The sequence below is a fragment of the Mesorhizobium sp. ESP-6-4 genome, from assembly GCF_020164735.1.
In the GTDB taxonomy this organism is placed as follows: Bacteria; Pseudomonadota; Alphaproteobacteria; order Rhizobiales; family Rhizobiaceae; genus Mesorhizobium.
The window spans coordinates 1-57,671 of record NZ_JAIUGS010000022.1 but is presented as its reverse complement, the minus strand read 5'-3'; the positions used below and the strand labels follow the sequence as shown (position 1 = coordinate 57,671).

Sequence of the window (57,671 nt, the reverse complement as noted above, 5' to 3'; positions counted from 1 at the left end):
GATGGATGCGCGACGGCACCAGGAAGTCGCGCGCGCCTTCGGGCGACGATGCGGTGAGGATCGGCGTCGAAAACTCGGTGAAGCCGACCTCCCCCATGCGCTTGCGCATCTCGGCGATGATTTTTGTCCGCGCGACGATGTTCTTGTGCAGCGTCTCGCGGCGCAGATCGAGAAAGCGGTATTTCAGGCGGATGTCTTCGGGGTAATCCGGCTCGCCGAACACCGGCAGGGGCAGCTCCTTGGCGGCCGACAGCACTTCGATCTCGCGCGCGAAAATCTCGATCTCGCCGGTCGGCAGGTTCGGATTGACTGTTTCCGGCAACCGCGCCTTGACCTCGCCGTCGACGCGGATCACCCATTCGCCGCGCAAAGTCTCGGCGGCCTTGAAGGCAGCCGAATCCGGATCGGCGACGATCTGGGTCAGGCCGTAATGGTCGCGAAGATCGATGAAGAGCAGTCCGCCATGGTCGCGCACGCGATGCACCCAGCCCGACAGGCGGACGGAATTGCCGACGTCGTTCTTTCTCAACTGGGCACAGGTGTGGCTGCGGTAACGATGCATAGTCATGGGGTAAAGTCCGGAAATTGCGGGCGTCGGCCCGGCTCGAAAATTGGCGCGAAAAGCGCATGAGAGGCCGTCTTTGTCAAGGCAAGCGGTCACACAGACGCGCCGCTGCGACCGTTCAGGCAAAGTGGACTTGCACACCCCGGCTTTGGAAATCTGCGAGTGTGGCAGCAGGCGCGGTCCTTTCCACCACGAGATGCCGGATCGCATCCGCCCCCGCCACGCGATAGGGCGCGGCGGTGGCGAGCTTGTCGTTGGTGACGGCAATGACGATGCCGGCGCTGTTTTTCGCCATGGCGCGTTTCACCTCGGCTTCGGCCGAATCGAAAGCAGTGACGCCGCGCGCGACATCCAGGCCGCAGGAGCCCAGAAAGAACAGATCGGCGCCGAGTTGCGCCACGGCGGCTAGCGTTTCGGCCCCGACGCAGGTGCCGAGATCGGGCACGTAGCGGCCGCCGAGCACGATCAGCTCGACCAAGGGAAGGTCCGCCAGAGCCGAGGCGACGCCCAGCGAATTGGTGGCGACGGTCAGCTCCATGTCGCGCGGGATCGCCCTGGCGATCGCCTCGTTGGTCGTGCCGCCGTCGATGAACAGCGACTGCCCTGAACTAAGCAGTCCAACCGCCGCCTTGGCGAGCCGGGTTTTTTCCTCGACCGCATGACGGCTGCGCTGGCTGAGCGGCGCGGCTGCAAAGGGCCCCGATGGGACAGCGCCGCCATAAACGCGACGCAGCTGCCCGGCCTTCGCCAATTCCCTCAGGTCGCGGCGCACAGTGTCCTCCGATACGCCGAAACGGCTGGCGAGCTCGCCGGCCAGCACTTTTCCGTCGGCCGCAAGCCGGTCGCGAATGAGTTGGTGGCGTTCTTCGGTAAGCATGCATGATCCTATTTAGTTGTGCACGTTGTTGCATGTTTTGCCCGTTCATGCAAGAAACAGAGTCGCCGGCAGCCTGAGAGCCGCCGCCAAAATCTCCTTATCGGACTTGCCTGATGACCCTTGGCTTGAAACTCGCCCCCCAGCACCGCGTCTATGCCGGCTTCGCGATCTATTCCTTTGCCATGGGCAATATCTTTCCACGGCTGCCCGACATCAAGCGGGCCATGCAGATCGAGGACGGCACGCTCGGTCTCGCCCTGATCGGGACGCCGATCGGCACTCTGATCGCGCTGACGCTGGCGACGCCGATCCTGGAGCGCGTCGGCTTCCGCCGCGCGCTGCTGTGGCTGGTGCCGCTGCTTGGCTTCGCCTATGCCGTCGCGGTGCATGCGTCGGACCCCGCGGCCCTGTTCCTGATGCTGCTCCCGGTCGGATTGATGATCGGCAGCATCGAGATCATTTTGAATGTCGAGGCGGACAGGACCGAGTTCCTGCTCAAGCGCCGGATCATGAACCGGGCGCATTCCTTCTGGAGCATCGGCTTCTTCGGCGCCGGCCTGTTCGGCGGCGCGCTGGCGCATCTCGGCCTGTCGCCGCAACTGCACCTGGCGCTGGTGGTGCCGACGGTGACGGTTGCGATGGCGCTGTTCCTGGGCGGCTTCGAACCCGCGCCTGCCCGTTTCGCCGCGACCGGCGACAAGCCGCCGATATTCGCCCGTCCGACGCTGCCGATCCTGATCCTCGTCGCGGTGACACTATCGGCAATGCTGATGGAAGGGGCCAGCATGGACTGGTCCGCCATCTATATGCGCACAGTGTTCGACTCAGGCCCCTTCGTTGCCGGCTTCACCGTGGCGCTGTTCGCCTTCTCGCAGGCAACGACACGCTTCTTCGCCGACAGCTTTGTCGACCGCCATTCGCCGAGCGGCGTAGCGCGCGTGCTGCTGGCGACAATGGCGGTCGGCGTGTTCATCGTCTTCTTCTCGCCCCTGCCCTTCATCTCGATGCTGGGCTTTGCGCTTCTGGGCATCGGCAGCAGCGCCATCTTTCCGCTGGCGATCTCGGCTGCGGCGCAGCGCACCGACCGTCCGGCGGCGATCAATGTCGCGGCCCTGTCGCAGATCTCCTTCGTCGCCTTTCTGCTTGGCCCGCCGCTGCTCGGCTTCGTGTCGGACCACTGGGGCATCCGCTCGGCCTATGGCATCGGTATCCCCTTCATCCTGCTCAGCCTGGCCACAGCCGGCGCGCTTGGCCGACGGCCATCGGCCGAAGCCGCGGATACCGCAAGGCAAAGCGTGCAGGCGCAGGCCGGCGAGGCCTGAACCGCCCCGCCGGGCCATCGCATATCGCCATCGCGCGAAACTAGCGGTGCGTGACGACGTCGCCGCGCTTGACGAATGCGCGCGCGGCTGAAATTGAAAGAGGCCTAATATTGTGCCAAAAGCGATTTGATGCAGGTCATCACCACACAAGAAGAACTCGAGAGCGTTGTCGCGGCGTTCGAAAAGTCGGAATTCGTTACCGTCGATACCGAATTCATTCGCGAGACGACCTTCTGGCCGATCCTTTGCCTAATCCAGATGGCCGCGCCTGGGATTGAGGCGCTTATCGATCCGTTATCGCCCTGCATCGACCTGAAACCGTTTTTCCGGCTCATGGCCAACGAAGCGGTGCTGAAGGTTTTTCACGCGGCGCGCCAGGACATCGAAATCATCGTCCATCTCGGCGATCTGGTGCCGCATCCGGTGTTCGACACCCAGGTGGCGGCGATGGTCTGCGGCTTCGGCGACAGCGTTTCCTACGACCAGCTCGTGCAGAAGGTCACCGGAGCCCGGCTGGACAAGTCCTCGCGCTTCACCGACTGGCGGCACCGGCCGCTCTCCGACAAGCAGCTCGAATACGCGCTTGCCGACGTCACCCACCTGATCGAGGTCTACCAGCATCTCAGCGCCGAGCTGAAGCGCGAGAATCGCGGCCACTGGCTGAACGAGGAGATGGATGTCCTCACCTCGCGCGAGACCTACGATCCGCATCCCGAAGATGCCTGGAAAAGGCTGAAGATGCGGCTGCGCAAACCGCAGGAGCTGGCGATCGTGCAGGCGGTGGCGGCCTGGCGCGAACGCGAGGCGCGCGAGCGCGACGTGCCGCGCGGCCGCGTGCTCAAGGACGACGCGATCTATGAGATCGCCCAGCAGGCGCCGCGCGATGCGGCCGCGCTCGGCAAGCTGCGCACCACGCCGAAAGGCTGGGAACGCTCCGCCACGGCAACCGCGCTGCTCGGCGCGGTCAACGCGGCACTGGCGCTGCCCAAGGACGCGATGCCGAAACTGCCGAAAAGCGTGCAGCCGCCGGAGGGGTCGAGTGCGGCGGCGGAACTGCTCAAGGTGCTGCTCAGGATCGTCGCAGAGAAGGAAGGCGTGGCCACCAAGGTGCTTGCCTCCAGCGACGATATCGACCGCATCGCCGCCGAGGGCGACGAAGCCGACGTGGCGGCATTGCAGGGCTGGCGGCGCGCCGTTTTCGGCGAGCAGGCGCTGAGGCTGGTACGCGGCGAGATCGGCATCAAATTCGACAAGCGCCGGATCGCGTTGTTCGAGCTGTAGCGCCTTTCTCTTCTCCGCTTGTGGGAGAAGCTGGATCGACGCGCAGCGCCGAGACGGATGAGGGGTGTTCCGGCGGAGTGAAACGCTGGCGATCTCCTATCGCGGCATCCAACGCTGGCTTAAGTCCGTGTCAAGCTGGAATACCCCTCATCCGGCCGCTGCGCGCCACCTTCGCCCACAAGGGGAGAAGGGAAAGGCGAGCCTCACACCACCTCGAGCAGGTGGAGCGCGAACCAGATCCAGGCGATGAGAAGTATGCCGGCGCCAAGGAAGAAGGCGCGGCTGCGGTGCAGCACATGGTTTCTGTCGAGATGCACCCAGGCGTGGACATAGCGCGTGACTATGAACAGCCACATTAACGCTAGCGTCAGGTAGTTCACGCCATTGGTGACGAACAGCGCCAGGCACAGCACGTGAAAGAGAACCGGCAGCTCGAACTGGTTGATCAGGTTGTTGGCGACGGTGACGCTCGAGGCCGGCTCGGTTGAGCGGACCTTGTACTGGCCGATCCTGGCTTCGCCGGACTTAACGGCGAGATAGCGCCGCTTGAACATCACCAGATAGACGACATAGACCAGAAGAACATGCGCCAGCATCGGCCAGAAGATGGCTGTCTGGCGCATCTGCTTGTCCTCAGCGTCGCCGCCCGGCCAGCGCGAAGACCGCGATGACGAAGACCGGAATCGCCAGCAGCGCGAATTTGGTGACGGTCAGCGAAGAGGCGAAGGCCAGCGAATCGGGATTGGCAAGCTGGAAATCGGAGAGCAGCCGCGCCATGGCAAAATTCTGGGCGTAGTCGGCGACCGCATAGGGCGCCACCAACGTCAGGGAGAACAAGGCCTGCAGTTGCGCCGGCATGGCGCGGAAGGTGCTGAGTCGCCGCCCGAAGGCGAGGATAAGGCTCACCAGCGTCAGCGACAGCAGCGCCGGGAACAAAAGGTCGAAGGTCAGATAGTGCCAGACGATGATGATCTCGCCGCCGCGCCGGCCGAGCGCGGTGAGCCACGCCATGCCTTCGTCGGGCGTGAAGCCGGCGACGCGCATGTCGAGTGAGGCCAGGCCGCCGCTCAAGCGCTGGAAATAGAGAAACTCCAGCGCCGTCATGACGAGGAACAGCGCAATCGAGGCGATGGAGAGCGCTGCCGCGTGACGCGACAGCCGAAGCACCGCCACGCTCAAGTCACGCCACAGTCCCCGCCGGCGGTCAGGCCGATCGGTCTGCCGATCAAATTCCGCCCGGGTAATTGGGGCTTTCGCGGGTGATCGTGACGTCATGGGCATGGCTTTCACGAAGTCCGGCGTTGGATATGCGCACAAAAGTGGCGCGCTCGCGGAAATCTGCAAGATCACGTCCACCCACATAACCCATAGCGGCTTTCAGGCCGCCTGCAAGCTGGTGCAGCACGCCAGCCACAGGTCCTTTATAGGGAACCTGCCCTTCAATGCCCTCCGGAACCAGCTTCAGCGTGTCGCGAACTTCAGCCTGGAAGTAGCGGTCGGCCGAGCCGCGCGCCATGGCGCCGACCGAACCCATGCCCCGATACGCTTTGAAGGAGCGGCCCTGGTGGAGATAGACCTCGCCGGGGCTCTCGTCGGTGCCGGCAAGCAGCGAACCGATCATGGCCGCGCTTGCGCCGGCAGCGAGCGCCTTGGCGAGATCGCCTGAATATTTGATGCCGCCATCGGCGATGACGCTGACGCCGGCCCTGCTGGCCGTCTCGACCGCCGACATGATTGCCGACAGCTGCGGGACACCGACACCGGCGACGATTCTGGTGGTGCAGATCGAACCCGGGCCGATGCCGACCTTGACGGCGTCGGCGCCAGCGTCGATCAGCGCCTGCGTGCCCTCGGCGGTGGCGACATTGCCGGCCAGGATGCGCACGGAGTTCGACAGTTTCTTCGCCCGCGTCACCGCATCCAGCACGCGCTGCGAATGGCCATGCGCGGTGTCGATGACCAAAAGATCGACGCCGGCATCAATCAGGCGCTCGGCGCGCTCGAACCCGTCGTCGCCGACGCTGGTGGCGGCCGCCGCGCGCAGGCGCCCCTGCGCGTCCTTGGTGGCGTGCGGGTTGAGCTGCGACTTCTCGATGTCCTTGACGGTGATCAGGCCGACGCAATTGCCGTTCCTGTCGACCACTACCAGCTTCTCGATGCGATGCTTGTGAAGGAGACGCTTGGCTTCGTCCTGGTCGACATTCTCCTTGACCGTGATCAGGTTCTCACGCGTCATCAGCTCGTAGACCTTCTGCGACGGATCGGAGGCGAAGCGCACGTCGCGGTTGGTGAGGATGCCGACGAGGCGGCCGACCGTGTGGCCGCCGGTGCCGCCATTTTCGACCACCGGAATGCCGGAAATCGAATAGGTGCGCATCAGCGCCAGCGCATCGGCCAGCGTGGCGTCGGGGCCGATGGTGACTGGGTTCACCACCATGCCGGATTCGAATTTCTTCACCTGCCTGACCTGCTCGGCCTGTTCGGACGGCGAGAAATTGCGGTGGATGACGCCGATGCCGCCGGCCTGCGCCATAGCGATCGCCAGCCGCGCCTCGGTGACGGTGTCCATGGCCGCCGACAGGATCGGCACGTTGAGATCGATGTCGCCGGCAATACGGGTGCGGATGTCGGTTTCGCCCGGCATCACCTCGGAATGGCCGGGCTGCAAGAGCACGTCGTCGAAAGTCAGCGCCAGCGCGCCGGTGGACGTTTCGATGATTTTTGCCATGGCCAGTCCTTTTGAATGCGGAAAAGGCGCCAGGCCGATTGGCCAGCGCCGACTCTCTTCTTCCCTTTCAGGATTGGCGCTGGCTGGTACCACGTCCTGGGGCGGTTGAAAAGCCGATCGTTGCGGGACGACCTATTCGATGCCCAGAAGAGCATTGAGCAAAGCGTGGCGCGGCAACTCAAAAGGATTGACGACAGTTACGCCGCCCCAGGTAAAACCGTCTTGAAGATCTTCTGACAAAAGGAGCCGGCAACCCGCTTGCGAAGCGGCGGAAAGAATGACGGCATCCCAGACGCCGAAACGATGGTCCGCAGCAAGATCGACAGCCGTCATCATCACTTCCGGCGTTGTTTCAATAACCGGGAAGGCGTCGCGCCAGCTAAGCAGTGTATCGCGAGCCTCCTGGGGCGACCTTCTAGCTTTGCGAAGCAGAACATTGAACAGTTCACCCAGCACCTGGACCGGAACAACCACAGCGCCTTGCGGAACGTTCCGTAGCAATTCGAGGGCGAGGTCGCGCTTCTCAGGATCATTGATGCCCTCCGCGTAGGCAAGGACGTTGGTATCCAGCGCGATCTTCACGGGTTATCCTTATAAAGATCCTCGCGAGTCCAGCGTCCTGCATTGACGATCGGCTGCCTCTCGAGTCGCGACAGCAGAGCTGCGCGCGACCGGGAGGCCACGCCCTCGTGCTTGTCCGCAGGCACGATCCGCGCCACTGGCCGCCCATGGCTGGTCACGACGTAGCTCTGCCCCTCGCGTACTTCACGCAGGATATGAGAGAATCTGCGATTGGCGTCGGCTGCAGAAACAGTTTCGTCCATGGTTGCACCTATAATGTAGTTATTATTACTACATAGCGGCCGGCCTTGCATTTGACAAGTCCGCGTACCGTGACGCCAACCAGGACTGCGCTCCCGCAAAAGTGACAGCAATTTAATGCGACATCAGGGGCGAGGCGTGATAACCGCCCGGTCGCACCGGTTCGCCCCCAAGCCGGGCCTAGATTCGCGAAGACAGATCAGGGCGTTTCCCTTGAACCGCATCATCCCGCTCATACTGGCGGTCGCATTGTTCATGGAGAACATGGATTCGACCGTGATCGCGACGTCGCTGCCGGCGATCGCTGTCGACATCCACACGAGCCCGATCGCGCTGAAGCTGGCGCTGACGGCTTATCTGGTGTCGCTGGCGATCTTCATTCCGATCAGCGGCTGGATGGCCGACCGGTTCGGCGCCAAGAACGTCTTTCGCGCTGCGATCGGTGTCTTCATCGCCGGCTCGGTTGCCTGCGCGTTTTCCAATTCACTGCCGGCTTTCGTTGTGTCGCGCTTCCTGCAAGGCATGGGCGGGGCGATGATGACGCCGGTCGGCCGCCTGGTGCTGGTGCGCGCCACGCCCAAGAGCGAGCTGGTCGCGGCGATGTCCTGGCTGACCGTGCCGGCGCTGGTCGGCCCGCTCGTCGGCCCGCCGATCGGCGGCTTCATCACCACATACTTCACCTGGCACTGGATTTTTCTGATCAACGTGCCAATCGGCTTTATCGGCATGTGGCTCGCCACCCGCTATCTGCCCAGGACGGAGCCCGCCGAGACGCCGCCGCTCGATTTCCCGGGCTTCGTGCTCTCCGGCCTTGCCGCTTCCGGCATCGTCTTCGGCCTTTCCGTCGTCAGCCTGCCGGCGCTGCCGCCGATGGCCGGCTTCATCACCATTGTCGTCGGCGTAATCTCGGGCGCGCTCTATCTCCTCCATGCGCGGCACGCCAGGAATCCGCTGCTGGCGCTGGAGCTGTTCCGAAACCAGGTTTTCCGGTCCTCGGTGCTCGGCGGCTCGCTGTTTCGCATCGGCATCGGCGCGGTGCCGTTCCTTTTGCCGCTGATGTTCCAGATCGGCTTCGGGCTGACGCCATTCCAGTCGGGCATGATCACCTTCGTCTCGGCGATCGGCGCCATCGGCATGAAGTTCGTCACCGCGCTGCTGTTCCGGCTCGCCGGCTTCCGGCGCGTGCTGATCTGGGGCTCGCTGGTCGCGGCCGCATCGATCGCCATCTACGGCCTGTTCACGCCGCAGACGCCTTACGCTCTGATGCTGGCGATCCTTTTGGTCGGCGGCTTCATACGCTCGATGTTCTTCACCGGTGTCAATGCGCTTTCCTATGCCGAGATCACGCCCGCCGACACCAGCAAGGCGACACCGATCACGGCGGTTTTCCAGCAATTGTCGATCGCGCTCGGCGTGGCGCTGGCCGGCGGCATCCTCGAAGTGTCGACCTCGATCCATGGCGGACCGCTGACCCTGCGGGATTTCCACATCGCCTTCTTCATCGTGGCAGCCGTCTCGGCGGCGGCATCGATCACCTTCATGCGGCTTGCGCCGGAGGCCGGCAATGCGGTCTCGGGCCACGGCCGGCTAACCAAGCCGAAGACGCTGGAAACGGTGGGGACCGCGGGGAAGTGAGCGCGCCCTGTCCTTCTCCCTTTACCCCTCATCCGGCCGCTTCGCGGCCACCTTTTCCCACAAGGAGAGAAGGACAAGGCGCTAGCCTTTAAACTCCTTCGCCAGCAGGTAGAGCTCCACCGATTCATCGCGCGAGGCCGGCGGCTTCACATGATGGACGGATCGGAAATTCTGCTTCAGCAATGACAAAAGCTCGTTCTCGGCGCCGCCCTGAAAAGTCTTGGCGAGGAAATGTCCGCCGGGCTCCAGGACGTGCAACGCGAAATCGGCCGCGACTTCGCACAGATGCATGGTGCGCAGATGGTCGGTGCGGCGATGCCCGGTTGTGGGTGCCGCCATATCGGACAGCACCACATCCGGCCGGCCGCCGAGCGCCTCGGCAAGTTTTTGCGGCGCGTCGGGATCGAGGAAATCCATCTGCAGGATGACGGCGCCCGGAACCGCGGCCATTTCGAGATAGTCGATGCCGACGACATGTGGGTTTTCCGCCGTCGACTTCGTCCGCGCGGCCGCTACCTGGCACCAGCCGCCGGGCGCAGCGCCGAGGTCGATGACCTTCATGCCGGGCTTCAGCAGATGATGCTTGTCGTCGATCTCGATCAGCTTGTAGGCGGCGCGCGAGCGGTAGCCGTCGGCCTTGGAGCGCTGCACATAGGGATCGTTCATGTGGCGCTCGAGCCAGCGGCGCGAGGATTCCTTCAAGCCGCTCTTCTTCTTGATCCTGGTCTTGAGGACGCGAATACCGGCGGAACCCGGCTTATCCGGTTTTCTAGCCATCAACGGCCTCGCCCGCCATCGCGCCAGACACCGTCGTCGGCCATCAATTCGCTCAGGATCCCCTCGCGCAGGCCGCGGTCGGCGACGCGCAAGCGCTCGGACGGCCAGACACCGCGGATCGCTTCCAGGATGGCGCAGCCGGCGAGCACGAGATCGGCGCGGTCGGCGCCGATGCAGGGGTTGGCGCAGCGCTGCTGGAAATCCCAGCCGATCAGGCGCTCGATCATGCGATCGACGCTGTCGCGGTCCATCCAGAGGCCATCGACGCGGCGGCGGTCGTAGCGATCGAGATCGAGATGCACGCCGGCCAGCGTCGTCACCGTGCCGGAGGTGCCGAGCAGGTGGAAATTGGGACTTGCCAGCACATGTGCCAGCCGGTCGCGGCCGTCGAAGACCTTCAACCGCGCGGCCACGTCGTCGACCATGGCGGCAAAGGTCTCGCGCGTGACCGTGCGGCCGCCGAAGCGCTCGGCGAGCGACACCACGCCGACGGGCAGCGAGGTCCAGGAGACAATATGGTTGGCGAGCCGCGGAGAGCGCCGTCCGGTCAGGTCGATCAGCGCGATTTCCGACGAGCCGCCGCCGATGTCGAACAGCACCACGCCTTGCGTGTCGCGCTCGACCAGCGAGCCGCAACCGGAAACGGCAAGGCGGGCCTCGGTCTGGCGGTCGATGATCTCGAGCTTGAGTCCGGCCTCGCGCTCGACCCGATCCAGGAACTCGACACCGTTTGCGGCCGAACGGCAGGCTTCGGTGGCGATCAGCCTGGCTTTCCTGATCTTGCGGTTGCGCAGCTTCTCGCCACAGACCTTCAGCGCCTCGACCGCGCGATCCATCGCGGCTTGGCTGAGCCGGCCGCTGGCGGTCAGCCCCTCGCCCAGCCTGACGATGCGCGAGAAAGCGTCAATGACGCGGAACTGGCCGTGACGGCCAGGCACCGCGACCAGCAGCCGGCAATTGTTGGTGCCGAGGTCGAGCGCGGCGAAGACAGGCAATTCCTGTTGCGGCGGACGCTGCGGGGCCGCCAGCCTTGGCTCAACCGGCGAAAGCCCGCTCGGAGGCTGTTTTGTCGCCGTGGCGGCAGGCGCGGCATGCGGCACGGCGACGTTCTCGTCACGCGCGAACACCTTGCGGCCGCGCTTGCGCTTGCGTCGCTTGCGCGTCTTGCCTTTCGGTTGATCGCCATGCTGGTCGGCCTGGCTTAGGCCAATCTGTCGCTGGCCGGCATGTCTTTGGTGCGCACCCGCGTGGCGGCTGAATCGCGCCGTGTGCGGGCCCGCCGATTGCGTCGGCGATGCCCCGGACATGCCCACTGCCGACGCGCCCGCGCCGGTATCGTGGTCTTCCACTTCAGTTCCTTCCGGCGCCGCGCGAACCGGTAGCGGACGCAGCAGGCACCTCGATTTGTTCAAGTTGCCAACAGAGTAGCAGCGCAGTTCACAATCACCAAGAGCGCGAGGCCGAATTTCGCAAACGTCGCATTTTGCCAGATCACGTTGGGGCAATGTCTTGCCGGTTGAATAGCCGGCTTCAATCAGGCATGTCTGAAATGAAGGTTCGAAGGGTTGGGCAACATCAAAATCAATGAGTTGCAACGCATGATGACGACGCCATGAATTGGAGGCGCTATTTCTGGCCGGTCATAGGCATCGCGGCCGTGGCGTTCTCGCTGTGGCTGCTCATCCACGAACTGCGCGGCGTTTCGCTCGACGACGTCTGGGCCGGCATTGCCGCCATCCCGCCGCGCGGCTGGGTGCTCGCGGCCCTGAGCGCGGTCGTCGCCTATGCCTCGCTCGCCGGCTACGACCACATCGCGCTGCTGCATATCGGCAAGAAAGTATCGTGGCTGTTCGTCACGCTGTGCTCCTTCACCACTTACGCGGTGTCGCACAATATCGGCGGCTCGGTGTTTTCCGGCGCGGTCATCCGTTACCGCGCCTACGGCACGCGAGGTCTGACCGGCCAGCAGGTCGGCGTGCTAGTGGCGATCTGCTGGTTCACCTTCATCCTGTCCAGCGTTTTCCTCGGCGGCCTCGTGCTGTTGCTGGAACCCCAGATCATCGATCGTTTCACGGGCGCGCCGCATCACGGCGCCGCATTCGCCGCAGGGCTCGCCATGCTCATCCTTGCCTGCGCCTACGCCTTCGGCAGTTGGCTGCGGCTGAGACCGCTGAAGATAGGCAGCTTCCAGCTGCACTATCCGGCGCTGCCGATCGTGGCGCGGCAATTGCTGATTGGGCCGGTCGAACTGCTCGGGGCCGCCGCGATCATCTATTTTGCCCTGCCCGAGATCGGCAATCCCGGCTATTTCGTGGTGCTCGGCGTGTTCATGGTGTCGTTCTCGATCGGGCTCCTGTCGCACGCGCCTGGCGCGCTCGGCGTGTTCGAATTCGTCTTCCTCACCGGGCTTTCGGACATGGATCCGGTCGGCGTGCTCGCCGCGCTTCTGGTGTTCCGCCTGTTCTATCTCATTGTTCCGCTGCTGATCGGCCTTGGCGTGGTGCTCTATTTCGAGCATTCCCAATACAGCAAAGGCGAGAGCTGAGCCTTCGGCGCCTGGCGGCAGAGCCAATGCATGTCGCCCAAAGTGCGGAACGGCTTTGGGAGAACGACATGCATCGGACAAAGGCTCAAAAAGCCTGCGTTGATCTCAGCTGCGGGCTTGACTATTTTCCGATGGCGGCTACAAGGCAGCGCTCGCGGCACATGAGCCGCCCGCATCGCGCGATACCAGACGCGCCTGCTGGGGAATAGGTTAACGGTAGACCCACGGACTCTGACTCCGTTAGTCCTGGTTCGAATCCAGGTTCCCCAGCCAAACTGGACTCCCTGTCGATAGGACGCTCCGCTGTGTGCCTATCGCTGCTCCAGATGCGACCGTTTCCGCAAGTAGATCAAACGGTTGCCTGAAGACGGCATGAACCTCGCCTTGGTCCCATTGGCAGTTCGACAGCACGAGATTCAAGAGGCGCTTTTTCTCGTGCGCAGGCTGTTTCGCAAACAGCCGGCTGGCGTTCCGCGCCAGTTCCAAAAGCCGGATGCCGTCCTCCATGTATGATTCTTCGGCGCTACCATGGCGCTCGATCTCACGAAGTAGCCGCGTCTGTTCGGTTCGCCACTGTGCCGACATCCGATCATAGAATGCGTTATCGATGCGGCCATCGAGCTTGTCGAGATACATGGCGTGGAGCCGATCCTCGAGCCTATTGTGCTCGACCTGGCATCGATGGATCGCCTGTTCATGCTCGCGGCGCTCGTCGGCATGGCTGGCCATGAGGGCTGCTTTTACCCATTCCAGTATCTCTTGGTCGAAATGCAATCGGTCGAGCAGGTTGGCGAATGCCTTATCGAGCACTTCCTCGCGGACATATTTGCGGCGGCAATCACCGTACCCGCCCCGACCTTTGTTGATATGCCCTGTGCAGTGATAGTAGACGTATTTGCCCTTCTTGATCTCCGCCACGACGGCGCAGCCGCATTCGGCGCAGGTCATCAGGCCGGTGAAGGCGAACTCGTTTCCTATCGGGTGGGTCGGCACCGCGTTGCGGCCCGTCAGGATGCCTTGCACCCGCTGCCACAGTTCGATCGATACAAGCGGTTCGTGCTTGCCCTGGTGCAATTTGCCGTTCCACTGGAACAGTCCCGTATAGAGGCGGTTGCGCAGGATCATATGCACGGTGCTGACCGGAACCGGATTGCCGCTCTTGGGATAGATCAGCCCATCGCCATGGGCTGCCTTAGCCAAGGCCTTGAGCGAATACCGGCCGGTTGCGTAGCGCTCGAACAGCTGCGTGACGACCGGGGCCAGTTCAGGATGCGGCTCGATAACCTTCTTGCCGTCCTTCCCGGTTGTGTTGGCGTAGCCGAGCGGAGCCTTTGTCGGCCAGATGCCCTGCTCCGCCTTCTCCATCTGCCCCTTTCGGGCTTCTTCCGACAGGTTGTCGATATAATTCTTGGCCATCAAGACCTTGATGCCGTGCATGAATTTTTCAGATGAGCGCGAGTCTCGCGACAGTGTCACACCTTCTTTCGCAAGGTGGATTTCCACATCCAACTCGTCGAGAGTCACCCAGTCCTTCAGGTTGCGATAAAGGCGGTCGGTTTTCTCGACCAGGATGCTTCGAATGCCGGGATGCTTTCGCAGATATTTGACCATCTCGGTGAAGTTGGTCCGGCCGGTGGTCTTGGCCGTCTCGACGTCGATAAACTCCTCGGCGATGTCAAACCGATGTTGCAGCGCGTAGTCGCGCAGCAGCTTGCATTGCGCCGGGATGGAGAAGCCTTCCTTCTCCTGCTCCTTGGAGGAGACGCGCGCGTATAGCAGCGCCTTTACAGGGCCTGCGGGCTTGGCGATCCGGGCAATTCGCTGGTTCACCTGGGGTGCCTCCTCGTTCATCACACGGTCGCACAAGCAAAGGCCATCACGTGAGCATGAAGCGCCACCTATTTGCCCCGGTCAATCCGCTCCCATTCGGCAAGGATACGGAAGAAGCCACCGATGTTGTCGACGATTTGCCGTGCATCCTCCGTCGATAGCGACCGCCCCATGCGAGCCTCAAACAAGCGAGCTGTTCGTTCCAGGAACGCCTCATCAACAACGCGCCGGCGCGAAAACAGATCGGCCTGTGCATCGCGTCTGCCGCCGCGTTTTATGGCGCGCCTTGTCGCCTTCACGGCTTTTGTCCCGAGCATATCTGCATCGGGACAAGGATGGCTGAAATCGCCTCAGCGCCGAATGGCCTTTGTGTGCGCCTACGTATCCTTTTCTACTCTGTATCAACACCAACGGCCGGTTCGTGACCAAGCGGGAGATCAGCTGCATGCATTTCGAGACCCACCAGATCGGCGGCCATTGCTTGGTACCGCCGACAATCCGCCTGAACGATGGATCGGTCAGGCCGCTTAAGCGGTACACTCCCGGCGATTTCCTTTAAGTCACGCAGGATCGATTCGATGTGTGACCACGGAAAATCTGTCGGGTCGTCGATGTCGCGATCTGCGCCGACAACCATTTCGAGCTTGGCGACAACGCCAAGAAGTGAGTGTGCAGGCGTACGGGGGAGTCTATCCTGAATCTTCAAAGCCGCAGTCACAGCCTCGACTTCCGCTTGATAGGCGATCAAATAGGCGACCTGCTTGTCCATCGCTTCCGAGCCTCTAGCATCGAGATAACGCCTCTCTCGACGCTGTTGAAGGCGGCAAAGGACCTGAGAAACATGCTGCGCCCGCATCCAGTCTCGGAGCAGTAGAATTGGGGGGTCGACATCCGGAAACCGGTTCGACGCCGCATCCCTGCCATTCGTGACGAAAGGCATAGTCGTGCTATGGTCGGAATCAGCCATGATCCGAGCTCCGCAAAGCGTGGGCGTGGTTAGACTGTTGAAAGCGGAGACCCACTTCCAGCAGCCGTTTCCTAAAACAAGCATATTTGCACTTTTTGTGCAACAGGGCATTTGGACAATGAAGGTAAGTGCGGCCCAAGTTCGCGCGGCCCGTGGGCTTCTCGACATTTCTCAACAGGAACTGGCGGATCTATCCAAGGTAAGTCTGAGGACGATCGTGCAGTTCGAACGTGGTTCGAAACCAGCATCTGAATCAATCCTGCAAGCGCTGAAGCTATCGCTCGAAGCGGCCGGAATAGAATTCATTTCAGAGAATGGCGGCGGCCTTGGTGTGCGTTTGGCACGCGGTACCGCGAACACTTAGCCGAAGGCGGCACTTGCGGCGCATTTAGAGATAGTCTGTTGCCCAATGAATGTCAGCCAATGCGCCCCATGTCAGACGAACAGGTTTAGGATTGTTACTTCCTAAAAAGCGGCGAAGGTTCGGCCGCTGAAAGGTATGGCGTTTCCTTTGCATGGCCCGTTCCTGGCGTCGTACGTTCGCGGTTAGATTGCCGACGTGTATTTGATGCTGAAGTCGCGAAGGGTCTGGCTGATGAGTGCATTTGAATGTTCAGCGACCATTGCCTGTGCGCGGGCGGGGTCCGTCCGATGAGCATCTTTGATTTTTCCCATGATTTTCTCGAAATGCGATTGGTCGAGACGGGTGCCAAGCCGGATGCCCATCAGGGATGGGAAGATCTCACCCATGCTCCGCCGCACTTCGGCAGTAGTAGGATTGTAGGCGATGTAGTTGATGAGTAGCTCGGGCCGCATGATTGCTCTGGGAAGGTGCCTTTTGGGGAACGCGTAGGCAACCGCGAGACCGGACTTGGTCTCTTGGGTCAGCCACCACGTGCGATAGCCATATGGACTGGTGACCTCTTTCTCCTCGGCCTTCCGCTTTCGCTGCACGAGCAGGATATGGGCAGCGTCGTTCGCGGCTCGGATATCTTCGTTTCGGCGGTGGCTCTCCTTGCGGAGATTTTTGATGGCCTCTGTAAGCTTCTTCAGATCCTCTTGGTCAATCTCGCGCATCATGTCTTCGCGGGCTTCGAACGTGAGCCCATAGCGTGCGGTCAGCGTGTCACGGAGGGATCGCATGCTTTGGGGGCTGGTTGGTCCGAGGAGCTTTTCCTTCGTCAGGAAATTGCCAAGGTAGGCGCCCCAACTGCGTGGGCGGTTCGGGTTCTCGTGCTCCAATTTGGCGTAGTAGTATGCGCGGATCAGGATGCGATCACTTTCGGACGCCAGATCGCGGTCGACTATGGCTTCAACTTCTGCGTACGTGTTGTCATACTCTCGGTCTGCCGCGTAGATATGGCTGTGAACCTCCTCCAAAGTCGGCTCGGAAAGAATGAGCTTCGCGCCGGCTTGCTGGAGGATTTTGAGGGTGTTCACCGTCATCTTATCGTCGTTGGGGAGGTAGTATTCGGAGATTGCCCGCACCAGAATATCGGTGCCGACATAGAGGACGAAGTGCTTGGCCATCGAGCTGAAATGCTCGATAAGTTCGGGGGTGTTTTTCAGCACGAAGAGCAGTACATAAGTACGCGCCAGTCGGCCGAAATAGGCACGCTCTATGGGCTCCGAATTATAAAGAGCCCCCCTCAGCACCTGCTTGATGAGGTGCTTCGCCTTAACCCGTGAATCGTGAGACATCTTCACGGCTTCAACCACCTCGGCTGCCACCTCGATCACAGAGCGGACGTCTAACGCACCTTGCTCGGGTTCGTCGGCAAAATGTCGGACTGCATTATATCCCTGCTGCTCGAACAATTTCTCTACGGTCTTGTGAATCAGATCGGGGATTTGTTCCAAGACCTTCTCGTCCAGCTGCATGGCTGCATCGACGATGCGTTTTCTGAATGAGTCGGTAACCTCCACCTTGAGCTTTTCGTCCTCAAGCAGTGACTCTCGAATATGCTTTCGTGCCTCGTAGGGAAGGCAGTATGCCCCCTCTTTCGTATGAACATTGACGGTGCGCGCGCCAGCCTTCTTCACGGTCAAGGCCGTGAGGCGCTCGCCAATTTGTCCGCGGAGAAACTTGCGGGCTGTTGGAACAACGTTTTCGATTTTCTCCAATATCTGCTTTTGGGTGAGCAGCTTTCCCGCGTCGGGGTCTGTTTCCTCCAGCGCCCAAATAAGCAAACCATCGCACACCCCCTCCAAGGTTTTGGTTGTGCCGATGCGGCGCTCCAGCTCATGGGATAGGAACGCGCAAACGGCCTGCGCGTTCTGAAAAACCGGCTGTGCGGGAAAAGAGGGGGCTGCGATTTCCTCAAGGAACTGAACTGCTGGACGGAGGTACTGTCCAAATGCCGCCTCAACGTCCTTGTTGGTGTTGGCACGCTGGGCAAACCAGTTCCGGTCATAGATTTTGATGGTAACGCCCAATTCGTCCGACAATGTCATTTCAAGCTTATCAATATACGGCACAACCAACGAGCTCGAATAGTAGAGCAAGTCCGGTCCGCGCCCAACCTCCTTTAACCGTGTGATGGTTTCCTTGATTTTCTTTTCGACATCAAGGGTCTTGGAAGCCTGAAAGAACCGATTGGGCTTGTCGGTCTGTTCCCAAATATCGGCATCCACAAAGCCGTCGGCCCCGCCGTCCTTATGGCCGCCGAGGGGCTTAAAAGCAGGCCCAATTAGCGCCGCCAACATCGTTTGGGAATACTTCTCAAATTCGGACGTGCCGCAATGTTCAAGTGCGAGCTTCACAAGGTCGGGGCTCATGACAAATCCATCTGTTCCGAGTTGCCAATATAGGCGGCCGAATTTGACGGCAAAAGGCCGGCCATCTGTTTGACCACAGGCGAATCTTGACGTGCTATCGGGAAGTGAGGTTCGCCAGACCCATTCGGCCTTGCCTACCTAATGGAACTGAGTAATCCCTTTCCGACAATGTCTGCTCGGGTCGTTTATGTCGAGTGCCAGCTATCCTCCTTGCGGTGCTAAAAGCTGCCGGCACGCTTCCGGACCCCCACACGACGTATGGAACTGGCCATAGCACGGCTTTGCCCATTCTTCTCAGTATCCGGCGATGGTTTACGAGGCCCTGCGAGCCTTCCTTCTTGTGCGCTTGGCCCCAGCCTCCTGGGGATCAACCCTGTTCCAGGAGCTCTTTTCCTTTGTGCTAGCGGCGCGGAGGCCACCGTCTATCGGCAATTTCATCTGCGGGGCACGTCTAGCGTCTTCGGGCGTGGGCGCGCGTCCCTTCCAAGTTTTCCTGTCTCTCGCGTCCCCGTCGATAGCTTCGCGTGACATATTCAACGCTAGAAGGTTCGCCAAGGCCTTGTCGTCCGAGATATCGGCGGGCCATTCGTAAGCCTCGGCGACAGCGGCGTCCAAGTCGGCATGGGCGTCGATCAGCCACTGTGGGCGCCGATTGTATAGGTTGGTCAACGTCCGTTGGGCAAGGATTGCCTGAGCAGCTGCATCCTTCGCGAGGATTCGATCCGGGAAGCCGGAAACGACCTCGGGCCTTAACTCCACAAGATCGGCCGGATCGAGCCACGCGTTGCGCAGATGAACGAGCTCACGGGCAGCGGTCGATATCGCGAGGGCACGCGGATTCCTTTCGTATCGAATTGCAGGGATGTCTGGAGACAGGCCAGCGGGAAATGGAAACGTTTCGAAAGTGGTGGTTGGCGTATACCGTGGGTCATTTCCCACGCCAAGCGAGGTGCCTAGCCGCAGGGACCACACTTCGTGAAAACGAGAGTGTAGAATTCCAAAGATGGCGTCGTCCTCGCGAGCAATTACGATCGTTGCGCTATCTGCAAGTACTCCGGGCGAAACCCAATCAAAGCATCTGTGTCGCGCGACACGCGGTGTAATTATGTACCGAGCCAAAGGCGCCAGGGCGCCACACATTGCTGGGCGGGCCTCCACGTGTCGCCACCAACGCTCGCGATAAGCCTCCCGCCTGTTCTTCGTTCGCTCAGGAAGGACATTCTCCTTAATGTACTGAAAAGGCGCCTCGTAGAGGGCAGCCTGATGCTCGGACATCTCCCAGCCAAAGTCCACGATCCACATGTCGCGGGAACGCCGGGTAACATCCATGCCGTTGCGCCAAGGCCGGAGGACATCTGAATTCGGCCTGCCGTTTGGATTCGCCGGCATTCTTAACCAAGACCGCGCGAGCTCGCCGGGGATATCGAAGGCGCCACCTTTAGTGTCGCCCATGAATGCAACGTTCTGGTTTTCAGCAAGCCGGCGCGCCTTCGTCAGGTCGGTGGTTCCAGCCGTCAGGTCGGAGTTTATCTGGGTAACCGTCCTGCCATCAAGGCGCAGTTCGTCGCCGCCCTGGCCAAAGCAGACGAGCGACACGCGCACCGATGCGCCGTCGACGACCCACGGCTCGTCACTCCATGCCTCGAAAAGGCGGCTCTCTGAGGCGATCTGATCCAGCACCTTTCGGTTCGCGCCGCCACGTATAGAGTTTGTCGTGACAAGCCCTACCCGGCATGTCTTCCGCGCTGCCATCGCAGCGCGGGACTTCTCCACCCAGTAACAGACAAGGTCGGCTTCGCGGGATACGCGTCCGTTGTAAACTTTGAACAACCGTTCCACGAAGGGGTCGCCCAGGGACTGGCGCATCAAACGCACGCCGAGAAACGGCGGATTTCCGACGATGAATTCCGCCGCTGGCCATTCTGCTTCAACGTCGCCGGACTTACGCTTAAGCGCCGCCAGCAAGTCTCCCTGCTCGTCGCGGGGCACGTCGTCGTCGTCAGCAGCCCTGATCAGCGCATCGCGTTGTTCAATCGCGTCGAGCTTGCGAAGGATTGGAATCGATTTCGAACGGATGCCGTTCTTGATTTGCCACTGGATGTCCCCAATCCAGATAGTCGTGCGTGCCAGCTCGGCAGCCATGGTATTAATCTCGATCCCGCGAAGGATCTCCGGCCCCACCAGCGGAAGCTGTGCCGGCAAGCCCAACATCTCGCAGTCGAGATTGGCACGATGCTCGATGTCCTTAACGCCTTGGAGGGCGAGGTAGAGGAAATTGCCCGAGCCGCAGGCCGGATCCAGAATTCGAAGCGTCCGAAGGCGCTCCGTAAAGCGGGAGCGGACCTCCGCCGCAGCTTCCTGACCTGTCATACGACGGGATTGCCTGCTGCGCATTGGCGGCTTTCGGCGGCCATCCAGAAGTTCGACGATCTCCTGCCGAGCCTGTTCCCACTCGAAGCGGAGTGGTCTCAAGATCACCGGATCGACCAGTCTCATGATCTTTTCTGGATCGGTGTAGTGCGCGCCGATCTGCGCACGCTTCTCGGGGTCTAGGAAGCGCTCGAACAAGGTTCCGAAGATCGTCGGGTCTATGAGACCCCAGTCGAGACTGTCGGCCGCGACGAGCAGGCCGAGGTCGCCATCGTCGAGGCGCAGCGCTCGACGACCATCAAACAGGCCACCGTTAAACCATGCGATGTCAGTGAGGTCGAACTCGCCGCCGCGTTCCATCGCCTCGAACAGTTTGCAGAGGTAACCCATCGCACGGTCGGGCGCGCGAACGGCTCTCCTCAAGAGCTTCGTGAACAATCCCTCCGGCAGAAGACTCACGCTCTGGGCGAAGAAACAAAACACGAGCTGGTTTACGAAGTGGGCGATCTCCTCCGAAGTGCCGCGTCCCTGAAGACGCTGGGCGATGGTTGAGAACTTGTCAGCTGCTTCCTTAGTAACGGCGGCTCGTGTCCTGCTGGGCCGGAGTTTCTCCGGGTCGAAGAAGACATTGCGCAACATCTCGCGCGCCGAAGGCTCAGCGAGGTCATCGAGTGTTATCTCATAGGTGGATGGAACCGTGTTGGTCCAAGCGGTGTGGATGCGGAGGCGTCCGATGTCGCAGACGATGTGGAGAGGTGGACTCGAAAGCGCCGGAGCATATCGCATCAACTGGAGCAGAGCCTCGTCAAGGTTGCCGTTCTTGCGCTTGTATTCCCAAGCGAAATAACCTTTCTTCCAGACGTCAGCGAAGCCCTTCCCACCGCCGAGCTTGTTGGCCCCTTTCTCAAATGCGAAGAATTCGCCGTTCGGATCCTCTTGAGTTGGAGATGGGTGACCGACCAAAGCACAAATGTCGAGGAAATGCTCCTGTGCGGATTGGCGTTCACCTAGTTGCGCTCGGCGCCATTTCTGGATGAAGGCGGTCGGCGTCATGGGTGACAGCCCCCGGCAGCAGAAATCATTGGGCACTCCCTCCGCAACAAGCTCACTCCGGTCAGAGATTTTGCGCCACAACTACTGATATTTGTTTACCAAGCCGGATTTGTTGATTGATCAGAAAATCAATAGCCAGGACATATTCCGCGCTTACGGCGAGAACAGTCAACTCTTCCAATGATCCATGATGGCATTTGGAAAAATCAGCTCAAAGCGAACATGCATTCGACTAGCTTTGGTCGAAATGGGACACTAGGGTCAGCGAGCGCTCAACGGCTGCTTTTCGGTGCTCTGTCGTCGAAATCGCACTGTTTGACACCGCCTTGTCCCAGTCGTTGAACTTATCTCACAGAGGAGTGCTCAACAGTGGCTGCAACGTATTGCTCGACCGTCACTAGTCGCTGTTTTTTGTAATCCACTGGTGTGCCAGGATACAGGATCAGCGACCCACCGATTGATATCGGATTCCCGCCAACCCGCGCCGTTGATGCTGATCTTGATCTGAGCCGGGAAGGTGCCTTCGGCTATTTTGCGGTACATCGTTGAGCGGGACAGGCCGGTCCGCGCCAGAACGGTCCTAAGGCGAATGATACGATCCGGTTCAGGCATGACTGCCTTGCCTTCGCTGAGAGTATTTGGCACCTGTTGGAACCAGACAGGACAACCCAAGGCTCGCGCGCAATCAGATTTGTCATCTGACCGATCTGGGGCGTGGGAACGGCGGCAAATCGGAGGGCTTAGATTCCTATGCCCCGTCCCATGCTGATGCCGTGGTTGAACATCAGTTCCACACCCAGGCGCCGGCCGGATTCGACCTGAATGCCGAGCGCCTTCTTATGATTGGCGAGCAAGGATTCCAGTTGCGGATCGCGTTCGAGGCTTTTGGCCATGTCGGACATTGCCGTGCGCGTTGACTTGTAGCCCGACATGTCGCCGGTCTGATATTGGCGCTGGCCTATGCGGTCCAGCTTCTGCCAGCGTTCCACGAAACGATCTGCGCGGCGGCTCGGATCGGGATCCAGTCCGGTCCGGATTTCCGTTTCAAGCTGAAGTGCAAGAACGATGCGACTGACGCGACCGGCCCCCGCCTCACGAACCAGCTCTGGGTTCTTGACGTAGGCCGCTTCGGCGTCGCGCCAGCCATGGGGCCGAACCTTCTCGAACGCACTGCGGGCATCTCGCAATTCGCGCATCTGCTTCGGGCTGCCCTGCCCGTCTGCGTTTCCGGTGTGCATGATCGCATCGATCGCACGCGCGTGGCGCACAAGCGCCCTCGTGCGAGCACTGCGCAACGCCGCTTCCGCGTCCACCGGCGCATCCGTCTCGCGCTGCGCTCCCCTGACGGAAGTATCTTTCCATGGCGGAACGCCGACATCTGCGATTTGCGCTCCCCCGTCTCCCCTTTCCGGCCTGCGCCCGCGCTCCTGGCCGGACCCCGCGTCTGCGGGCGAGCGCAACCCGTCGAGCAGCCCACCAATTGTGTCACGAAGCTTCTCAGGTACAACCCGGCGCACGATCTCGACCACGCGCTGTCGGAAGCTGATCCCGCGCCGTTCGGCGTAGTGTTGCGCCGGGTCGATCTGGTCGTAGTCCGACGCCATGTCCTTGGCGCGGTCGCGTGACAGCGTCCGGACGAGCCGGTCTCGCGTGGCAAAGTCGTCGCTGCTGTAATGCAGGTCCATCCTGTCGCGATGCCGCGACAGGGAGACGTAGCTGCCATGGGCATCCATGCCTGGCGTCGCCAGCACATGGGCCCGGTCGACGGTCATGCCCTGGGCCTTGTGGATGGTCGCGGCATAACCGTGGTCGATGTTTGCGTAGTCTTTCAGGTCGAAGCGAACCGAACGACCGTCGTCGGTGCGCGTCGTCATGCTCTTTGCGCTGACTTCCTCTACAATGCCGAGCGTGCCGTTCTTGACGCCGAGCCCGCGTTCGTTCCGCAAGAACATGACCCGGTCGCCGCTGGCGAAGGTTCTTGGGCCGCGTTCGACATTCATTTGCACATCGTCGCCGAGATCGCCGGCAGCGCGCATGCGCTCGCGCGCTGCCTTGTTGAGTGCGCGCACTTCGTCGTTTGTGTGAGTGAGGATGATGCGGCTTGCCTCTGGGTCTGCCTGCCTGTCGCGATCCCAGCGTTCGACCAGATCACTGCGGGCCTCATCGCGCGAGGCAGCCTGGTGCACCATTCCTCTGTCCTCATAGGCGCCGATCGCAGCGCCGATCCTGCCGGTTGCCAGATCGCGTGTGGCGTCACGCTGCCAGTCCTCGCGCTGCCGGCGCACCTGACCGATTTCGACGCCGCCGTGGCGTTCGTGAATCGAACGGAATGCGGCGCCGGCTTCGATCGCCTGCAGTTGCTGCGGATCGCCGACTAGCACAACCTTCGCGCCAGCCTCCGCAGCATGGGAGAGCACCCGCTCCAACTGGCGCGTGCCGACCATACCTGCCTCGTCGATCACCAGGACATCGCGCGCGGTGAGCAGATCGCGGCCCTGTGTCCAGCTGTGTTCCATGCTGGCGATAGTTCGAGACGAGATGCCCGAACCGTTTGCGAGATTCTCGGCCGCAATGCCGGAAAGTGCCGCGCCTCGGACCTCATAGCCTGCGGCCGCCCAAGCCTGGCGTGCGACACCCAGCATGGCGCTCTTGCCCGTTCCGGCAAACCCGATAACGACACCAAGGCCGCGGCTATCCGTGATGTGATCCAGTGCATCTCTCTGCTCGCCTGACAGAACAAGGCGATGATGCTGGGCATCCGCCAAGGCAATCGCACGATCCCGTTCGCTCACAGCATAATGTCCATGCCCGGCCATGCGTTCTGCCGCATGATGAAGGCGCTGTTCGGTCTCGATCATCTGCCGGGTGGTGAAGCGATCGTCGCCGCGTCCGTCCTTGCCGAGTTCTACCAGATCGGGTGCGTTGCTGATGGCTGCCATCACCTCGTTGAACTGCTCCATTCCGTCGCTGTGGCGATGCGAGAACTTCGCAATGTCTTTTCGGGTGAAGGTCGATTGCTGATGGGTGATGGCATCCAGCGCCACGGATGGATCAGCGATGATGCGCGCGCCATTGTTGCGCGCGATCTCGCGGTGCAGTTCGGCGCGATCTGCTTCAATGCCGGCAGCGTCGAGGCCGCTGCCCTCAATGCGTTGGGCCGGCGCGCCGATCTGGGTTTGCGGCTCCAAGGCAATGCCCTGCGCTTCCAGGCTGCGATGATCGATACGGGCGTCGATGTCGAGTTCGGCCAGGCGCTCATTGGCAAGCTCAGCCCAGCGTTCACGCCAGCGCTCAACCATCTGGGTAGCGTTCCAGTTTCGGACCTTCGCGCCAAACCCATTCTCGTCCACGGAGCGCATGGTGAGCATGACGTGGGCATGAGGTTTTGGACTACCGTCCTCCACCCTGTCCCAATGCACATTGAGATCGGCGACCATGCCTTGGCTGACGAACTCGGCCTGAACGAAGTCGCGTGCCAGTTCGATGCCTTGCGCCTGGTTCAGTTCGCGCGGCAGAGCGAACTCCACCTCGCGGGCAAGCTGCGCATCCTTGCGCACCTCGAACGCCTCGACATCGTTCCACAGCCGTTCGCGGTCGCTCCAGGCTTCCGGTGCATCCTCCGGCAGCATCACCTCGGAATGGACCACACCGCGCTTGGCGGAAAAATCATGACTGCGTTCGATGCGGTGGTCGCGCAACCGCGAGGCCGAGCGGTAGGCGGCCGACCCGACAGCGCTTGAGCCTGCCTTGCGGCCAATGACCTTGACGTGAAGATGATAGATCGCCATCGCGGCAGGATCATTTGCACGTCAAAGCGTACGTCGCCACGACGTATAAGCGCGCCCTCCCTCGAAAAATTCTCGGGATGGACCAGCCCGTCCCGGGCTGTCTCGGCAACCCTGAAGCCTTCCGGCAGGCGCTCCCCTATCATGACCCCATCGACAATCGATGGAGACAGCAGATGCGTAAACCACGTGACTTCGATGCCGAACTGCACGCGCTAGAAGAGAAGGCGCGAGAGCTCAGAACGCGGAAGGTACAGCACCTTGGCGAACTGGTGATCGCCACCGGCGCCGATCAACTCAGCGCCGACGAACTGGTCGGCGCGTTGGTCGCAATCGCTGAAACGAAGGACACCGCAAAGCGTGAGGCATGGGCCAAGCGTGGAGTGATGTTTTTCGAGAGTCGGTCCCGGCGGGTTGCTCCGGCATCTCAGCGCAACCCTCGCAGCGCTGCAGCGCAACCAGGCAGCCCGCAATCGCCGGCAAATGGCAACGGCTCGCAATGACATGCGCACCTGGCAGGTCGAGCGCCGCAAGCGCACTCGACATCTGATTGAACTCGGCGGCCTCGTCGTCAAGGCGGGCATCGTTGATCTGACTGCCGATGACCGCGCAACCATCTATGGCGCGCTGCTCTGGATGGCCGCCAAGTTGCAGAGCCATGAAGCCGAGCATGCGCGTGACCTTTGGGCTGCAAAGGGAAAGCAGGCCTTCGATGCCGATCGGCATGAAAAGCCAAAGAGCGCGCCGACATAGCGAAGGCAGGTGCGCGCCCGGAATGGCTGGAGCTTCTCGAAGTCGTTGCTCTCTTCATCAACAGGCGTTCGCCCGTCCAGTCGACCTTCATAGTCGATCGAGTCTAAACGCTTCTGCCGGACGGTGCCGAATTGGTCGGGGCCATCGCGTCTGCGCTACCTGCAAGCTGGAAGAGGGAGCTCGGCGACATTCGAACCGTCACAGCGGGGACTGCCGCCGAGCTTGTCGACATCTCGATCACGCTGCACCGGCTCGGCCCGGCCACGCGAGAAAGGGGAACTGACTTGGTGGAGGACCTTCTTGAGGTCAACGCATACACCGCGCGCGAAACCCTCGATCAGATTGACAACAGGTTCCGAGGGTCGGCGCCAACTGGTCGCCGCCGGCTGCCCCGCAGGACGCGCCGCGCATCGCACCGGAGAACAGACCCGAGGCCCTTGGAACCGACCGTTACATCGCGAGCTGCACTGACGCTTGGAACGACTTCGTCCATAAAGCTACCCTGGTTGGTAGTTTCGGTCGGCTTCTGGATCATCGAGCGAATAACCTATCTCCCCCAGTTCAGCCCAAATCTGGTCCGGCACCTCCGCCGTCGCCCACTCGATAGTCTGGGCGACTCTTTCGGGCTTGGAAACACCTACAACCGTCGAGGTTATCCTCGGATCATTCAGCGAGAACTGAATTGCCACCGCTCCGGGAGCGACGGCATGTTTTTTGCTCAGGGCCTCAATCTGACGCACAGGCGTCAGTCTAACTTCGTCAATCTCTTGATAGGTAATCCGAGAAACAGCCGAACTTCCCTTCGCCAAAACGCCACCGGCATAGGGAGCGGCATTGAGCACGGCTATTCCCCTTTCGTTGGCTAGGTCAAAGAGGTCATTTGCCGACCTGTTCAAAAGCGTGAAACGATTGTGGTTCAGCAGAACGTCAAATGGCCGCTCTCTGATTATCGGCAGCATGATATCGAGACGGCCCATCGCGAGCCCCACAGCGGTCGCCAGCCCTTCCTCCTTTATCCGAAACAACTCGTCGAGCGCACCGCCTGGCCGCGTGATCTCGCCGAGGTCGGCGCAATGTTCAGGGTCATGAAGGTGCAGTATGTGAACGCGATCCAGGTCGAGAGCCATAAGGCTCTCCTCGAGCGACTGCCTGGCGCGCCCGGCGTCGAAGCCGCCTGTACCCATCTCCCGGTCCAATTTCGTCGAAAGCACAAATCCGGGAGGCAGACCGCCACGCTCCCTGATCACGGTTCCAATCCGCTCCTCGCTGCGGCCAAAGCCGTAATTGCGGGAGGTGTCCATGAAGTTGACCGGGCCGTCGAAGATCGCCCGGATGGTCGCAAGGGCGACGCCTTCGTCGACGCCATAGCCATACGTGTCCGGCATGCCGCCGAGAGGAGCTGTTCCGAAACAGATCTCGGTAACTTCCAATCCAGTCTGTCCGATTGGGCGCCGTTTCACCGCCACCTCCACGCTATCGCTAGTAACAACGGCGGACTACGACCCATTGGGCGTCCATTGCGTTGAAGCCGTACACGCTACCCTCCATTCGAGCTTGGCAGTGATGCAGGCAGAAACCCTTAATCCCCGCCGGCACAATATCTCAGGTTCGGGTTCGCACGCCGCTCGAGCGTCGGCTGGCGATCGTCGTCAGCACCGCTGCCACAATGATGACGGCACCGGTCGATGCCTGAACGTAAAAGGACGGGACCTGCGCCAACGTAAGCAAGTTGTTGATGACGCCGATCAAGAGCACTCCGCTAATAACTCCGACGATCGTCCCTCGGCCGCCACCAAGACTTACGCCGCCGATCACCGCAGCCGCGAAAGCAGAGAAAATTATCCCCTGTCCTTGGGTTGTCACCGTCGAATCAAGGCGCCCCGTCATCAGAACACCGGCCAGACCAGCCAACAGGGCCGCGAAGACAAACGCCGACCAAATGACCCTGTCCACGTTAATGCCGGCGGCCCTCGCGGCGTCTTCATTGCCGCCGATAGCATACAACGCCCGGCCGTAGCGATGGTAGTGGAAGACAAGTCCGACCACAGCCGCGACCACAATGAATACGATCACCGACACAGGAACACCGAACCAACTCGCGGAACCGAGATAGGTCAGCGCTTTGCCGGGAGAGTAGATCGAACGCCCGTTGGAAATGATCAGCACTCCGCCGCGAAGCAGCACAAGCAGCCCAAGCGTCGAGATGAACGGGTTGAGACCCACCCTGACTACCATGAAACCATTGAAAAAGCCGATCAGCCCCGCGGTGCCGAGCGCGACGAATAGGCCAGCCCAGCTCGGCAGCTCCAATCCGAGCCCGCCAGCCGCCACAGGGACCAGGGTGACGGCTGCCAACATCGGAGCGAAGCCGACAATGCCCTCGAGCGACAGATCCAGTCGACCTATCAGGACTACGAAAGTCAGTCCGATCGTGGTCAGGCCCAGAACGCTTACCTGGTCAAGGATATTCAGCAAATTGGCCGCCGTGGCGAACCGCGGAGCAACGATGGCACCAACGATCACCAGCAGGAGAAGGACCGGGTACATCGTATATCCACCGGCCACAAAGGCGCTTCCAAACGCGGACAGTCGAGACTGGCCGGACCGTTCCTTCTTAGGCGTTGATTTGCTCACGATATCGGTGCTCATACGACGCCCTCCATTCGCAGGATTAGATCTTTGATTGTGTATCGGCCCACCAGTTCATCAACGACGTGCCCCTCGAACACGATCACGACCCGGTTGGCCAGTTGGTCAATTTCGTCTTCCTCGTCAGAGACGACCACAACCCCCAGGCCCTTGCTGGCAAGATCGCGCAACAGCGAATAGAGCTGCTCCTTGGCGCCCACATCGACGCCGCGGGTTGGACTGAGAGCGACGATCACTTCCGGAGTTCGGCAAAGTGCGCGCGCGAAGACGACCTTCTGTTGATTGCCGCCGCTGAGCTGGCTCACCGCCTGCTCAAGAGACGAAGCGATTACGTTCGTCTGTTGGGCAAGGCGCCCGACATGTCTGGCTTCCTTGCCTTTGCTGATAAAACCCAGTTTGCCGGACAAGACGTCAAGGCCGCCGATCGCCACGTTCTCACGCACACCGAGAATGCCGACATAGCCGCTGGCGTGCCTGTCGGTCGGAACCAAGCCGATGGTAGGCAGCTTGCGTCGCGGGCTGGTCACCTCGCCTTTTTCAGGCCTTTGCTGGCCAGCAAGGACCATTGCGAGCGCTTCCTTCCCGCCGCCTACGGGACCTGCCAGGGCTACGATTTCGCCAGCCCTTACCTCGAAGTCGATATCCCTTTCCGAAAAACGGTCGAGCCGTATCCCCTTGGCCTGCAGCAGAATAGGTGCTTCATCCGCTATGAAATCCTGGCGCGTGCTTCGGACCGTCTTTTCGCCCATCATAAGGTCGGCGATGGTCTCCACGTCCAGACGCTCCACGGGCTCGCGTTCCTTCACGACCTTCCCGTCCCTCAGGATCGTGACTGTATCGGCAATCTCGAAAACCTCGTCCAGGTGGTGCGAGATGTAGACGAACGAAACCCCCTTGGCTTTGAGCGCCCTCACATGCTCGAACAGAATGCGCTTTTCCGCATTGCTCAAGGCGGCGGTTGGCTCGTCCAGGATCATGACAGGCACGCCCCGACTGAGGGCTTTCATAATCTCGAGCAGCTGTCTCGTCCCGGCGCCAAGCTCTCCTGCAAGCGAGCCGGGTTGGATGTCCATATTCCATTCGTTCAGCAGATCAGTTGCGCGCTCCAACATCAGCCTATGACTCACCACGCCGAAACCTCTGCGGACGAGAGGGTTTTCCACAAAAAGGTTCTCCGCCACCGTCAGCAGGTTGAACAGCTGAGGCGTTTGTTGAACATGGGCAATCAGCTTGCGAATGCTCGGCGCGTAGTTTTGGCCGACCGCTTCTACCTCGACTTCTCCAATCCTGATCGATCCGGTATCGGCCGAAACGTATCCGCTCAAGGTGGAAACGAGCGTGCTCTTTCCCGCGCCATTGCGGCCCAACAGGGCGTGAACCTCACCGCGCATGACGGTGAAATTCACGCCTCGAAGAGCCCGGGTCGAGCCAAAGGTCTTGGCGATGTCACGCATCTCGACGATGGGTCGCGCGTTGTCCATGATCTTCGGCTCCACGTTCCTGCTTACTTGCCGACCTTGTTCGCCCAAAGATCAGGTGAGTCCACATTGTCGGTTGTCACCAGCGTCGCCTTGAGCTGGTACTGCGGTCCGACGGGAGTATCGATGACCTGGCCGTCGTCGCGGGGTCCGATCTCGATCTTGCCACCCTTGGAGACGAGTTCGATCAGGTCGGCCGTCTTGGTCGCATAGGCGCTCAGGGGTTGCGACACCGTCGCGTCGAGGGCCTTGCTGCGGATCAACTGAAGCCCTTGAGGCGTTCCATCGATTGCAATGCGGATCACCGAGTTCGGGTCACCCACCGGAGCGCCCTTGCCGGCGTTGGTGAGCTGGGCGTTCACAGCCGATGCCATGAGCTCGGACGCCATGAAGATGCCGCTCAACGAAGGATTCTGGGTGAGGACGTTCTGCGCAGCATCGGCGGCCATGTCGGCAGTCCATTCGGTCGGCCGCTGTATCAGATTCACCTTGGGCGCAAGCTCGTGCAGCGTTTTGGAAAACCCGTCGGAGCGGTCGCGGCCGTTGGGGGTGGTAAGGGCACCCTGCAGCTCAAGCACGATGCAGCTGTTGTCGGTCCAGCACGGCTTGGCCTGCAGACGCTTGACCATCTCCTTGGCGCCTTGAACGCCGGCATCGACATTGTCCGCGCGCACCGTCGCCGTCACTTTGCCGCCCGCGGGAGCATCATCGATCGAGAAGACTAGGACGTTGGCGTCGTTCGCCTTCTTGACTGCGGGAACGATGCCCGCGGCATCGATGGGAGCGAAGACCAGGACGTTGGCGCCGTTGGCAATCAGGTTCTGAAGCGCATCGACTTCGGCCGCGATATCGCCATTCGGATCAGGAGCACCGACCAGGGTGAAACCCTTTGCATCGAAGGCCTTCTTTGAGAGATCCAGCATCAGCGTCTGGAAATCATCTTTGAGAAACTTCGGCGTGAAACCGATCCTCACGTCCGCGGCTTTGTATTCGGCAAGCGCGGTCCCAGCGGTGATTGCCAGGAACAGCGCGCCGAAAGCCACTGTGCTGGCGGCCCTGCGGCGAGAAATGGGGAGAGTAGGAAATTTCATTGATTCCTCCTTTTGTTGCGCGGTCCGACCGCCCGTTGAGCCGGGCTTGACGCCGCTTAGGCCTTCTGTGCTCACCACAGAAAGGTTCGACCTTGCGATGAGACACCGTTCGCGATGTCGTCAGCCGCAAATGCAATTGCAGTGCCTGCCTGGCCGCACTGAAAGAGCCCTGCTGGAGAAGTCGGGAGTGAGGGCACGCTTTCGCGGTTGCGAGCCCAGACCTCACCAAACTCCACTCCTCCACTGCGCGGATCTTTCATCCTCCTGCGGATCCGCGACTTAGTGCTTTATCCAGCCACTTCGGAGACACGCACCAAACGTTGCTCTTTCATGGATTTGTAAGCCGCTTCCGCTAGGATCAGCGCGCGGCGCCCATCTTCGAAACTAGCCAGCGGAACGGCGCCTTTCTCGACACAGTCCACGAAGCCATCGATCTCCGCCATGAAGGCTTCCTGGTAGCGCTCGAGAAAGAAGAACTGGTACGGCTGGCTTGCCTCGGCGGTCGTGCTGGTAAAGCGTCGCAATTCGTGGGGTTTGCGGTTGTCGGAAAGAAGCATGCCGGCGCTCCCTATCAACTCAACGCGCTGATCGTAGCCGTAGACAGCCGTGCGCGAATTGTTGATGTGGCATTGCTTGCCCGACGCGGTTCTCAGAATGAACATTGCACTGTCGACTTCGTCGAGTTCCTTTCCGAGTGCTGGATCGATGAGTGCATTGGCAAGCGCGAAGACCTCTGTCGGCTCTTCGCCGAGCATGAAGCGAGCCAAGTCGAAGTCGTGGATTGTCATATCGCGGAACAGCCCGCCCGCAGCCTCCAGATAGACTCTCGGCGGTAACGCGGGGTCACGGGACGTGATAATGACTTGATGCAGTTCGCCGATATCGCCAGCCAGCATCGCAGTCCGCGCTGCACTGTGCCCAGGATCGTAACGACGGTTGAAGCCGAGTTGGATCGGGATTTTGGTCTCGCCGATCTTAGCGGCGCACGCCTCGACGCGGGCGAGACTAAGGTCGATCGGCTTCTCGCACAGAACCGCTTTGCCCGCAGCGATTGCCATTTCTATGTAATCGGCATGGGTGGGTGTTGCGGTAGCGATCAGAACGGCATCCACCGCGTCGGACGCGAAAATCTCCTCTGCGCTGGCGGCAGCCTTGACGCCTTGGACCGCCGCGACCCTTTCGGCCGCCTCTGAATTGACATCAAATACCGCCGCCAACTTGGATCGGGGATGCCGCGCGACATTGGCAGCATGCATTTGACCAATTCGGCCACAGCCGAGCACGGCGATACGCAACATCAATTTCCTCCCTACGGCCCGTCGTGCGGGTCGAGCACCATTCCTTGCGTGCACGCGCAAAATATCTTGCATTTTCGCATGTGTGTCAATACAAATTCCGCATTGATTTCTTCTGCAAATTTCATTGCAGTTCTGAGGAGCGTTGAAAAATGAACAGAGTCGATGGGAAATTCGCGGTTGTGACGGGCGGCACGCAGGGGTTGGGTGCTGCGATCGCCATGCATTTCGCAGATGCGGGCGCGGCCGGAATTGTCACCTGTGGGCGCAACGCCGATAAGGGCAGCGCTGTCGCTAAAGGGATTGAGGCTAAAACAGGCTGCGTCGTCCGCTTTGTTCAGGCCGATCTGGCAAGCGTGGCCGATTGCAGGGCGGTGATCGAGGCCGCAGATACGGCCTTTGGGCGCGTCGATGTCCTGGTGAATGCCGCCGGCCTTACGGACCGGGGCGACATCCTCAACACGAGCGAAGAGCTTTTCGACCGGATGTTCGCGATCAATACGCGCGCTCCCTTCTTCTTGATGCAGGAGGCAATTCGGCGGATGGTCCGAGACAATATCGAAGGAGCGATCGTCAACATTGGCTCTACCTCGGCGCTCGCCGGGCAGCCGTTTATCGCGTCCTACTGCGCCTCCAAGGGTGCTCTTGCCACACTTACCCGCAATACGGCGTTTGCAACGATGCGGAACAAGATCCGGATCAATCAGCTGAATATCGGCTGGATGGCTTCCGACGGCGAGGACCGCATCCAGCGCGAGTATCATGGCGCGGACGCAAACTGGCTCCAAAAGGCTGCGGCCGAGCAACCTTTTGAGCGACTCCTGGCTCCCGCGGAAGTTGCCAAGGCGGTCACATTTTTGGCTTCGGAAGATGCCGGGATGATGACTGGCTCTGTAATCAATTTCGACCAGTCAGTCTGGGGTGCCTACCCCTTCGCACCTCCGACCCCCGTCTCGAAGCTGACGATCTAGAGGGCCCACGGCGACTGAAGCGCAGAACCGTTTCAGTTGGCAATTGATCGCCTAACGCAGAATGGCTCAGCCAATCAGAAGATAGCGCAATTGAAACGGGTGAAGACCTGGCTTTGGGTTATGCGATTGACAGGCTGAACCCCCTGCAGCGCCATCCTTATGCACTCGACGGACAGCGCGACTTCACGGTCGAAGTCATGACCGATCGTCACGTCCATGATGCCCCGCTCGAGCAACGACCGCGAGTTCGTGTTCAACTCATGGCCGATAAACACGGTCGAATGAGTAAGACCTTCAGCTTCAAGCGCGCGCCCAACTCCCAGGTTGGCGCCTGAAACATTGTAGATAGCCGCCGGGGGCCCGCTCTTTGCTATGTATCGCCGGACAGCCTCATAGATGACCTCAATGCTCTCGTTGGAGCTCACCCTTTCATCAATGGCTAGGGTGGAGAATTCGGATCGCAGGACATGCCTGAACCCCTGCTCACGGTCTTGCTGGCAGCGAAATGGCACACTGCAGACAAACAGGACTTTCCCGACTGTCCCGTGCGGAAGCATTCGCCCACAAAGCCAGGCTGCCGTAGCTCCCGAGACATATTGGTCTGAACCGACGTAAGCTGACCTTCCCGACAAGGGAAGATCGGTAGTCAAGGAGATCACCGGGAGGCCATGTCCCGTTGCCGCTCTTACTGCATCGTTGATCGCCGGATGCTCTCTGGCGACCAGGATAATGCCATCGGATCTTTCGGCGGCGCTCGTAATCCGGCGCGCGAAGTCCTCAGGTTCGACAGCGTATGAGACATGGGACTCTGTTTCAATTTCGATCGACGGGTTTTGCACGCTGAAGGTCTTCGCGGCGGCTTCCGCGGCCTCGTTGAACGATCGTCCGGAATCGACGAGAAGGTAAAGACGCAGCGGCTTTGAAATCTCGGGCAACGAAATCCCGCCGGCACCTGAGTGCCTGGCTTCCACCATCGACTTGGACAAATGTTGTTGCAGAACCGATTGAAATTCGCGGTAGCCCGAAAAACCCAAGGTCTGGACAAAACGCACCACGCTGGATGCGTTCACCCCGCAGCGAGTTGCGACTTCGGAACTTGATAGAAGGGCAGTTTCCCCAAGATTCGCGATGAAAAAATTTGCAACGCGCCGCCCGCCCTTGCCCATATTGTCCTGAGCCGAATTCAAAATAGTCATCAGCTCGCTGGCAGATTGAGGCTTTGATCGCGAAAGCAGCATGGTCGATCCTTTTCGGTAACGACAATACTGGAACTTTGCGATTACGCAATATTCCTTGCGAAAGCGCACGAGATCATTAATTATGGCCTTAGGCTGTTGCTCGGATGAGGTGATCTGTCGGCGGCCAAGTTCGGCGCGCCCTATAAGTCCCCGGTTAGGAATTGGGCGCGCCCGAATCCGAAACTCCAACCATCATCGCGATTCTCAACACAGGAGACCATCAGGTCCACAGGTGCAACGCCGCAGCGTTGTCCAAGATTTTCGAGAAGCGACGCGTAAAACCGCTCCTTCATTTGCTGGCTTCTTGGCCGAGTCGTCACATGGATCAGGACCCGGCTATCTGTTCGCTCAAAGCCAAGATCGGTATCCTCCATGAGCAAATGCGATGGCTCGTGCTCGTGCAGAATCTGATAACGGTCCCGCTCAGGTACCTCAAAAGCTTCGACCATTGAGTCATGTATCGCCTGCAACAGCATGGCTGTTTGATCTTCGCTCCTGCCTTTGACTACATGAATATTGAGCAAGGGCATGGTCTCTCCTTTCGAAGTTTTATCGAACATGCTGCTGATGGCCGCGCGCTCGTCGCCTTCTTTTCCGAGGCTACAGGCAGGCCGGCATGGGAACGGGCCGCGACCCGCTTGACCTGCCAGCATTCCGTCCACAGCCCAGAATTCATTGCCTACCAAACACGGCAAGCGCGGCCGAGCGAAGGTGGTTTAGCCGCCGCCCCGGAGTGCCGCATCGAGGTCGCCATCAAGCTGTGCTGACCCAGCGGCCCTCAGTTGCCGATGTATGGATCCCTTCCACCAGTTGCTGGATGCGCTGTCCCGAGCGGAAGCTGAATGGCTCGGGACGGAGCCCCGCGATGGCTTCGAGAAATCGCGCGATCTCGATGGCCTTGAGATCGTTGAAACCAAGCTGATGACCGGGGGCCGCGCAAAACAACCCATACGGCGGATGATCGGGCCCGGCTTCAATGCGACGGAAGCCGCGAACACGACCGGCTTCCCCGGTGGTGTAGAATTGCAGTTCGTTGAAGCGCTCCTGGCTGAAGACCAACGCCCCTTTTGAGCCGTAAATCTCGAAATCGTGCTGCATCTTGCGCCCGGTCGCCACCCAACTCGCCTCGATGCTGCCGGTGGCGCCGCTGGCGAAACGTAAGAAGGCGCGGCCGATGTCATCGACCTCAACGGCGGTACGGCCGCCCTTGCCGTCCGGGCGACTGTTGATGACGGTGACCTCGTCGCCAAGAACGCGCTCGATCGGGCCGATCAGGAACTCGGCGGTCGCCAAGGCATGACTGCCGAGATCGGCGAGCGCACCGCCACCTACCGGGTCGAGGCGGAAGGTGAAGGGACCTTCCGCATCACCCATGTAGTCTTCGGCGTGAATCCCGCGATAGCTGCGGATTTCGCCCAGTTCGCCGGACGCGACAAGCTCACGGGCCAGCGCCATCATGGGATTGCACAGATAGTTGAACCCGACCTGCGTGCCCACGCCGGCAGACACGGCAGCGTTTGCCATCTCGGCGGCCTCTGCAGCGCGCGGTGCAAGCGGCTTCTCGCAATAGACATGCTTGCCGGCGGCGATCGCGGCCAGCGCCATCTCGCGGTGGAACGCGTTTGGCGCGGTGATGTCGACGAGATCGATATCCGGATCGCCGACAAGTCGGCGCCAATCGCCGGTAGCGTTCTTGAAGCCGAGCGTACGCGCGGCTGCGCTGGCAAGTTCTTCGGTGCGGTCCGCGACGGTATGAAGCTCAAGCTCGAATGGCAGATCGAAAACACGTTCCGCCGCGGCAAAGCCAAAGGAATGGGTCTTGCCCATGAAGCCGGTGCCGATCAGCCCGATTTTCAGCTTGGGTTTTTCATTCCCCATTGATCTCGGCCCCATTGACGACGAGCGTAGGATCAATCTTGCCCTCGAAGAAATCGAGGACGTTCCTGACCGACGACACCGCCATGCGTTCCCCGCATTCAGCTGTAAGACCGGCGATGTGCGGCGTGAGGATGACCTGATCCATGGCCAGCAGCGGGTTGTCCGGCGTTGGCGGCTCCTGGTCGAAAACATCGAGGCCGGCGGCCGCAACCGTGCCGGTTCGCAGCGCCTCAATCAGAGCAGGCTCGTCGACCACGCCGCCGCGGGCGGTGTTGATCAGGACGGCGCCGCGCTTGATGAGCCCGAATTCACGGGCACCGATCAACGGCCTCTCGCCCTTGGGCGCGTGCACGGAAATTGCGTCGGCACGGCCCAGCGCAGCATCCAGCTCGCAGGCCGGCCTCACCTGGCCATCCGGCCAGCCCATCTTCTCGAGAAACGGATCGTAGGCTTCAACCTCCATGAAAAAGCCGGCAGCCATGCGAGCAAGATGCCGGCCGATCCGGCCGTAGCCCAGGATGAGCAGCCGCTTGCCCGCGAGCTCCGACGCCTCGAGCTTGTTGCGCCAGTTCCAGCCTTTTTCGCGAACGGCCCGATCGGCGCGCAGCGTGCGCTTCGCGGCCGCCAGCAGCAGCATCATGGCGTGCTCGGCCACGGAGACCGAATTGACATCGCCGACGACGGCCAGCGCGATACCGCGCTTGTTAAGCGCCGACAAGTCGACGGAGTCATAGCCGACCCCATGCCGCGAGACGATACGGAGGTTGCGTGCCTTGTCGACGGTCGGAGCAGATAGCGGCTGGGTGCGAATGACCAAACCATCGGCCTTACCGATCAGCGAGGCATAGCTTGGCTCGGAAACCTCCTCGACGTAGTCGTAGGTTACTCCTGGAGCCCGATCGAGCAGCGCGACGCCGCTTGGATGCAGTTTGCCGGCGACAAGGATGTGCGGCATCAATAGCCTCCCTTGGCGTCGGCGCCCTCGGCCGATGCTCCGGCCGTCAGCGCTCGGAACCGCCTTACGGCGGCGTCAGCTGCGCCGGCAAGCAGGCGCACATCGTTGGAGACGGTGGTCATGTCGAAGCCCCACCCCACGGCGCGCGCGGCATATTCCGGAGTGCCGCAATGCAGCGCGGCGCGAATACCGTGATTACGGCAGGCCCGCACAATCGCTTGCAGCGCCTCGATCATTTCCGGCTCTTCGCGATCGAAGGCCGGAGCCAGGCGACCGCCGTGCAGGCTAAATGTCAGATCGGCCGGCCCGACATAGATGCCGTCGAGCCCTGGCGTGGCCGCGATCGCATCGAGATTAGCCATCGCGTCCGCGGTCTCGACCATCGCGAAGGCGAGGACCTCGCCATTAGCTTCCGCCGCATAGTTGGGGCCGACCGCGAAATTGGCGCGGGTTGGCCCGAAAGAGCGCTGACCCGCCGGCGGATAGCGCACACAGGAGACAAATCGTGCAGCTTCCTCCGCAGTGTTGATCATCGGGCAGATGATCCCGTAGGCGCCGGCGTCCAGCGCCTTCATGATGATGCCCGGCTCGAGCCAGGGGACGCGCACCAGCGGGGTGACGCCCGAGGCGCGCATGGCCTGCAGCATAGGCAGCATAGCGTTGTAGTCGAGCGCGCCGTGCTGCAGGTCGATGCCGATGCTGTCATAACCTTGCGCGGCCATGATCTCGGCGGTGAACGAGTTGCCTATCGAGAGCCAGCCGTTGATGGTGGGACGGCCATCGGCCCAAAGCTTCTTGAGGGTATTGGGGATCATGGCGCAGCCTTTAGAAAACGACTTGAGCAAGCTTGGTGTCGAGGTAGTCCTTGATCGACTCGATGCCCCCTTCCCTGCCCATGCCCGAAAAATTGGTGCCGCCGAAGGGCGCCTCTGAGGCCGCAAGCGCGAAGCTGTTGATGCCGACCATTCCAGCCTTCAGCTCGGCAACCGCCCGACGTGCGCGCTTCGGGCTTTGTGTGAACGCGTAGGCCGAAAGCCCCATGTCGGAGGTGTTGGCGCGTTGCAGCGCCTCGTCGTCGCTGGAGAACGAGGTGATCGCCGCCACCGGCCCGAAATTTTCCTCGGCGAAGACCGCCATGTCGTCGCGGACGTTGGTCAGCACCGTGGGCTCGAAGAAATGTCCGGCATTGAAGGCCGCCGCACGGCGGCCGCCGGCGGCGACCGTGGCACCTTGCCGTTCGGCCTCCGCGACCACGGCCTCGATGTCGGAGAGCCGCTTGCCGTTGATCAGCGGTCCCATCTGCACCGAGGGGTCGAGACCATCGCCGAGCTTTAGCGACTTGGCACGAGAGACAAAGCCCTCCACGAATTTGTCATGCAGGCTTTCATGGATGAAGAAGCGGTCGGGCGTGACGCAGACCTGGCCGGCATTGGCATATTTGGTTGGCACCGCCACACCGAGCGCGGTCTCGAGATCGGCATCGTCAAAGACGATCAGCGGCGCATTCCCGCCCAGTTCCATCGAGACCTTCTTGACCGTGTCGGCGGCATCGCGGATCATCTGCTGACCGACCCGCGTTGAGCCGGTCAGGGATACTTTCCGGACTACTTTCGAAGCCATGATCGGCGTGTAGGTGGCTTCCGTGGGGCCGACCAGCAGGTTGACTGCGCCCGCAGGCAGGTTGCCCGCTCGCATGCAGTCGACCATGACCATGGCCGTGCCCGGGGTCTGGCTCGAGGGACGCACCACGATCGAGCAGCCGGCGGCCAGCGCCGGCGCGACCTTGCGGGCCACCAGTGCTGCGGGGAAATTCCAGGCCGTGAAGGCCGCGGCGACGCCGACAGGCTCGTGTAGGACCTCGAAACGTCCGCCCGGGACGCGGCTCTCGATGATACGCCCGTAGATGCGACGCGCCTCCTCGGCATGCCAGCGGAATTGATCGACCGCGAGAGCCCACTCCCGCTCCGACTGTGCCAGCGGCTTGCCGGTCTCGCTCGAGATCATCCGCGCCCCTTCATCCTTGCGGCGCAGCATTTCGTCGGCAATCCGATGCAGGGCATCAGCCCGCTCGAAGGCGGATTTGGCTTTCCATGAACGAAACCCCCGTTGGGCACTTTCGAGTGCGTCGCGAGTGTCCTCCCCATTCGCGCAAGCTACCTCGCCGAGCGCCCTTTCGGTGACCGGACTGAATACTGGTGTGAAGCCTCCTCCGCCCGTTGAATGCCAGGCTCCGTCGATGAAAAGTCCGTAGTCGCCATACATCTGAGCATCCTGAAAACAGCACGAGACACGCCACGCAGACAGCGCGGCGATCACAAGATTCCGGCATTGCGGGATGAGCGTTTCACTCCCTTCGGAGCAGCCTCCGGCGGCGCTAATCCTGGGCGTGGCCGGTGGATCGCGTGCCCTGCGCGAGTTGGCGCAGTCCTCCCTAAAACCGTATTGCAATAATCATTGCAGCATCTATTGATTTGTCAATAGACATTTCATAGTAGATCCCGACGCAGCCGTTTTGGGTCGTGGATGGAAGGAGAAATCAGATCATGAAGGCTAAGCTTGGCATCGCGCCGATCGCGTGGTGGAACGACGATCTTGCCGAACTGAGTGGCGACATTTCGCTTGAGGGATGCCTTGCGGAAGCGCGGGAGGCCGGCTTCTCAGGCATGGAAACCGGACGCCGCTTCCCGATGGATGCCAGCGTGCTCGGACCGATCCTCGACACCTATGGCATGAAGGTCTGCGGCGGCTGGTTCTCGGGCCTGCTACTCGATGGCGATATCGCCCGCGAGAAGGATCGCATTGCCGAACAGATGACGATGTTCAAGGCCGTGGGCGCGCCCTGCATCGTCTATGGCGAGACCGCGGGCACGATCCAGGGCGACCGTTCGGCGCCGCTCGCCACCCGGCGGCGATTGGGTGAAGAGGAGATCAAGGCATACGGCCGGAAGATGACCGCCTTCGCCGAATGGTGCGCCGACCAGGGCATGCCGATCGCCTACCATCATCACATGGCCGCACCGATCGAATCCGAGCAGGACGTGGACCTGTTGATGAAGCATTCTGGTGAGGCGCTGCCCCTCCTCTACGATGCTGGCCACATGGCCTTTGCCGGCGGCGACGTGCTGCGCGTGATCGACAATCATCACCGCCGCATCAGCCACGTTCACACCAAGGATGTTCGCAAAGCTATCATCGACGGGCTGGACCGCTCCCGCGAGAGCTTCCTCGACGCGGTGGTCAAGGGCGCCTTCACTGTGCCCGGCGATGGTTCGCTTGACTTCGAGACCATCGTCAAGCGGCTGGCGGCCTACGGCTATGAAGGCTGGTTTGTCGTCGAGGCCGAACAGGATCCGATCAAGAACCCGCCATTGGAAATGGCCAAGATCGGCCATCGCGAGCTGCTGCGCGTCATGGCATCGGCGGGCTATACCGTCGAGGGCTGACCCAAGAACGAGAAGGGCTGAAAGACTTACTCCACGCAAGGCCATTGGGCGGCCGGCATCTGACGCCGCCTGGCCGATGGCGACCAAGAGCCTCGTGATGCTGGCAGGAATGAGCCAAAGGGCCGGCAATGGCCGGCACCATACCGCGCGATCCCGGCGTAGACCAAATGGCATAAGATTAAGGGCTGTACGTCACCGGGAGAGGCTTAACCGGGGTTCTTGCGGTATAGACTTCTTTTCCATCCTCAGGCGGCCTGCAGTTCCGCCTGTCCGGTCTTGGCGCCGGTGATGTAGGCGACGATGTCGTTGCCGTCGGTGTCCTGCTTGCGCAAATTGGCGACGATGCGGCCGCGGCGGAAGACGACGATGCGGTCGACCAGGTCGAAGACCTGGCGCATGTTGTGGCTGACCAGGATCAGCGGTTCGCCATTCTCCTTCAGCGTGCGGATGATGTTTTCGACCTGCGCCGTCTCCTGCACGCCAAGCGCCGCCGTCGGCTCGTCCATGATGATCAGCTTGGAGGCGAAGGTCGCGGTCCTGGCGATCGCCACGCATTGGCGCTGGCCGCCGGACATATGGCGGATGGTGCTGGAGAGGTTCGGGATTTTCACCGCCGTGCGGATCAGCGCCGCCTCGGTCGCCTTGCGCATCGCCTTGCGGTCGAGGATCGAGAACGGCCCGAGGTTGAAGAGCACCTTCTCGCGCCCGAGGAACAGGTTCGACGGCACGTCGAGATCGTCGGCCAGCGCAAGGTTCTGGAACACGGTCTCGATGCCCGCCTCGCGCGCCTCGATCGGCCCGGCGAAATTCACTTCCTTGCCGTCGAACCAGATCTTGCCGTCGGTGCGCTGCTCGACGCCGGTGATCTGGCGCACGAAGGTCGACTTGCCGGCGCCGTTGTCGCCCATGATGGCGACATGCTCGCCCTTGCGCAGCTCGAAATTCGCCTCCTGCAGCGCGTGCACGCCGCCATAGTGCTTGGTGAGGTTTTCGGTCTTCAGAACGATGTCGGACATTGGTCAAGCTCCTATCGCGCGGCGGCGCTGGCGCCATTGATCGAGAACGACCGCGCCGACGATGATCACGCCCTTGACCATCTCCTGATAATAGGCGTCGAGGCGCAGGAAGGTGAAGCCGGAAATGATGACGCCGAAGATCAGCGAGCCGATCACGGTGCCGATGATCGAGCCGCGGCCGCCCGACAGCGAAACGCCGCCGATGACCGCCATGGCGATGGCGTCGAGTTCGTACATGACACCCATGCCGGCCTGGGCGGTAAGGTTCTTGGAGGACAGCACCACTGCGGCGATCGCGGCCAGGATCCCGGCGATGGCGTAAACCAGCACCTTATGGTTGGCGATCTTGATGCCCGACATGCGCGCCGCATCCTCGTTGGAGCCGATGGCGTAGCAATGCTTGCCGTATTTCGTATAGCTCAGGATAAGCTGGAACAGGAGCGCCAGCGAGATGAAGATGACGACAGGCATCAGGCCCTTGCCGATGGCCGCGAAGCTGTCGGTCGGGAACGAGATCGGCTGGCCCTTCGACCACCATTTTGCGATGCCGCGGGCGGTGACCATCATGCCGAGCGTGGCGATGAAAGGCGGAATGCGGGTATAGGCGATCAACAGGCCGTTGATCAGGCCGGCGATCAGTCCGCAGCCGATCGCGACCAGCACCGGCACGATGACCGGCAGGTCGGTCCAGCCATAATCGATGAACATCGCCTTGGGATTGGGATTGCCGTTGACGGTCGCAACCTGCGCGAAGCTCATGGCGATCATGGCGGTGGCGCCGACGATCGAGCCCGAGGACAGGTCGATGCCGCCGCAGATGATGACCTGGGTGACGCCGATGGCGATGATGCCGACGATCGACACTTGCAGGATGATGATCTGCAGGCGCTGCTCGTTGAAGAGGCCCGACACATTCTCGCGCGTGTTGAACAGGAAGCTGTCGCCGAGGAAGACGCGGCCGATCAACTCGAAGGCGACGACAAGGATGACCAGCGCCAGGAACACGTTGAACTCGGCCGGCCATGGACGCTTCTTGGCGTCGTAGCTCAGCCCGCCAATGCCATGCGATGTCTGTGACACGTCTTCTTCCTCCGTCGGGGCGCACTTGTCCGGCCTCCCGCGCGGACGGGAGGAAAGGCGGAGCGGCGCGTTCGTTCCGATTGGACGCGCCGCCCCGTATCGAGGCGCCTCAGTTCTTCTTCAAGAACTTGTCGATGTTCGCCGGCGTCACGAGCTGGAACGGGATGTAGACCTTCTTGTCCACCTTTTCGCCCTTGGAAAGCTTCAGCGCGGCGTCGAGCGCGCCGGCGCCCTGACCGGCCGCGTCCTGGAAGACCGTCACGTCGAGGTCGCCCGCCTGCATCGCGGCCAGCGCATCCTGCGTGGCGTCGACGCCGCCGACGACCACCGACTTCATGTCGATGTTGGCGGCCTTCATCGCCTGGATGGCACCGATGGCGCTTTCGTCGTTGTTGGCGATGACGCCATCGAACGGCTTGCCCGACGACAGCCAGTTGGTCATCAGGTTCTGCGCTTCGTCGCGCTGCCAGTTCGAGGTCTGCTTGTCGATGATCTTGATGAAGTTGCAGTCCGGCGTGGCGATCACTTCCTCGATGTCCTTGGTGCGCTGCACCGCGGCCTGGTTCGAGAGCTCGCCCATGATCACGTAGACATTGGCTTCCTTCTTGCCGGCTTCCTTGAGCAGGCGGCAGGCTTCCTTGGTCTCGAGCGTGCCGGATTCGGCCTCGTTGGAAGCGACAAAGGCCTGGTTGTCGGGCAGCGTGTCGACATTGACCGGCTGGCGGTTGACATAGACCAGCGGGATCTTGGCCGCGGCGGCGGCGTCCGACATCGCCTGCGTGGCCGAGGTGTCGACCGGGTTGACGATGATGGCATCGACGCCCGAGGCGGCGAAGTTCTTGATCTGGTCGAGCTGCTTGGCCACATCGTTCTGCGCGTCCTCGACCTGCAGCTCGACGCCGCTCATGCCCTTGGCCTGCGCGATCATGCCGTTGCGCAGCACGGTGAGGAAGTTGTCGTCGAACCGCGCCATCGAAACGCCGATCTTGGCGGCGAAGGCGGATGAACACATCAGCGCCGATAGCGCGACGCCCAAAAGCAGTTTCTTCATTTTATTCTCCTCCACTTGGTGTCCGGCTGCACCCATTGAACCGGAATCCCCGGTTTGCCCGGGGAATCTCTCCGCCTCTCGTTCCGGTTCCTGACGCGCCTATTCCGACGTTGGATGGCAAATGAAAGGGATTGCCCCGCACTGAGCAGCGGTTTTCCCAAACCGATCCGCAACGATAATTGCAGAGCATCGATATTCTGCAACTGTCGATGAGTCAATTCGCCTTCAATTTTTTTTAATGAACAGTCCCGAATTGCAAAATTCATTGCGAATGCAGACCGCAGGTCTGCCTGACCGGGTCAAATCATGCCGCCGTCGCCTGTATCCCCGCCACGGTAGAGAGGAAGGACGACAACTGGAAGCCAACCTGCGTAGTGGGAGCGCTATTGCCCTGTCACTATCGGGATGCGCGGGTCAATGCCGTTGTTCTGCAAGCGCGCTGCCAGCGCTACGGTTAGCGCCTGCGCAAGGCACATCGGGGCCGCAAGCGATCTTGAGAAAGTGTATTCGTGCTCGGGCACCGCAAAAAGGACGCGTGCGCTCTTCGCCAGCGGCGACAAGGTGCTGTCCGAAATCGCCACGATGGGGACGCCCCTGCTGGCAACCTCTTCCACGACATTCACGACCTCGTTTGCATAGAAGCGGAACGATACCGCGAAAAGCACATCCTGTGGGCGGATCACGCGAGCCATATGCGTGGCGAGCCCGCCGCCAGGGTCCAGCAATGTGCATCGCTTGCCCAGCATCGTCAGTATGTACCGCAGGAGTTCGACCACTGGCGCCGAGCGCAATTGCCCGATCAGATAGATGACGTCGGCTTTCTCCAGCAGGTTGACGGCTTCGGCCAAATCTTCCGGCGGGATGGCCGTGAGCATCTCCTGCAGCGAGGCGATGTCACGAACGACCAGATCGCGCATGAGACCGAACTCGCTGCGGTCGGTTCGCGCCCCAAGTTCCGTCTCCAGCGCCTTCACGCGCGCTTCAAAGCCGGGCGCCGCGGTGGACAATCGCTTCTGAAAAAGGGTTTGAAGATCCTTGAACCCCTCATACCCCAATGCCTGGCCAAACCGCACGAAGCTCGATGCATGAACGCCACTGCTTTCCGCGATCGCGTTCACGGATCGCACCGCGACATCATTCGGGTTCTGCGTGAGATACAAGGCTATCTTCTGGTATGATTTGCTCATTTGCTCATACCGATCATGGACCACGCGGATGAGTTCCTCGTAGTCCTTTGGGGCTTTGACTTTCTCTTCCACGGTCGACATCCTTGCAATTTTCGTTGCATGATGGCTTGTTTGCGCTTGGTTTACCAGCGGAGAATTCCACCTCGGAAACCGACGGACCGAGTTTGCGCCGCTTCTTCTGCAATGACGCTTGCAAAAAAGTAAATTCTGCAATACGAATTGAATTCGTCATTCGGCATGAGTTGCCGCGATGCCCGGAGGAGTCAAATGTCAGTGGTCCGTCTGACCATGGCGCAAGCCCTGGTCCGCTATCTTTGCAATCAGTTCACGATTGTCGACGGGGAGCGAGTTCCGCTCTTTCCGGGCGTCTTCGCCATCTTCGGACACGGCAATGTGACCTGCCTATCGGAAGCGCTGGAAGCGGTCCAGGATCGGTTGCCCACATGGCGCGGACAGAACGAGCAGTCGATGGCCCTCGCGGCAATCGGCTTCGCCAAAGCCAAACGCCGCCGCCAGATCATGGTGGCCGCGACCTCGATCGGCCCGGGCGCCCTCAACATGGTCACCGCCGCCGGTGTGGCCCATTCCAACCGACTGCCGGTGCTGCTGCTCTCCGGCGATACTTTCATCAATCGCCGCCCCGACCCAGTCATGCAGCAGGTCGAACACTTCGGCAATCCGACCATCAATGTCAACGACGCCTTCAAGGCCGTGACTCGCTATTGGGACCGCATTGTCCATCCCGAAGGCATAATCTCTTCGCTGCCCCAGGCGGTCGCCACCATGCTGGATCCGGCCGATTGCGGTCCGGCGTTCATCGCACTGCCGCAGGATGTGCAGGAGATGGCCTGGGATTATCCGGAAGAATTCTTCGCCGAAACCGTGCATGCGATTCCTCGCCCGCGACCCGACGCCGACCGGCTGGCAGAAGCAGTGAAGCTGTTGAAAGCAGCAAAGCGCCCGCTGATCATTTCCGGTGGCGGCACCCGCTACTCAGGCGCTGAGCAGGTATTGGCCGATCTTGCCCTCGTCCACGGCATTCCCTTGTGTGAGACGATCGCCGGCAAAAGCACCGTCAGCCATAGTCATCCTGCTTATGTCGGCCCGATCGGCATCGTCGGCTCAACCTCGGCCAACGCACTGGCCGCCTCGGCAGACGTGATCGTCGCCGTGGGTACGCGCCTAATGGACTTCACCACCGGCTCCTGGAGCGCTTTCGCGCAAGACGCCAAGTTCATATCCATCAATGCAGCCCGATGGGACGCCACCAAACATCGAGCCCTGGCGGTGGTTGGCGATGCCTTGGCCTCGCTCAACGAGTTGGGAGCGGCGCTGGAGGAGTGGCAGGCGCCAAAGGAATGGACCGAGAAAGGCAGTGTCGAATTCGCCAAGTGGAACAAAGCGCTGGACGGGTACCAGCAGCCGACCAATCAGCCCGTTCCCAGCTACGCCCAAGTCATCGGCATTGTGAATGCACGCGCTGGCGAGCGAGACCTGGTCATCACGGCCGCGGGCGGCCTGCCGGGCGAGGTCATGAAGAACTGGCGCGTCAAGGCGCCTAATACGTTCGACTGTGAATTCGGCTTCTCATGCATGGGTTACGAGATCGCCGCCGGCTGGGGAGCCGCCATGGCCGACCCGACGAGAACGCCGATCGTGATGGTCGGCGATGGCACCTACATGATGATGAACTCGGACATCTATTCGACCGTCCTGTCCGGCCACAAGATGATCGTCATCGTCTGTGACAACGGTGGATATGCGGTGATCAATCGCCTGCAGAATGCAAAGGGCGCTGCCTCCTTCAACAACCTGATCAAGGATTGCCGCGTGAAGGAGCCGTTCAGCGTCGATTTTGTGAAGCACGCCGAATCTATGGGCGCGCTGACCAGACGGGTCGACAGCCTCGCGGACCTCGCTCAGGCCGTCGATTGGGCCTTGGGAACGGATCGGACAACGGTCATCACGCTAGTATCCGATGGTTTCACCTGGACACCCGGCGATGCCTGGTGGGATGTGGGTGTGCCCGAGGTAAGCACCAGGCCGCAGGTGCGGGAAGCGCATGCGGAACAGGCTCAAGCTCGCAAGAAGCAGCGCGTAGGCGTCTGACTTCATCGCAATCCGAAGGTCAATCTCATGTCGGCGTTTGTCGAGTTGCGCGACGTCGCGAAGACGTATGGGCTGAATCCCGTTCTCGAGGATCTCACCCTGTCCGTCGATCGCGGAGAAATTCTTGCCCTCGTGGGCGAGAATGGCGCCGGGAAATCGACTTTGATGCGCATCGTTGGCGGCTATGTGCCGCCAACCGCAGGCACCGCCTTGATCGACGAACGTCCCCTGCCCGCGACCGTTCAAGAGGCCGAAGATGCTGGGATCGTCCTTATCCACCAGGAATTCTGCCTCGCGCCGGACCTGACCGTCGGCGAGAATATTTTCATTGGTCGCGAGCCGCGTCGCCACCTTCTCGTCGACTATCCGAAAATACACAGAGAGTCCCGTCTGCTTCTGGACGCATTGGGCTCGTCGGCCGATCCCCGCGCCAAGCTTTCCAGCCTGCCCAACACCGAGTGGCAGATGGTAGAGGTGGCAAAGGCCTTCGCGAGGAACCCGAAACTTCTGCTCATGGACGAACCGACCGCCGTGCTGGGCGCGCGTGAGGTGGACGCCCTGTTCCGGCGCATGCGGCAATTCGTTTCGGAGGGAGGTTCCGTCATCTTCACGTCTCACCGTCTCGACGAGGTGAAGGCGATCGCCTCCAGGGTCGCGGTTCTGCGGGACGGGCGCATCCGGCATGTTGGGCCGGCGTCAGAGCTGACGGAAGACGAGATGGCAACGCTGATGGTCGGCCGTGAGCTCAGCCAGCTCTATCCGGCCAAGAGTGCGATGCCCGCGGGCGACATCCTCCTCAGCGTCGACGATCTGCAAAGCCCACCGCATGTGAGAGGGGTTAGCTTGCAACTCCGCCGCGGGGAGATTCTCGGAATCGCCGGGCTGGTCGGCTCCGGCCGGACTGAAGCGTTTGAAGCGCTCGCGGGCTTAAGACCCGCACAATGCCGTAACTTCACGCTTGCCAAAGCCGCGAGCCGACGCCTCCCCACTGCGCGCGTGGCCTGGGCTGCCGGCTTGGCGTATCTGACCGAAGACCGCAAGGGCAAGGGGCTTCTGCTGGATGCCGGCCTCGATGAGAACATTTCCCTCACCGTCGGGGCGCTGAGAGGCCGGGCTTGGATCGACGCCGCGGAAGAACGCAGCCGGCTGGACCAGGCCGTTCGCGAGTTCGACATACGAAGCGGCGGCCGCAATGCAATCGTGCGCTCGCTCAGTGGCGGCAACCAGCAGAAAGTCCTGATCGCCAAGACCCTCGCGAGCCGACCGGACGTAGTCATCTTCGACGAGCCGACGCGCGGCGTTGACATCGGCTCCAAGCAGCAGATTTACCGGGTCATAGCCAAACTCGCAGCGCAAGGCGTCGCCTGCGTGGTGATCTCTTCCGAGATGCAGGAAGTTATCGGTCTGGCGCATCGCGTGCTGGTGATGCGCAAGGGCAGCGTCGTCGGCGAATTGACCGGCAACGACATCAACGAAGGCACCATCGTTCGCCTCGCTATGGGTCTGACCAAGGAGGCCGCATAATGAACACCGCCGCCAACGCCGCCGCCATGCCACACCGTCCGTGGTTGGGCGCCACTAAGCGACTCAGTGCGCTGGGACCTATCCTTGCCTTGTTGGCGCTGATCTTCGTCGGGAGCTTTCTGAGCGACAGTTTCCTGTCGGCCGGCAACCTATCCAATCTGCTGACCCGCTCGGCAATTGTCGGCATCATCGCCATAGGCGCCACCTATGTCATCACCGCTGGTGGCCTCGACCTATCCGTCGGATCGATGTCGGCGCTGATTGCCGGCCTGGTCATCATGGGCATGAACGCGGCAGGCTCGTCGCTCGGGGACAGCTGGCTGGTCGTGCTGATCGGCGTAGTCGTGGCGTTGGCGCTGGGCGTGGTTGCGGGCACGCTTAACGGCGTCCTCGTCGTTAAGGGCGGCATCGACGCGTTCATCGTCACCTTGGGCACGATGGGCATCTTCCGATCCGTCATTACCTGGCTTTCGGACGGCGGCTCGATCTCCCTTTCAAGCAACCTCAAGGGGGTCGCGCGACCGCTCTACTATGGATCGGTCGCAGGCGTCAGCTACCCGTTGATCGCCATGATCGTTCTCGCGGTGGGGGCGGAATTGGTCCTGCGCCGCGCCCGGCTGGGCCGCCACGTCACCGCCATCGGGTCAAATCCGGAAGTTGCCAGATACTCAGCCATCCGCGTCCATCGCGTTCGGATCCTGACTTACGTGTTCCAGGGGGCCTGCGTTGCCCTGGCCACGATGATCTACGTCCCGCGGCTCGGCGCCGCGACGCCATCGACCGGCCTCCTGTGGGAGCTTGAAGCCATCGCCGCCGTCATCATCGGCGGGACCGCGCTCAAAGGCGGCTTCGGCCGCATTTGGGGGTCGATCGTCGGAGTCCTGATTCTCGGCCTGATCGACAACATCCTGAACCTCACGGCGCTCGCCAGTCCATATCTCAACGGTGCGTTCCAGGGGGTCATCATCATCATCGCCGTTTATCTGCAGAAGGGTCGCCGACAGGTCTGACCCGCCATCCTAGAGAGGAGCACACCGTGGAGAAGAGAACATTCCTGAAGGGCGGAGCGATCGCGCTCGCGCTCGGCGCCGTAGGCATGCCGAAAATTTCCTTGGCGGCAGGTGGAAAGACGATTGGCATTTCCATTCCTGCGGCAACCCATGGCTGGACCGGCGGTCTCAACTTCCATACCAAGCGCACCGTCGAGCAGATGAAGAAAGCCTTCCCGGACATCGAGTTCGTGGTCGCCGCAGCCAATGACGCTTCCAAGCAGGTCAACGACGTTGAGGATCTCGTTGCACGCGGCATCGATGCGCTGGTGATCCTGCCGTTCGAATCCGAGCCCTTGACCGAACCGGTGAAGCAAGCCAAGGCACAAGGCGTGTTCATAACGACCGTCGACCGCGGCCTGGCGGAGGAAGGGATCGAGGACCTCTATGTGGGTGGCAACAACCCGCAATACGGCGTGATCGCAGGGCAGTATTTCAAGAAGAGGTTTCCAGACGGCGCCAAGATCGTGATCATGCGCGGCATTCCGACCACGATCGACAATGTTCGCATCGATGCCTTCAAAAAAGAACTCGAGGGCTCGAAGGTCCAGATCCTCGATATGCAGTTCGCCAACTGGAATCCGGACAAGGGCTTCGAGGTGATGCAGGACTTCCTGCAGAAATACGACGCCATCGATGGCGTGTGGGCGGGCGATGACGATGCCGCCCTCGGCGCCATGGAGGCAATCAAGCAGGCTAACAGGCCGAAGCCGATCGTCGTTCTGGGAGGCTCCGGCATGAACAAAGTCGTCAAGATGGTCAAGGACGGCGGCGGCGCCGTCGACGCCGACATCTTCTATCCGCCTACCCTGATCATCCCGGCGATCGAGCTGACCGCTATGCGCGCCGCGACGCAGGCGCCGATCCGCGGGCGCTACATCCTGGACAGCCCCTTGATCACCAAGGACAACGCGGCAGAGTTCTATTTTCCTGATTCGCCTTACTGAAGATCAGAACCAGACCTTCAGGCATTCACGAGCTGGCGCGGCTGCAGCAGCGCCAGCTCGGTCAAAATGAAGGCCGAGATCGCCCGAACATCAGCGCCCGCTAACGATGGCTCTTGCTGCATCGCGGCCGACCGCAGCGGAGTGGTCAGTTGCGAGGTCTGCTTTAAGAAAACGACGCGCTGATTGGAAAGTCCGATATGAGGCGCAAAGTTGCCACTCCCAGTCTAGGGACTGGGGAGTGCCGACGCCCGTTATGGGACGGCACGTGCCTGCCTATGTTGACCGAACCGTCCAAATACCGAACCTAGTGACCCACTTTGTCCATAAGCACCCGCAATTTGGGTTGAGGCGCTACCCAGAAAGTTCGAAAAGCTTCTAGGAACCCCAGCCAGTTTCGCTTTTCACAGTAAAACCAACGGCTTAGTAAGGGCGCAAAAATCACAACCGGAACACTTTTCCGGGGCATTGAGCCGGAATTTTGCCCGATTCGGGACATTCCGAGGATCTCGATCGTCGGTCCGCGCCGTTGAACCCCGCTCTTTCGCAAAAGCGAACTAAGGCTTTATCGTGACTGCCATCGTTGCGCAAAAGGCCTCAGCCGTCACATCGAATGGAACGATGCACAACCTCGTATCTTTGACAGTCGTTCCTGCTATAAAGAATACCGATACATTGCCATCCATGCTTGGAGCGATCGGAGTCGGCAAGTTCGTTTTCACAGCGTAAATGGGCGTCGACGACGCAGTATTATCCGCCGTTTCTACGCAGGACGCTAATGCTCCATTGTTCGGATTTACATCAATCACATAGGTTCCTGAGGACATTTTATATTTTGCCTTAACAGTAGCGATGCATGCATAGATTCTTTTGTCAACGAAGCTAACGATAGTAGCGACCGATTGACAGGAATAAAAATGATCTGTGGAAACTTGGCATATTTGTATCTTTGGATCTACAACTTTTGCTTCTTGTGCAAACCCTTGGGGCGTGTCGAATAAAACCGCGAAAATCACAAATACTTGAAAAAGAATAACCCTTTTAATCATGACATTCTCCTTCACGTTGACGAGTGTCTGGCCAGGGCAATAACTAGGCCAACGTCGCGAAGAAGGCGACCCTTCCACACAACGTTCGGCGGTCAGGACGAACACCTGAATTCAGTCGAGTTCCAGGTCGCGCACCAAGGTGTGCAAGCGCGGAGCACGGCAGCCGAAGGCCAATAGCGAATACTGGAAACAGAAGGTGTCAAGAAACATCGCACGCGACGTCCAGGTTCTAGACACCCTAAAGCTTGCCGGATGGCGTGTCCTTACAGTGTGGGAATGTGAACTGAACGACGTGAAGACGTTGAAGGAGCGTCTTCGAGGATTTCTCGGCTAGCCGGCAGTGCCGTTCGCTATCGGCTTAGAACGGCCACGGAAGCGCGTGAAGCCAAGCCCACACAGACTCCGTTGCCGTGCCTAATAGTGCAAGGAGACGTTGGGCATACAACGCCACGCCTCCACCGACCCCGAGGGTTATAGCTGCATCGATTTGTGCGTTTGCGCGATCTCTCAGCCACACGGCTATAGAACCCGCCATGCGCCTCAAAAACCCGACGCTTTCATTTACCGTATCAATCGCTGGTTCTGGCTTTTCAGCCTCTGCCTCGATTTTCGCGATCTCATTTAGAGCTTCTGTAGCGTCTTGCGCCGAGACTGGGCTATCCTCTATCGGTCCAGGCGGCCGGTTGTGACCGATCATCCCGTAGCCATGAAGCCCTAGCTGTAATTGCTCTTTTAACTCAGCTAGCTGCGCGAGCATCTCGCTCTTGAGCTGGTCTAAATCCCCCTTGACGCGGCAGCAGAGTCGCGTCGCGTTCCCACGAAATCTTCAAGGTCAAAAGCGGAGGACTCGAAGCTCGCGTTGTCGTCGGATTGGCTTTCGGCCACCGGAGCCCAGTCGAAGAGCCCGTCACTCTGCACTTCGTCCACCGCTTCCTGCATGAGTTCGAAGCTTGCGACATCTGAGAATTCGCTCTGAATCTCGTCATCTGCGCTATAGGGGCCGCCCCAAGTCCATTGGTAACCACCCTCCGCTGACTCATAGGGAAGTCGAACAGCCGGATCCTCGAAATGTTCGTGGAACCACTGAACCATAAGTTCCTTCTTGCGGCTGCGTGACAGCTTTCTAAACGCCGAAGGCGAGTATTCGAACCCGTCGATCACATATTTACGCCGACTTGCCATGCGCCACCGTAACAAACCGTTCAATGAACAGGCCGAGGGCACGCATCCAGTGCACCGCTCTGCCGCCTGTTCTCACGGCCTCCGCGTAGCACCTTGAGGTTGCTCAAGCCAAGGCATGGGCAACCAGCAATGCTGAAATAATGAAGTGCGCGCCTCGATCGCCGGGCTCAGGGATTACCCTCGCCGAGAAACTTCGCCGATCAGTTCCCGCAAGAGCATCCGTGCGATAGTTGCCGGCGGCGAGCCGCCTACCTGCGTCGATTTCGAAGCGCCCTGATAGTAGACCGTCACCATTTTCTTCTCGACCGTATACAGCCCGGTCGCGTTGCCTGCACTTGTTTCGATTGTGATGGTGCCTTTGTCACTCATTACACCTACCTCCGAAAGCGCGGTCGCGCCGCCATTTTCCACCAGCACACTGGATGGCCATATCTCAGCTGCCATGAGCGCCTCGACCATCTGGTAAGGCTCGCGCTTGCCGGTGAATGGGCAAGGCTCGATCGCGGCGAGCCCCTGGGCGAGCCGGGTGTAGGTGTCGTTATCGATGTAGGTGTCCAAGGCGAATGCTCCGTTGCCTGATTGCCCGCACGGTATGAGTCATTCTGCGACGACACGCAAGACGAATTGCTCAATAAAATCAGTAAGTAATCGATGACTTGTTTCCGTGATGCTTGTCCCTAGAAAGAAAAACCGCCCGGCGATAAGCCGGACGGTGAAGTTAGGAGATATCGAACGGAAGCCGATAGCTACACTATAGCAGAATCTAGACCGGCGTGTCGAGAAAAACGGAAAATATTCCTAGCCCCGATAATAGGCAGCTGGGTGAAGACAAACACCTCTACTCGGGCGCTTCGCGCCCTCCCTGCGCGGCCTTCGGCCTTGCCCGCGCTTCGCGCGGTCGCTTTGTCTTCTCGGACCGGAAGGTGTTCTTCGTTCTTGTTTGTCTTGCCGGTCAATCCCTGCGGCTAAAGACTTTCCCCCTGTCCTAAAAGTCAGCACGAAAATGATGACGTTTAGGACAGGGGAATCGTTCGAACGTCTGCGTTCAAAAGTGGTGAAGAGCTTAGGTTTGATAAACCGGCGCGGAGGCTTCCATTGCCCGCGCCATAACTCCGATTCCTGATCTTGCGATCAAAGCGGTTAGGGCCGAAGCCCCGGCACCATGCGCGACTTACCTTCAATCGCTACATGGCCGATGTTGTCGTTCCGCACTCTAGGAACTGACAGAGCACCGTCTTTTTGTTTGGCAGCCTTACATGCTGGTGAACAGCATCGGCGCTAACCAAGCCGGGCGTCCGATAATCGGGGAGCTTGCGGCTAGATCTTCCGTTCGACCTGGCTGTCTGATAGCGCCCGTCCGTATTCCGGGATGTCGCCCTTGGTTGATGATGCCAGTATGGCCCTTGTCGGTTATCAGCCGATTTGCGGACTTTTGTTCTTACGAAATAGTATAGCAGAATCGGGACGGGAAAGCGCAAATACGGCAATTGCGACCGATAATTTTTTTGCAAGCGGACAATCGACCAAATGGATGCGGACAAAATCTTCGATGAACTTGAGGCAGAGTTGCACCGCGAGGTCGGGCGAATGGTCGCAACGTGGTCTCAATTGGAGGGCTGGCTTGCTCATATCTTGACGCTACTTTTGGTAAGAAGCGGGAGGGGCCGCGAGGGGGAAACTATCTACTATGAAGTGCCCAACCTGCGCCCCAGAATCGCAGTGATGAATGCGGCCTTTTTCAATCGGTCTGACATTGGCGAGGACATTCAAAAAAGATGGTCGGCGCTCATTGCAGCGACTGAAAAGGAGGCCGTCGAAAGAAACTCGATAATTCATGGGGATTTTTTGCGCGGGACAGTGGGCAATTCTGTCTTGGCAGTGGCTGTGTCGCCAAAAGTATTTTCGGATATGCGTCGGAAGCATCCTCCCAAAGGAGTGAGCAAAATGGGATTCCACTCTGTCGATATCCGGCGCCATACCGAAAGGGTGGGCCTTCTTCGGGATGCGCTTTGGGCACTCTATGGCGACCTTCCCAACTCAGAAGATGCTAAGCCGGCAAGGGAGGCAGAGGAATACCTGGACGCATGGCGGGTCGCGCGTGGCCAGCGCGAATGGCCCTCAGTCAGTTAACGTAGCCGTGTCCGAGTGTTTGCCAGGTTCCCGGGCCGTGTGCTTTTCCGAAACTCATCCGCGACCACACCGCGCATTGGCTTCCATCTCCCGGGCCATCTTCCTGCCGAGGTGGTTGACCGTAGGTGTCTGTGACCTAGCTTAGAGTTCAGAATGGACCGTCCGGACTCCCCAAAAATGCGGATTGGAACGCCCCGTGGGAGAACTTTTGGGATATTGACGATGGAGAGGTGCGAGTCGGCTTTTCGGAACATTGGCGGCGGGCGACAACCGGCGGCCACTGTATCTTCGAGCTTCGGTTCGAGCGCACATCTTCTGCGCCGGCATCTTCTCCCGGCGTATGACCGCGCTCCGCAACGCAACAAATACACTCGCACGGCACTGCAGGGCCCGAAGCAGTGACAGCTTTGAGAGCAGCAGCAGCTTTAGCCAGCATCGGGGAGAAGACCCAAACACCGCTTCGCGAACTTGAGTTGCACCCAAGACCACATGGGCACGACGATGCCAAATCATCTTGCCGAAATTTACACAAATAACACAGATCTCGCCATTCTGGCCGGGATTGCGATACTCGTACTGGCGGGCGTCTTTCTTGTGCTCCGGCATGCCCTTGTCGCAATGCTGCGGAGTCGCCCGAAACCAAATGCCTACCTGAAAGAATGCAAGCCTGTTCCTCTCGAGGAGGTTCCTTGGGTCTGGGAACGCCCGGTCGACCTTGCAACCGGATCTGGTTCTTCTCAGGCTGTCGTGTCCCCGGATGCGGATGCCCGGCCTCAGGATGCAAACTACCGTCAGTTCGGGGTGCGAATCGAGCATTTCGAGATGATCTCCGAAGCTTATGAGAGTTCGCCAGGCGACCTGCCCAATCCCTTCGCTTCCCCGACAAACAGCGCTACGGCCTCACCTCCCCGTGTTCGCTGGCCTATCGGTCTTGTATCAGGCCTGGGCATCGCCACGATCTGCCTGGCCGTGTCGCTTGGCTATACGATGACGAGACAGAATTGGGTCGAAAGCGCCCCCGCCATTTCGCAGGCCCAGAATCCCTCCCAGCCCGATCTTTCGCGATCCTTCGCGGTTCCGGCGAGTGCTGCATTGGATATGGAGGGACCAGCCCAGGGCGACGGGCGTACGAATGCCGAATCGCCTGGCCCGGATCTCGCGGCTGCCAAGGCTGAAGTCGAGGCTGCTCGTGCTCAGGCATCCGCCGCGAGGAATCTGGCCGGCCAGGAGCACCGAGCTGTGGAAGAAGAGCGCGCCAGAAGCGCCTCTCTGCAGAGTGCGCTCTTGGAATCGCGCAAGCAGGTCGATGCGCTGAGGACAAGCATGGCAGCAGCCGACGACGCATACGGGGAGCGTTTGCGCAACGAACTCGCGGCAGCCCGCACGTATGACGCATTGCAGCGCATTGCGGGAGATGCTCGCAGGCTGCTGGGCGAGAGCATCAACTATGTCGTTACGCAGATGCCGGCTGATCATCTGGAGCGTCAGCGAACTGAATTGATGGCCCGCGACCTATCCCAAGCGCGGGCGCAAATTTCACAGCTTCAGGCCACGGCCGCCGAGGACCGCGCCAGTGCCAAGGCCTCGCTTGCGCAAGTGAACGCATTGCTTGACGACGAGCGCCGGAAGTCGAAGGACCTTCGTGGCGACCTCGCCGCAATGGAACTGTCCAAGGCCGCGATCGCGGATAAGGCTGAGCGGGAACGAACCGGTGCAGCCACAGCGAGAGGACGGGTGGAGCAGACCGCAACCGAGACTGCCCAGACCCTCGCCCGAGAACGCGCTTCCGCAGCATCGACCCGTGAGGACCTCGATAAAGCCCGCCTCGAGCGCGACGCGGCTGAACAGGAACGAGCCAAGGCTGTCAAAGCAAAAGAGCATGCGGAGCAGACCGCAGCCGAGACGGCGCAGGCTCTGACACGAGCACGCGCTTCCGCAGCATCGACCCGTGAGGACCTCGATAAAGCCCGCCGCGAGCGTTACGCGGCTGAACAGGAACGAGCCAGGGCTGTGTCAGCAAGAGAGCGTGCGGAGCAGACTGCAGCCGAGACGGCGCAGGCTCTCGCCCTGGCGCGCGCTTCCGCAGCATCAACCAACGAGGACCTCGATAAAGCCCGCCTCGATCGCGACGCGGCTGAACAGGAACGAGCCAAGGCTGTCAAAGCAAAAGAGCGTGCGGAGCAGACGGCAGCCGAGACGGCGCAGGCTCTCGCCCTGGCGCGCGCTTCCGCAGCATCAACCAACGAGGACCTCGATAAAGCCCG

Annotated in this window: 49 protein-coding genes and 1 tRNA gene (1 of these 50 running past the window's edge); 16 read left to right on the top strand and 34 right to left on the bottom strand. The window is 60.7% G+C overall.

What is annotated here, in order from left to right:
• Together aspS and LB523_RS26070 are read right to left on the bottom strand one after the other, a co-directional pair.
• On the bottom strand, window positions 1–562 hold the beginning of the coding sequence (gene aspS, locus LB523_RS26075) for an aspartate--tRNA ligase (protein ID WP_224608443.1). Its footprint begins 1,226 nt before the window's first position; only the first 562 of its 1,788 coding nucleotides appear in the window; it begins with the start codon at window positions 560–562; its stop codon lies off the left edge, out of view.
• Window positions 563–683: 121 nt separating this feature from the next.
• Window positions 684–1,442, bottom strand: coding sequence for a DeoR/GlpR family DNA-binding transcription regulator (locus tag LB523_RS26070; protein WP_224608401.1), 759 nt, complete (start codon window positions 1,440–1,442; stop codon window positions 684–686).
• A gap of 113 nt (window positions 1,443–1,555) precedes the next feature.
• On the opposite strand from LB523_RS26070, the gene LB523_RS26065 reads away from it, so the two are divergent.
• Window positions 1,556–2,764: an MFS transporter gene (locus tag LB523_RS26065; protein ID WP_224608397.1), complete on the top strand. Its 1,209-nt coding sequence runs from the start codon at window positions 1,556–1,558 to the stop codon at window positions 2,762–2,764.
• A gap of 129 nt (window positions 2,765–2,893) precedes the next feature.
• On the top strand, window positions 2,894–4,045 hold the full coding sequence (gene rnd / locus LB523_RS26060; protein WP_224608394.1) for a ribonuclease D: 1,152 nt from the start codon (window positions 2,894–2,896) through the stop codon (window positions 4,043–4,045).
• Window positions 4,046–4,248: 203 nt separating this feature from the next.
• On the opposite strand, the gene LB523_RS26055 is transcribed toward rnd, so the two are convergent.
• The 5 genes from LB523_RS26055 to LB523_RS26035 form a co-directional block, all read right to left on the bottom strand.
• Window positions 4,249–4,668 (bottom strand): MAPEG family protein, encoded by a 420-nt coding sequence (locus LB523_RS26055; RefSeq protein ID WP_095767715.1) that lies wholly within the window; start codon window positions 4,666–4,668, stop codon window positions 4,249–4,251.
• Window positions 4,669–4,678: 10 nt separating this feature from the next.
• Window positions 4,679–5,224 carry a hypothetical protein gene (locus tag LB523_RS26050; RefSeq protein ID WP_224608391.1) on the bottom strand — a complete coding sequence of 182 codons (546 nt, stop codon included), beginning with the start codon at window positions 5,222–5,224 and terminating at the stop codon, window positions 4,679–4,681.
• 46 nt (window positions 5,225–5,270) lie between these two features.
• Window positions 5,271–6,773: an IMP dehydrogenase gene (gene guaB / locus LB523_RS26045; RefSeq protein ID WP_095767716.1), complete on the bottom strand. Its 1,503-nt coding sequence runs from the start codon at window positions 6,771–6,773 to the stop codon at window positions 5,271–5,273.
• A gap of 132 nt (window positions 6,774–6,905) precedes the next feature.
• On the bottom strand, window positions 6,906–7,355 hold the full coding sequence (locus LB523_RS26040) for a PIN domain-containing protein (RefSeq protein ID WP_224608388.1): 450 nt from the start codon (window positions 7,353–7,355) through the stop codon (window positions 6,906–6,908).
• Window positions 7,352–7,597, bottom strand: a complete 246-nt coding sequence (locus tag LB523_RS26035; protein WP_224608385.1) for a type II toxin-antitoxin system Phd/YefM family antitoxin — start codon at window positions 7,595–7,597, stop codon at window positions 7,352–7,354. Before LB523_RS26035 ends, LB523_RS26040 begins: the two co-directional genes overlap by 4 nt.
• Window positions 7,598–7,808: 211 nt before the next feature.
• Here LB523_RS26035 and LB523_RS26030 point away from each other — a divergent pair, with 211 nt between their 5' ends.
• Window positions 7,809–9,230, top strand: a complete 1,422-nt coding sequence (locus LB523_RS26030) for an MFS transporter (protein ID WP_095767719.1) — start codon at window positions 7,809–7,811, stop codon at window positions 9,228–9,230.
• Between the two features lie 81 nt (window positions 9,231–9,311).
• Here LB523_RS26030 and LB523_RS26025 read toward each other — a convergent pair whose 3' ends face one another.
• Window positions 9,312–10,007 (bottom strand): RlmE family RNA methyltransferase, encoded by a 696-nt coding sequence (locus LB523_RS26025; RefSeq protein ID WP_095767720.1) that lies wholly within the window; start codon window positions 10,005–10,007, stop codon window positions 9,312–9,314.
• The gene (locus LB523_RS26020; protein WP_224530774.1) at window positions 10,007–11,356 is read right to left on the bottom strand and encodes a Ppx/GppA phosphatase family protein; all 1,350 of its coding nucleotides are present in this window, start codon (window positions 11,354–11,356) and stop codon (window positions 10,007–10,009) included. Before LB523_RS26020 ends, LB523_RS26025 begins: the two co-directional genes overlap by 1 nt.
• Window positions 11,357–11,619: 263 nt before the next feature.
• On the opposite strand from LB523_RS26020, the gene LB523_RS26015 reads away from it, so the two are divergent.
• Together LB523_RS26015 and LB523_RS26010 are read left to right on the top strand one after the other, a co-directional pair.
• The gene (locus tag LB523_RS26015; protein ID WP_224608382.1) at window positions 11,620–12,552 is read left to right on the top strand and encodes a YbhN family protein; all 933 of its coding nucleotides are present in this window, start codon (window positions 11,620–11,622) and stop codon (window positions 12,550–12,552) included.
• Between the two features lie 199 nt (window positions 12,553–12,751).
• A tRNA-Gln gene (locus LB523_RS26010) sits at window positions 12,752–12,825 on the top strand.
• Here the strand turns inward: LB523_RS26010 and LB523_RS26005 are convergent.
• The 3 genes from LB523_RS26005 to LB523_RS25995 form a co-directional block, all read right to left on the bottom strand.
• A complete protein-coding gene (locus LB523_RS26005; RefSeq protein ID WP_224608380.1) occupies window positions 12,793–14,403 on the bottom strand; it encodes a recombinase family protein in 1,611 nt (536 codons plus the stop codon). The genes LB523_RS26010 and LB523_RS26005 overlap by 33 nt on opposite strands.
• A 47-nt stretch (window positions 14,404–14,450) precedes the next feature.
• Window positions 14,451–14,681: a hypothetical protein gene (locus LB523_RS26000; RefSeq protein ID WP_224608378.1), complete on the bottom strand. Its 231-nt coding sequence runs from the start codon at window positions 14,679–14,681 to the stop codon at window positions 14,451–14,453.
• 92 nt (window positions 14,682–14,773) lie between these two features.
• Complete coding sequence (locus LB523_RS25995) at window positions 14,774–15,349, bottom strand: hypothetical protein (RefSeq protein WP_224608376.1); 576 nt, start codon at window positions 15,347–15,349, stop codon at window positions 14,774–14,776.
• Between LB523_RS25995 and LB523_RS25990 the strand changes: the two genes are divergently transcribed.
• A complete protein-coding gene (locus LB523_RS25990) occupies window positions 15,348–15,713 on the top strand; it encodes a helix-turn-helix domain-containing protein (RefSeq protein ID WP_224608374.1) in 366 nt (121 codons plus the stop codon). The two genes, LB523_RS25995 and LB523_RS25990, sit on opposite strands and share 2 nt — an antisense overlap.
• Before the next feature lie 182 nt (window positions 15,714–15,895).
• On the opposite strand, the gene LB523_RS25985 is transcribed toward LB523_RS25990, so the two are convergent.
• The 4 genes from LB523_RS25985 to traA form a co-directional block, all read right to left on the bottom strand.
• Window positions 15,896–18,127, bottom strand: coding sequence for a hypothetical protein (locus LB523_RS25985; RefSeq protein WP_224608372.1), 2,232 nt, complete (start codon window positions 18,125–18,127; stop codon window positions 15,896–15,898).
• Between the two features lie 312 nt (window positions 18,128–18,439).
• Window positions 18,440–21,550, bottom strand: coding sequence for a class I SAM-dependent DNA methyltransferase (locus LB523_RS25980; RefSeq protein ID WP_224608370.1), 3,111 nt, complete (start codon window positions 21,548–21,550; stop codon window positions 18,440–18,442).
• A 363-nt stretch (window positions 21,551–21,913) separates the two neighbouring features.
• On the bottom strand, window positions 21,914–22,162 hold the full coding sequence (locus LB523_RS25975; RefSeq protein ID WP_224608368.1) for a helix-turn-helix transcriptional regulator: 249 nt from the start codon (window positions 22,160–22,162) through the stop codon (window positions 21,914–21,916).
• Between the two features lie 128 nt (window positions 22,163–22,290).
• Window positions 22,291–25,338 (bottom strand): Ti-type conjugative transfer relaxase TraA, encoded by a 3,048-nt coding sequence (gene traA, locus LB523_RS25970; RefSeq protein WP_224608366.1) that lies wholly within the window; start codon window positions 25,336–25,338, stop codon window positions 22,291–22,293.
• A gap of 173 nt (window positions 25,339–25,511) precedes the next feature.
• On the opposite strand from traA, the gene LB523_RS25965 reads away from it, so the two are divergent.
• The gene (locus LB523_RS25965) at window positions 25,512–25,838 is read left to right on the top strand and encodes a conjugal transfer protein TraD (RefSeq protein ID WP_224608440.1); all 327 of its coding nucleotides are present in this window, start codon (window positions 25,512–25,514) and stop codon (window positions 25,836–25,838) included.
• A gap of 1 nt (window position 25,839) precedes the next feature.
• Window positions 25,840–26,088 (top strand): conjugal transfer protein TraD, encoded by a 249-nt coding sequence (locus LB523_RS25960; RefSeq protein ID WP_224608364.1) that lies wholly within the window; start codon window positions 25,840–25,842, stop codon window positions 26,086–26,088.
• Between the two features lie 497 nt (window positions 26,089–26,585).
• Here the strand turns inward: LB523_RS25960 and LB523_RS25955 are convergent, their stop codons facing one another.
• From LB523_RS25955 to iolG, 5 genes are all read right to left on the bottom strand, one after another.
• The gene (locus tag LB523_RS25955) at window positions 26,586–27,518 is read right to left on the bottom strand and encodes an aldo/keto reductase (protein WP_224608362.1); all 933 of its coding nucleotides are present in this window, start codon (window positions 27,516–27,518) and stop codon (window positions 26,586–26,588) included.
• Window positions 27,519–27,690: 172 nt separating this feature from the next.
• Window positions 27,691–28,737, bottom strand: coding sequence for an ABC transporter permease (locus tag LB523_RS25950; RefSeq protein WP_224608360.1), 1,047 nt, complete (start codon window positions 28,735–28,737; stop codon window positions 27,691–27,693).
• Window positions 28,734–30,218, bottom strand: coding sequence for a sugar ABC transporter ATP-binding protein (locus tag LB523_RS25945; RefSeq protein WP_224608358.1), 1,485 nt, complete (start codon window positions 30,216–30,218; stop codon window positions 28,734–28,736). The genes LB523_RS25950 and LB523_RS25945 overlap by 4 nt, the downstream gene beginning before the upstream one ends.
• Before the next feature lie 23 nt (window positions 30,219–30,241).
• Complete coding sequence (locus LB523_RS25940; RefSeq protein ID WP_224608356.1) at window positions 30,242–31,306, bottom strand: sugar ABC transporter substrate-binding protein; 1,065 nt, start codon at window positions 31,304–31,306, stop codon at window positions 30,242–30,244.
• A 287-nt stretch (window positions 31,307–31,593) separates the two neighbouring features.
• The gene (gene iolG / locus LB523_RS25935; protein ID WP_224608353.1) at window positions 31,594–32,607 is read right to left on the bottom strand and encodes an inositol 2-dehydrogenase; all 1,014 of its coding nucleotides are present in this window, start codon (window positions 32,605–32,607) and stop codon (window positions 31,594–31,596) included.
• A 146-nt stretch (window positions 32,608–32,753) separates the two neighbouring features.
• Here iolG and LB523_RS25930 point away from each other — a divergent pair, with 146 nt between their 5' ends.
• Window positions 32,754–33,572 (top strand): SDR family oxidoreductase, encoded by an 819-nt coding sequence (locus LB523_RS25930; RefSeq protein ID WP_224608351.1) that lies wholly within the window; start codon window positions 32,754–32,756, stop codon window positions 33,570–33,572.
• Between the two features lie 74 nt (window positions 33,573–33,646).
• Here the strand turns inward: LB523_RS25930 and LB523_RS25925 are convergent, their stop codons facing one another.
• The 6 genes from LB523_RS25925 to LB523_RS25900 all read right to left on the bottom strand — a co-directional run bounded on the left by LB523_RS25925 (window position 33,647) and on the right by LB523_RS25900 (window position 39,905).
• Entirely contained in the window at window positions 33,647–34,810 is a 1,164-nt protein-coding gene (locus tag LB523_RS25925) for a substrate-binding domain-containing protein (protein WP_224608349.1), read from the bottom strand.
• Between the two features lie 140 nt (window positions 34,811–34,950).
• A complete protein-coding gene (locus LB523_RS25920; RefSeq protein WP_224608347.1) occupies window positions 34,951–35,340 on the bottom strand; it encodes a tautomerase family protein in 390 nt (129 codons plus the stop codon).
• A gap of 223 nt (window positions 35,341–35,563) precedes the next feature.
• The gene (locus tag LB523_RS25915; protein WP_224608344.1) at window positions 35,564–36,688 is read right to left on the bottom strand and encodes a Gfo/Idh/MocA family protein; all 1,125 of its coding nucleotides are present in this window, start codon (window positions 36,686–36,688) and stop codon (window positions 35,564–35,566) included.
• Window positions 36,678–37,643 carry a hydroxyacid dehydrogenase gene (locus LB523_RS25910; RefSeq protein WP_224608341.1) on the bottom strand — a complete coding sequence of 322 codons (966 nt, stop codon included), beginning with the start codon at window positions 37,641–37,643 and terminating at the stop codon, window positions 36,678–36,680. Before LB523_RS25910 ends, LB523_RS25915 begins: the two co-directional genes overlap by 11 nt.
• The gene (locus LB523_RS25905; protein ID WP_224608338.1) at window positions 37,643–38,458 is read right to left on the bottom strand and encodes an HpcH/HpaI aldolase family protein; all 816 of its coding nucleotides are present in this window, start codon (window positions 38,456–38,458) and stop codon (window positions 37,643–37,645) included. Before LB523_RS25905 ends, LB523_RS25910 begins: the two co-directional genes overlap by 1 nt.
• A 10-nt stretch (window positions 38,459–38,468) precedes the next feature.
• Window positions 38,469–39,905: an NAD-dependent succinate-semialdehyde dehydrogenase gene (locus tag LB523_RS25900; RefSeq protein WP_224608335.1), complete on the bottom strand. Its 1,437-nt coding sequence runs from the start codon at window positions 39,903–39,905 to the stop codon at window positions 38,469–38,471.
• Window positions 39,906–40,186: 281 nt separating this feature from the next.
• Between LB523_RS25900 and iolE the strand changes: the two genes are divergently transcribed.
• On the top strand, window positions 40,187–41,086 hold the full coding sequence (gene iolE, locus LB523_RS25895) for a myo-inosose-2 dehydratase (RefSeq protein WP_224608330.1): 900 nt from the start codon (window positions 40,187–40,189) through the stop codon (window positions 41,084–41,086).
• Between the two features lie 245 nt (window positions 41,087–41,331).
• On the opposite strand, the gene LB523_RS25890 is transcribed toward iolE, so the two are convergent.
• The 4 genes from LB523_RS25890 to LB523_RS25875 all read right to left on the bottom strand — a co-directional run bounded on the left by LB523_RS25890 (window position 41,332) and on the right by LB523_RS25875 (window position 45,501).
• Complete coding sequence (locus LB523_RS25890) at window positions 41,332–42,102, bottom strand: ATP-binding cassette domain-containing protein (protein WP_140858779.1); 771 nt, start codon at window positions 42,100–42,102, stop codon at window positions 41,332–41,334.
• Window positions 42,103–42,105: 3 nt separating this feature from the next.
• Window positions 42,106–43,182, bottom strand: a complete 1,077-nt coding sequence (locus LB523_RS25885) for an ABC transporter permease (RefSeq protein ID WP_224608327.1) — start codon at window positions 43,180–43,182, stop codon at window positions 42,106–42,108.
• A 109-nt stretch (window positions 43,183–43,291) separates the two neighbouring features.
• Entirely contained in the window at window positions 43,292–44,233 is a 942-nt protein-coding gene (locus tag LB523_RS25880; RefSeq protein ID WP_224608324.1) for a sugar ABC transporter substrate-binding protein, read from the bottom strand.
• 383 nt (window positions 44,234–44,616) lie between these two features.
• Window positions 44,617–45,501, bottom strand: a complete 885-nt coding sequence (locus tag LB523_RS25875; RefSeq protein WP_263493179.1) for a MurR/RpiR family transcriptional regulator — start codon at window positions 45,499–45,501, stop codon at window positions 44,617–44,619.
• A 186-nt stretch (window positions 45,502–45,687) separates the two neighbouring features.
• Between LB523_RS25875 and iolD the strand changes: the two genes are divergently transcribed.
• The 4 genes from iolD to LB523_RS25855 are packed head-to-tail and all read left to right on the top strand — an operon-like array spanning window position 45,688 to window position 51,049.
• Window positions 45,688–47,529 carry a 3D-(3,5/4)-trihydroxycyclohexane-1,2-dione acylhydrolase (decyclizing) gene (iolD, locus tag LB523_RS25870; protein WP_224608318.1) on the top strand — a complete coding sequence of 614 codons (1,842 nt, stop codon included), beginning with the start codon at window positions 45,688–45,690 and terminating at the stop codon, window positions 47,527–47,529.
• 27 nt (window positions 47,530–47,556) lie between these two features.
• Window positions 47,557–49,053: a sugar ABC transporter ATP-binding protein gene (locus LB523_RS25865; protein ID WP_224608315.1), complete on the top strand. Its 1,497-nt coding sequence runs from the start codon at window positions 47,557–47,559 to the stop codon at window positions 49,051–49,053.
• Entirely contained in the window at window positions 49,053–50,063 is a 1,011-nt protein-coding gene (locus LB523_RS25860; RefSeq protein ID WP_411966496.1) for an ABC transporter permease, read from the top strand. The genes LB523_RS25865 and LB523_RS25860 overlap by 1 nt, the downstream gene beginning before the upstream one ends.
• 26 nt (window positions 50,064–50,089) lie before the next feature.
• Window positions 50,090–51,049, top strand: a complete 960-nt coding sequence (locus tag LB523_RS25855) for a substrate-binding domain-containing protein (protein WP_224608312.1) — start codon at window positions 50,090–50,092, stop codon at window positions 51,047–51,049.
• Window positions 51,050–51,603: 554 nt separating this feature from the next.
• Here LB523_RS25855 and LB523_RS25850 read toward each other — a convergent pair.
• The 3 genes from LB523_RS25850 to LB523_RS25840 all read right to left on the bottom strand — a co-directional run bounded on the left by LB523_RS25850 (window position 51,604) and on the right by LB523_RS25840 (window position 53,835).
• Window positions 51,604–52,095 carry a hypothetical protein gene (locus LB523_RS25850; protein WP_141245357.1) on the bottom strand — a complete coding sequence of 164 codons (492 nt, stop codon included), beginning with the start codon at window positions 52,093–52,095 and terminating at the stop codon, window positions 51,604–51,606.
• A gap of 774 nt (window positions 52,096–52,869) precedes the next feature.
• Complete coding sequence (locus tag LB523_RS25845) at window positions 52,870–53,256, bottom strand: hypothetical protein (RefSeq protein WP_224608309.1); 387 nt, start codon at window positions 53,254–53,256, stop codon at window positions 52,870–52,872.
• A gap of 195 nt (window positions 53,257–53,451) precedes the next feature.
• Window positions 53,452–53,835, bottom strand: coding sequence for a hypothetical protein (locus LB523_RS25840; protein ID WP_095767758.1), 384 nt, complete (start codon window positions 53,833–53,835; stop codon window positions 53,452–53,454).
• Between the two features lie 969 nt (window positions 53,836–54,804).
• On the opposite strand from LB523_RS25840, the gene LB523_RS25835 reads away from it, so the two are divergent.
• Complete coding sequence (locus LB523_RS25835) at window positions 54,805–55,407, top strand: hypothetical protein (protein ID WP_095767759.1); 603 nt, start codon at window positions 54,805–54,807, stop codon at window positions 55,405–55,407.
• A gap of 489 nt (window positions 55,408–55,896) precedes the next feature.
• Window positions 55,897–57,671: hypothetical protein (locus LB523_RS25830; protein WP_224608306.1), on the top strand; the 1,775-nt coding region annotated here is incomplete at its 3' end.

Excerpts from the sequence above, each read along its gene's own strand:
- LB523_RS25905 (WP_224608338.1), bottom strand. The coding sequence starts at position 38,458 with ATGATCCCCAATACCCTCAAGAAGCTTTGGGCCGATGGCCGTCCCACC.
- LB523_RS26005 (WP_224608380.1), bottom strand. The coding sequence starts at position 14,403 with ATGAACGAGGAGGCACCCCAGGTGAACCAGCGAATTGCCCGGATCGCC.
- LB523_RS25990 (WP_224608374.1), top strand. The coding sequence starts at position 15,348 with ATGATCCGAGCTCCGCAAAGCGTGGGCGTGGTTAGACTGTTGAAAGCG.
- LB523_RS25890 (WP_140858779.1), bottom strand. The coding sequence starts at position 42,102 with ATGTCCGACATCGTTCTGAAGACCGAAAACCTCACCAAGCACTATGGC.
- LB523_RS25925 (WP_224608349.1), bottom strand. The coding sequence starts at position 34,810 with ATGCTGCTTTCGCGATCAAAGCCTCAATCTGCCAGCGAGCTGATGACT.
- LB523_RS26025 (WP_095767720.1), bottom strand. The coding sequence starts at position 10,007 with ATGGCTAGAAAACCGGATAAGCCGGGTTCCGCCGGTATTCGCGTCCTC.
- LB523_RS25965 (WP_224608440.1), top strand. The coding sequence starts at position 25,512 with ATGCGTAAACCACGTGACTTCGATGCCGAACTGCACGCGCTAGAAGAG.
- LB523_RS25850 (WP_141245357.1), bottom strand. The coding sequence starts at position 52,095 with ATGATTAAAAGGGTTATTCTTTTTCAAGTATTTGTGATTTTCGCGGTT.
- iolE (WP_224608330.1), top strand. The coding sequence starts at position 40,187 with ATGAAGGCTAAGCTTGGCATCGCGCCGATCGCGTGGTGGAACGACGAT.
- LB523_RS25900 (WP_224608335.1), bottom strand. The coding sequence starts at position 39,905 with ATGTATGGCGACTACGGACTTTTCATCGACGGAGCCTGGCATTCAACG.
- LB523_RS26070 (WP_224608401.1), bottom strand. The coding sequence starts at position 1,442 with ATGCTTACCGAAGAACGCCACCAACTCATTCGCGACCGGCTTGCGGCC.
- LB523_RS25835 (WP_095767759.1), top strand. The coding sequence starts at position 54,805 with ATGGATGCGGACAAAATCTTCGATGAACTTGAGGCAGAGTTGCACCGC.
- LB523_RS26035 (WP_224608385.1), bottom strand. The coding sequence starts at position 7,597 with ATGGACGAAACTGTTTCTGCAGCCGACGCCAATCGCAGATTCTCTCAT.
- LB523_RS25915 (WP_224608344.1), bottom strand. The coding sequence starts at position 36,688 with ATGGGGAATGAAAAACCCAAGCTGAAAATCGGGCTGATCGGCACCGGC.
- LB523_RS25920 (WP_224608347.1), bottom strand. The coding sequence starts at position 35,340 with ATGCCCTTGCTCAATATTCATGTAGTCAAAGGCAGGAGCGAAGATCAA.
- LB523_RS25940 (WP_224608356.1), bottom strand. The coding sequence starts at position 31,306 with ATGAAATTTCCTACTCTCCCCATTTCTCGCCGCAGGGCCGCCAGCACA.
- LB523_RS25930 (WP_224608351.1), top strand. The coding sequence starts at position 32,754 with ATGAACAGAGTCGATGGGAAATTCGCGGTTGTGACGGGCGGCACGCAG.
- LB523_RS25880 (WP_224608324.1), bottom strand. The coding sequence starts at position 44,233 with ATGAAGAAACTGCTTTTGGGCGTCGCGCTATCGGCGCTGATGTGTTCA.
- LB523_RS25875 (WP_263493179.1), bottom strand. The coding sequence starts at position 45,501 with ATGTCGACCGTGGAAGAGAAAGTCAAAGCCCCAAAGGACTACGAGGAA.
- iolD (WP_224608318.1), top strand. The coding sequence starts at position 45,688 with ATGTCAGTGGTCCGTCTGACCATGGCGCAAGCCCTGGTCCGCTATCTT.
- guaB (WP_095767716.1), bottom strand. The coding sequence starts at position 6,773 with ATGGCAAAAATCATCGAAACGTCCACCGGCGCGCTGGCGCTGACTTTC.
- LB523_RS25985 (WP_224608372.1), bottom strand. The coding sequence starts at position 18,127 with ATGAGCCCCGACCTTGTGAAGCTCGCACTTGAACATTGCGGCACGTCC.
- traA (WP_224608366.1), bottom strand. The coding sequence starts at position 25,338 with ATGGCGATCTATCATCTTCACGTCAAGGTCATTGGCCGCAAGGCAGGC.
- LB523_RS25860 (WP_411966496.1), top strand. The coding sequence starts at position 49,053 with ATGAACACCGCCGCCAACGCCGCCGCCATGCCACACCGTCCGTGGTTG.
- LB523_RS25910 (WP_224608341.1), bottom strand. The coding sequence starts at position 37,643 with ATGCCGCACATCCTTGTCGCCGGCAAACTGCATCCAAGCGGCGTCGCG.
- LB523_RS25945 (WP_224608358.1), bottom strand. The coding sequence starts at position 30,218 with ATGGACAACGCGCGACCCATCGTCGAGATGCGTGACATCGCCAAGACC.
- LB523_RS26065 (WP_224608397.1), top strand. The coding sequence starts at position 1,556 with ATGACCCTTGGCTTGAAACTCGCCCCCCAGCACCGCGTCTATGCCGGC.
- LB523_RS25950 (WP_224608360.1), bottom strand. The coding sequence starts at position 28,737 with ATGAGCACCGATATCGTGAGCAAATCAACGCCTAAGAAGGAACGGTCC.
- LB523_RS25960 (WP_224608364.1), top strand. The coding sequence starts at position 25,840 with ATGCGCACCTGGCAGGTCGAGCGCCGCAAGCGCACTCGACATCTGATT.
- LB523_RS25995 (WP_224608376.1), bottom strand. The coding sequence starts at position 15,349 with ATGGCTGATTCCGACCATAGCACGACTATGCCTTTCGTCACGAATGGC.
- LB523_RS26015 (WP_224608382.1), top strand. The coding sequence starts at position 11,620 with ATGAATTGGAGGCGCTATTTCTGGCCGGTCATAGGCATCGCGGCCGTG.
- LB523_RS25975 (WP_224608368.1), bottom strand. The coding sequence starts at position 22,162 with ATGCCTGAACCGGATCGTATCATTCGCCTTAGGACCGTTCTGGCGCGG.
- LB523_RS25865 (WP_224608315.1), top strand. The coding sequence starts at position 47,557 with ATGTCGGCGTTTGTCGAGTTGCGCGACGTCGCGAAGACGTATGGGCTG.
- rnd (WP_224608394.1), top strand. The coding sequence starts at position 2,894 with ATGCAGGTCATCACCACACAAGAAGAACTCGAGAGCGTTGTCGCGGCG.
- LB523_RS25980 (WP_224608370.1), bottom strand. The coding sequence starts at position 21,550 with ATGACGCCGACCGCCTTCATCCAGAAATGGCGCCGAGCGCAACTAGGT.
- LB523_RS26055 (WP_095767715.1), bottom strand. The coding sequence starts at position 4,668 with ATGCGCCAGACAGCCATCTTCTGGCCGATGCTGGCGCATGTTCTTCTG.